This window comes from Streptomyces sp. NPDC020845, assembly GCF_044334165.1.
Classification (GTDB): domain Bacteria; phylum Actinomycetota; class Actinomycetes; order Streptomycetales; family Streptomycetaceae; genus Streptomyces.
On the sequence record NZ_JBIRSJ010000020.1, the window covers coordinates 113,589 to 167,761 of the forward strand.

General features: G+C 70.9%; 56 protein-coding genes, 1 tRNA gene and 2 pseudogenes (2 of these 59 cut by a window edge). 34 read left to right on the forward strand and 25 right to left on the reverse strand.

Translation table 11 applies throughout. The features are described from left to right. Positions 1 to 441, reverse strand: partial view of a tetratricopeptide repeat protein gene (locus ACH4U7_RS42375; protein ID WP_398533124.1) — the start only. It extends 507 nt beyond the left edge of the window; only the first 441 of its 948 coding nucleotides appear in the window; its start codon is at positions 439 to 441; its stop codon lies off the left edge, out of view. An 11-nt stretch (positions 442 to 452) separates the two neighbouring features. Then, positions 453 to 914 carry a MarR family winged helix-turn-helix transcriptional regulator gene (locus tag ACH4U7_RS42380; protein WP_398533245.1) on the reverse strand — a complete coding sequence of 154 codons (462 nt, stop codon included), beginning with the start codon at positions 912 to 914 and terminating at the stop codon, positions 453 to 455. Positions 915 to 1,218: 304 nt separating this feature from the next. Here ACH4U7_RS42380 and ACH4U7_RS42385 point away from each other — a divergent pair, with 304 nt between their 5' ends. Then, positions 1,219 to 2,289: an alkene reductase gene (locus ACH4U7_RS42385; protein WP_398533125.1), complete on the forward strand. Its 1,071-nt coding sequence runs from the start codon at positions 1,219 to 1,221 to the stop codon at positions 2,287 to 2,289. 77 nt (positions 2,290 to 2,366) lie between these two features. Continuing rightward, a complete protein-coding gene (locus ACH4U7_RS42390; protein WP_398533126.1) occupies positions 2,367 to 2,717 on the forward strand; it encodes a nuclear transport factor 2 family protein in 351 nt (116 codons plus the stop codon). Positions 2,718 to 2,784: 67 nt separating this feature from the next. Here the strand turns inward: ACH4U7_RS42390 and ACH4U7_RS42395 are convergent. After that, positions 2,785 to 3,233 (reverse strand): annotated as a pseudogene (locus ACH4U7_RS42395) (ATP-binding protein). A 166-nt stretch (positions 3,234 to 3,399) separates the two neighbouring features. Here ACH4U7_RS42395 and ACH4U7_RS42400 point away from each other — a divergent pair. From ACH4U7_RS42400 to ACH4U7_RS42410, 3 genes and pseudogenes are all read left to right on the forward strand, one after another. Beyond that, positions 3,400 to 3,588: pseudogene (locus tag ACH4U7_RS42400) on the forward strand (helix-turn-helix domain-containing protein); the annotation flags it as partial. Between the two features lie 53 nt (positions 3,589 to 3,641). Beyond that, positions 3,642 to 3,827 carry a DUF397 domain-containing protein gene (locus ACH4U7_RS42405; protein WP_398533127.1) on the forward strand — a complete coding sequence of 62 codons (186 nt, stop codon included), beginning with the start codon at positions 3,642 to 3,644 and terminating at the stop codon, positions 3,825 to 3,827. Positions 3,828 to 3,947: 120 nt separating this feature from the next. Further along, positions 3,948 to 4,913: a TDT family transporter gene (locus ACH4U7_RS42410; RefSeq protein WP_398533128.1), complete on the forward strand. Its 966-nt coding sequence runs from the start codon at positions 3,948 to 3,950 to the stop codon at positions 4,911 to 4,913. 4 nt (positions 4,914 to 4,917) lie between these two features. Here ACH4U7_RS42410 and ACH4U7_RS42415 read toward each other — a convergent pair whose 3' ends face one another. Then, a complete protein-coding gene (locus tag ACH4U7_RS42415) occupies positions 4,918 to 5,883 on the reverse strand; it encodes a tetratricopeptide repeat protein (RefSeq protein WP_398533129.1) in 966 nt (321 codons plus the stop codon). 11 nt (positions 5,884 to 5,894) lie between these two features. After that, the gene (locus tag ACH4U7_RS42420) at positions 5,895 to 6,380 is read right to left on the reverse strand and encodes a MarR family winged helix-turn-helix transcriptional regulator (RefSeq protein WP_398533130.1); all 486 of its coding nucleotides are present in this window, start codon (positions 6,378 to 6,380) and stop codon (positions 5,895 to 5,897) included. Between the two features lie 149 nt (positions 6,381 to 6,529). Here ACH4U7_RS42420 and ACH4U7_RS42425 point away from each other — a divergent pair, with 149 nt between their 5' ends. The 3 genes from ACH4U7_RS42425 to ACH4U7_RS42435 all read left to right on the forward strand — a co-directional run bounded on the left by ACH4U7_RS42425 (position 6,530) and on the right by ACH4U7_RS42435 (position 8,844). Then, entirely contained in the window at positions 6,530 to 7,897 is a 1,368-nt protein-coding gene (locus ACH4U7_RS42425; RefSeq protein ID WP_398533131.1) for an MFS transporter, read from the forward strand. Beyond that, entirely contained in the window at positions 7,894 to 8,541 is a 648-nt protein-coding gene (locus ACH4U7_RS42430) for a nitroreductase family protein (RefSeq protein WP_398533132.1), read from the forward strand. The genes ACH4U7_RS42425 and ACH4U7_RS42430 overlap by 4 nt, the downstream gene beginning before the upstream one ends. A gap of 117 nt (positions 8,542 to 8,658) precedes the next feature. After that, positions 8,659 to 8,844 (forward strand): hypothetical protein, encoded by a 186-nt coding sequence (locus ACH4U7_RS42435; protein WP_398533133.1) that lies wholly within the window; start codon positions 8,659 to 8,661, stop codon positions 8,842 to 8,844. Between the two features lie 65 nt (positions 8,845 to 8,909). On the opposite strand, the gene ACH4U7_RS42440 is transcribed toward ACH4U7_RS42435, so the two are convergent. Then, positions 8,910 to 9,773 carry a class I SAM-dependent methyltransferase gene (locus tag ACH4U7_RS42440; RefSeq protein WP_398533134.1) on the reverse strand — a complete coding sequence of 288 codons (864 nt, stop codon included), beginning with the start codon at positions 9,771 to 9,773 and terminating at the stop codon, positions 8,910 to 8,912. A gap of 75 nt (positions 9,774 to 9,848) precedes the next feature. Between ACH4U7_RS42440 and ACH4U7_RS42445 the strand changes: the two genes are divergently transcribed. After that, positions 9,849 to 10,433 carry a TetR/AcrR family transcriptional regulator gene (locus ACH4U7_RS42445; protein WP_398533135.1) on the forward strand — a complete coding sequence of 195 codons (585 nt, stop codon included), beginning with the start codon at positions 9,849 to 9,851 and terminating at the stop codon, positions 10,431 to 10,433. 65 nt (positions 10,434 to 10,498) lie between these two features. On the opposite strand, the gene ACH4U7_RS42450 is transcribed toward ACH4U7_RS42445, so the two are convergent. Next, positions 10,499 to 10,759 carry a YciI family protein gene (locus tag ACH4U7_RS42450; protein WP_089512345.1) on the reverse strand — a complete coding sequence of 87 codons (261 nt, stop codon included), beginning with the start codon at positions 10,757 to 10,759 and terminating at the stop codon, positions 10,499 to 10,501. Positions 10,760 to 11,074: 315 nt separating this feature from the next. Between ACH4U7_RS42450 and ACH4U7_RS42455 the strand changes: the two genes are divergently transcribed. From ACH4U7_RS42455 to ACH4U7_RS42465, 3 genes are all read left to right on the forward strand, one after another. Next, positions 11,075 to 11,749, forward strand: coding sequence for an L-2-amino-thiazoline-4-carboxylic acid hydrolase (locus tag ACH4U7_RS42455; protein ID WP_398533136.1), 675 nt, complete (start codon positions 11,075 to 11,077; stop codon positions 11,747 to 11,749). Between the two features lie 116 nt (positions 11,750 to 11,865). Beyond that, positions 11,866 to 14,019, forward strand: a complete 2,154-nt coding sequence (locus ACH4U7_RS42460; RefSeq protein ID WP_398533137.1) for a HelD family protein — start codon at positions 11,866 to 11,868, stop codon at positions 14,017 to 14,019. A 17-nt stretch (positions 14,020 to 14,036) separates the two neighbouring features. Further along, on the forward strand, positions 14,037 to 14,795 hold the full coding sequence (locus tag ACH4U7_RS42465; RefSeq protein ID WP_398533138.1) for a Crp/Fnr family transcriptional regulator: 759 nt from the start codon (positions 14,037 to 14,039) through the stop codon (positions 14,793 to 14,795). Here ACH4U7_RS42465 and ACH4U7_RS42470 read toward each other — a convergent pair. From ACH4U7_RS42470 to ACH4U7_RS42490, 5 genes are all read right to left on the reverse strand, one after another. Next, positions 14,783 to 15,583 (reverse strand): polysaccharide deacetylase family protein, encoded by an 801-nt coding sequence (locus ACH4U7_RS42470; RefSeq protein WP_398533139.1) that lies wholly within the window; start codon positions 15,581 to 15,583, stop codon positions 14,783 to 14,785. The two genes, ACH4U7_RS42465 and ACH4U7_RS42470, sit on opposite strands and share 13 nt — an antisense overlap. A gap of 76 nt (positions 15,584 to 15,659) precedes the next feature. Next, positions 15,660 to 16,331, reverse strand: a complete 672-nt coding sequence (locus ACH4U7_RS42475; protein WP_398533140.1) for a formylglycine-generating enzyme family protein — start codon at positions 16,329 to 16,331, stop codon at positions 15,660 to 15,662. Positions 16,332 to 16,336: 5 nt separating this feature from the next. Beyond that, positions 16,337 to 16,411 (reverse strand) — tRNA-Cys (locus ACH4U7_RS42480). A gap of 139 nt (positions 16,412 to 16,550) precedes the next feature. Beyond that, positions 16,551 to 17,423, reverse strand: coding sequence for an alpha/beta fold hydrolase (locus tag ACH4U7_RS42485; protein WP_398533141.1), 873 nt, complete (start codon positions 17,421 to 17,423; stop codon positions 16,551 to 16,553). A 96-nt stretch (positions 17,424 to 17,519) separates the two neighbouring features. Next, entirely contained in the window at positions 17,520 to 18,254 is a 735-nt protein-coding gene (locus ACH4U7_RS42490; RefSeq protein ID WP_398533142.1) for a Clp protease N-terminal domain-containing protein, read from the reverse strand. 125 nt (positions 18,255 to 18,379) lie between these two features. Here ACH4U7_RS42490 and ACH4U7_RS42495 point away from each other — a divergent pair, with 125 nt between their 5' ends. The 3 genes from ACH4U7_RS42495 to ACH4U7_RS42505 all read left to right on the forward strand — a co-directional run bounded on the left by ACH4U7_RS42495 (position 18,380) and on the right by ACH4U7_RS42505 (position 21,398). Next, positions 18,380 to 19,285, forward strand: a complete 906-nt coding sequence (locus tag ACH4U7_RS42495) for a LysR family transcriptional regulator (RefSeq protein WP_385621019.1) — start codon at positions 18,380 to 18,382, stop codon at positions 19,283 to 19,285. Between the two features lie 75 nt (positions 19,286 to 19,360). Next, positions 19,361 to 20,008 carry a cysteine dioxygenase gene (locus ACH4U7_RS42500; protein WP_398533143.1) on the forward strand — a complete coding sequence of 216 codons (648 nt, stop codon included), beginning with the start codon at positions 19,361 to 19,363 and terminating at the stop codon, positions 20,006 to 20,008. A gap of 442 nt (positions 20,009 to 20,450) precedes the next feature. Then, positions 20,451 to 21,398, forward strand: a complete 948-nt coding sequence (locus ACH4U7_RS42505) for a YeiH family protein (protein ID WP_398533144.1) — start codon at positions 20,451 to 20,453, stop codon at positions 21,396 to 21,398. Between the two features lie 81 nt (positions 21,399 to 21,479). Here the strand turns inward: ACH4U7_RS42505 and ACH4U7_RS42510 are convergent, their stop codons facing one another. Further along, on the reverse strand, positions 21,480 to 22,040 hold the full coding sequence (locus tag ACH4U7_RS42510; RefSeq protein WP_398533145.1) for a hypothetical protein: 561 nt from the start codon (positions 22,038 to 22,040) through the stop codon (positions 21,480 to 21,482). A 345-nt stretch (positions 22,041 to 22,385) separates the two neighbouring features. Here ACH4U7_RS42510 and ACH4U7_RS42515 point away from each other — a divergent pair, with 345 nt between their 5' ends. The 9 genes from ACH4U7_RS42515 (at position 22,386) to ACH4U7_RS42555 (ending at position 32,149) form a co-directional block, all read left to right on the forward strand. After that, the gene (locus ACH4U7_RS42515; protein ID WP_398533146.1) at positions 22,386 to 23,882 is read left to right on the forward strand and encodes an MFS transporter; all 1,497 of its coding nucleotides are present in this window, start codon (positions 22,386 to 22,388) and stop codon (positions 23,880 to 23,882) included. Positions 23,883 to 23,914: 32 nt separating this feature from the next. Next, the gene (locus tag ACH4U7_RS42520) at positions 23,915 to 24,112 is read left to right on the forward strand and encodes an Arc family DNA-binding protein (protein ID WP_398533147.1); all 198 of its coding nucleotides are present in this window, start codon (positions 23,915 to 23,917) and stop codon (positions 24,110 to 24,112) included. Beyond that, complete coding sequence (locus ACH4U7_RS42525; protein WP_398533148.1) at positions 24,112 to 24,492, forward strand: type II toxin-antitoxin system death-on-curing family toxin; 381 nt, start codon at positions 24,112 to 24,114, stop codon at positions 24,490 to 24,492. Before ACH4U7_RS42520 ends, ACH4U7_RS42525 begins: the two co-directional genes overlap by 1 nt. Before the next feature lie 105 nt (positions 24,493 to 24,597). After that, a complete protein-coding gene (locus ACH4U7_RS42530; protein ID WP_385621031.1) occupies positions 24,598 to 26,397 on the forward strand; it encodes a DEAD/DEAH box helicase in 1,800 nt (599 codons plus the stop codon). Continuing rightward, a complete protein-coding gene (locus tag ACH4U7_RS42535; RefSeq protein ID WP_398533149.1) occupies positions 26,376 to 26,498 on the forward strand; it encodes a hypothetical protein in 123 nt (40 codons plus the stop codon). Before ACH4U7_RS42530 ends, ACH4U7_RS42535 begins: the two co-directional genes overlap by 22 nt. A 309-nt stretch (positions 26,499 to 26,807) precedes the next feature. Beyond that, the gene (locus ACH4U7_RS42540; protein WP_358641089.1) at positions 26,808 to 27,449 is read left to right on the forward strand and encodes a helix-turn-helix domain-containing protein; all 642 of its coding nucleotides are present in this window, start codon (positions 26,808 to 26,810) and stop codon (positions 27,447 to 27,449) included. A gap of 135 nt (positions 27,450 to 27,584) precedes the next feature. After that, positions 27,585 to 28,373, forward strand: coding sequence for a S16 family serine protease (locus ACH4U7_RS42545; RefSeq protein WP_398533150.1), 789 nt, complete (start codon positions 27,585 to 27,587; stop codon positions 28,371 to 28,373). Between the two features lie 88 nt (positions 28,374 to 28,461). Continuing rightward, positions 28,462 to 29,322 carry a DUF4132 domain-containing protein gene (locus ACH4U7_RS42550; RefSeq protein ID WP_398533151.1) on the forward strand — a complete coding sequence of 287 codons (861 nt, stop codon included), beginning with the start codon at positions 28,462 to 28,464 and terminating at the stop codon, positions 29,320 to 29,322. Beyond that, the gene (locus ACH4U7_RS42555) at positions 29,312 to 32,149 is read left to right on the forward strand and encodes a hypothetical protein (protein ID WP_398533152.1); all 2,838 of its coding nucleotides are present in this window, start codon (positions 29,312 to 29,314) and stop codon (positions 32,147 to 32,149) included. Before ACH4U7_RS42550 ends, ACH4U7_RS42555 begins: the two co-directional genes overlap by 11 nt. Positions 32,150 to 32,162: 13 nt before the next feature. Here the strand turns inward: ACH4U7_RS42555 and ACH4U7_RS42560 are convergent, their stop codons facing one another. The 3 genes from ACH4U7_RS42560 to ACH4U7_RS42570 all read right to left on the reverse strand — a co-directional run bounded on the left by ACH4U7_RS42560 (position 32,163) and on the right by ACH4U7_RS42570 (position 33,570). Continuing rightward, on the reverse strand, positions 32,163 to 32,390 hold the full coding sequence (locus tag ACH4U7_RS42560) for a hypothetical protein (protein ID WP_398533153.1): 228 nt from the start codon (positions 32,388 to 32,390) through the stop codon (positions 32,163 to 32,165). A 21-nt stretch (positions 32,391 to 32,411) separates the two neighbouring features. Then, the gene (locus ACH4U7_RS42565) at positions 32,412 to 33,008 is read right to left on the reverse strand and encodes an ArsR/SmtB family transcription factor (protein WP_398533154.1); all 597 of its coding nucleotides are present in this window, start codon (positions 33,006 to 33,008) and stop codon (positions 32,412 to 32,414) included. Between the two features lie 94 nt (positions 33,009 to 33,102). Further along, positions 33,103 to 33,570, reverse strand: coding sequence for an Lrp/AsnC family transcriptional regulator (locus tag ACH4U7_RS42570; protein WP_385621045.1), 468 nt, complete (start codon positions 33,568 to 33,570; stop codon positions 33,103 to 33,105). 142 nt (positions 33,571 to 33,712) lie between these two features. Here ACH4U7_RS42570 and hppD point away from each other — a divergent pair, with 142 nt between their 5' ends. The 3 genes from hppD (at position 33,713) to ACH4U7_RS42585 (ending at position 36,692) form a co-directional block, all read left to right on the forward strand. Then, complete coding sequence (hppD, locus tag ACH4U7_RS42575) at positions 33,713 to 34,870, forward strand: 4-hydroxyphenylpyruvate dioxygenase (protein WP_398533155.1); 1,158 nt, start codon at positions 33,713 to 33,715, stop codon at positions 34,868 to 34,870. Positions 34,871 to 35,044: 174 nt separating this feature from the next. Then, positions 35,045 to 35,233, forward strand: a complete 189-nt coding sequence (locus ACH4U7_RS42580) for a hypothetical protein (RefSeq protein WP_398533156.1) — start codon at positions 35,045 to 35,047, stop codon at positions 35,231 to 35,233. 88 nt (positions 35,234 to 35,321) lie between these two features. Further along, positions 35,322 to 36,692, forward strand: a complete 1,371-nt coding sequence (locus ACH4U7_RS42585) for an FAD-binding oxidoreductase (protein WP_398533157.1) — start codon at positions 35,322 to 35,324, stop codon at positions 36,690 to 36,692. 96 nt (positions 36,693 to 36,788) lie between these two features. Here ACH4U7_RS42585 and ACH4U7_RS42590 read toward each other — a convergent pair whose 3' ends face one another. Then, positions 36,789 to 37,127 (reverse strand): hypothetical protein, encoded by a 339-nt coding sequence (locus ACH4U7_RS42590; RefSeq protein WP_398533158.1) that lies wholly within the window; start codon positions 37,125 to 37,127, stop codon positions 36,789 to 36,791. 65 nt (positions 37,128 to 37,192) lie between these two features. Continuing rightward, positions 37,193 to 41,887, reverse strand: coding sequence for a putative T7SS-secreted protein (locus tag ACH4U7_RS42595; RefSeq protein ID WP_398533159.1), 4,695 nt, complete (start codon positions 41,885 to 41,887; stop codon positions 37,193 to 37,195). A 228-nt stretch (positions 41,888 to 42,115) separates the two neighbouring features. Between ACH4U7_RS42595 and ACH4U7_RS42600 the strand changes: the two genes are divergently transcribed. After that, the gene (locus ACH4U7_RS42600) at positions 42,116 to 43,300 is read left to right on the forward strand and encodes an epoxide hydrolase family protein (RefSeq protein WP_398533160.1); all 1,185 of its coding nucleotides are present in this window, start codon (positions 42,116 to 42,118) and stop codon (positions 43,298 to 43,300) included. Positions 43,301 to 43,313: 13 nt separating this feature from the next. On the opposite strand, the gene ACH4U7_RS42605 is transcribed toward ACH4U7_RS42600, so the two are convergent. After that, the gene (locus ACH4U7_RS42605; RefSeq protein WP_398533161.1) at positions 43,314 to 43,595 is read right to left on the reverse strand and encodes a hypothetical protein; all 282 of its coding nucleotides are present in this window, start codon (positions 43,593 to 43,595) and stop codon (positions 43,314 to 43,316) included. A gap of 49 nt (positions 43,596 to 43,644) precedes the next feature. Here ACH4U7_RS42605 and ACH4U7_RS42610 point away from each other — a divergent pair, with 49 nt between their 5' ends. Next, entirely contained in the window at positions 43,645 to 44,124 is a 480-nt protein-coding gene (locus ACH4U7_RS42610; RefSeq protein WP_398533162.1) for a hypothetical protein, read from the forward strand. 9 nt (positions 44,125 to 44,133) lie between these two features. Here ACH4U7_RS42610 and ACH4U7_RS42615 read toward each other — a convergent pair whose 3' ends face one another. Then, positions 44,134 to 44,568, reverse strand: a complete 435-nt coding sequence (locus ACH4U7_RS42615; protein WP_398533163.1) for a hypothetical protein — start codon at positions 44,566 to 44,568, stop codon at positions 44,134 to 44,136. Between the two features lie 193 nt (positions 44,569 to 44,761). Here ACH4U7_RS42615 and ACH4U7_RS42620 point away from each other — a divergent pair, with 193 nt between their 5' ends. Both ACH4U7_RS42620 and ACH4U7_RS42625 read left to right on the forward strand, forming a co-directional pair. Next, positions 44,762 to 45,160 carry an SseB family protein gene (locus tag ACH4U7_RS42620; RefSeq protein WP_089512370.1) on the forward strand — a complete coding sequence of 133 codons (399 nt, stop codon included), beginning with the start codon at positions 44,762 to 44,764 and terminating at the stop codon, positions 45,158 to 45,160. Positions 45,161 to 45,185: 25 nt separating this feature from the next. Further along, positions 45,186 to 46,103, forward strand: coding sequence for an endonuclease/exonuclease/phosphatase family protein (locus ACH4U7_RS42625; protein WP_398533164.1), 918 nt, complete (start codon positions 45,186 to 45,188; stop codon positions 46,101 to 46,103). A gap of 56 nt (positions 46,104 to 46,159) precedes the next feature. Here the strand turns inward: ACH4U7_RS42625 and ACH4U7_RS42630 are convergent, their stop codons facing one another. The 4 genes from ACH4U7_RS42630 to ACH4U7_RS42645 all read right to left on the reverse strand — a co-directional run bounded on the left by ACH4U7_RS42630 (position 46,160) and on the right by ACH4U7_RS42645 (position 50,291). After that, complete coding sequence (locus ACH4U7_RS42630) at positions 46,160 to 46,906, reverse strand: methyltransferase domain-containing protein (protein ID WP_398533165.1); 747 nt, start codon at positions 46,904 to 46,906, stop codon at positions 46,160 to 46,162. Continuing rightward, the gene (locus ACH4U7_RS42635; protein WP_398533166.1) at positions 46,890 to 48,089 is read right to left on the reverse strand and encodes an abortive phage infection protein; all 1,200 of its coding nucleotides are present in this window, start codon (positions 48,087 to 48,089) and stop codon (positions 46,890 to 46,892) included. The genes ACH4U7_RS42630 and ACH4U7_RS42635 overlap by 17 nt, the downstream gene beginning before the upstream one ends. A gap of 212 nt (positions 48,090 to 48,301) precedes the next feature. Then, positions 48,302 to 49,351 (reverse strand): NAD(P)-dependent alcohol dehydrogenase, encoded by a 1,050-nt coding sequence (locus tag ACH4U7_RS42640; RefSeq protein WP_398533167.1) that lies wholly within the window; start codon positions 49,349 to 49,351, stop codon positions 48,302 to 48,304. Position 49,352: 1 nt separating this feature from the next. Beyond that, entirely contained in the window at positions 49,353 to 50,291 is a 939-nt protein-coding gene (locus tag ACH4U7_RS42645) for a helix-turn-helix transcriptional regulator (protein ID WP_398533168.1), read from the reverse strand. 300 nt (positions 50,292 to 50,591) lie between these two features. Between ACH4U7_RS42645 and ACH4U7_RS42650 the strand changes: the two genes are divergently transcribed. The 3 genes from ACH4U7_RS42650 to ACH4U7_RS42660 all read left to right on the forward strand — a co-directional run bounded on the left by ACH4U7_RS42650 (position 50,592) and on the right by ACH4U7_RS42660 (position 53,917). Next, entirely contained in the window at positions 50,592 to 52,496 is a 1,905-nt protein-coding gene (locus ACH4U7_RS42650; protein WP_398533169.1) for an RDD family protein, read from the forward strand. Between the two features lie 148 nt (positions 52,497 to 52,644). Beyond that, entirely contained in the window at positions 52,645 to 53,364 is a 720-nt protein-coding gene (locus ACH4U7_RS42655; protein ID WP_398533170.1) for an RDD family protein, read from the forward strand. 52 nt (positions 53,365 to 53,416) lie between these two features. Beyond that, the gene (locus tag ACH4U7_RS42660; RefSeq protein ID WP_055414011.1) at positions 53,417 to 53,917 is read left to right on the forward strand and encodes an RDD family protein; all 501 of its coding nucleotides are present in this window, start codon (positions 53,417 to 53,419) and stop codon (positions 53,915 to 53,917) included. Positions 53,918 to 53,980: 63 nt separating this feature from the next. On the opposite strand, the gene ACH4U7_RS42665 is transcribed toward ACH4U7_RS42660, so the two are convergent. Further along, positions 53,981 to 54,173, reverse strand: the 3' portion of a protein-coding gene (locus ACH4U7_RS42665; protein WP_398533171.1) for a hypothetical protein. The gene runs 140 nt beyond the window's last position; only the last 193 of its 333 coding nucleotides appear in the window; its start codon lies beyond the right edge, outside the window — the gene reads right to left on this strand; its stop codon occupies positions 53,981 to 53,983.

Here is a 54,173-nt window from a genome sequence, read left to right on the forward strand (position 1 = left end):
GTCGCCGGACCAGCACAGGGCGTGGCCCAGGTGGAGGGGTACGAGAGGGTCGCCGGGGTCGGCGTCCAGGGCGGCACGGGCCGTCTCGACCGCCCGGGAGGTCAGCTCCTCGCTGAGGCCGTCCTCGTCGTACTCCGCCATGTCGCCGAGGTACGGACCGTCGGTCCCGTCCGTCCAGGACCAGTCGCAGTCCAGCTCGTCGAGGGCGCACTGTTGGAGGGCCAGCGCGGCTATCGCCGAGCGTCCCACGGCGAGGGTGGCGGCGGTCTCCGCGTCGTCGGCGCTCAGCTTCCCCGCGACCGCGTCGTAGCAGCGGGCCGCCTCCGTGAGCAGGTGCGGGACCGTGCCCGTCTCGGCGCCGTCCGCCAGCCGCTCGCTGCTCTCACGGAGCAGCGAACTGGCCTTGATCAGCGAAGCGTTCGTCGCGTCATTGTCCGTCATGGACCGGCACGTTACTGCTCCGCGGAGGCGTGCCGTGCGGTGGCGTGGGCGAGGCCGCGTTCGATCCGGGTCAGCGCGTCGATGGCCTCGGTCTGCTGGTCGGGGGTCAGGCTGTCGGCGACGGAGCTTTCGAGTTCGGCCCAGACCTCCTCGACCTGGCGGCGCAGGGCGAGGCTGGTGGTGGTGGGTTCGATGATGAAGGCGCGTTTGTCGGTGGCGCAGGGGTGGCGGCGGACGAAGCCGGCGTGTTCGAGGCGTCGGATGGTGCGGGTCATGGTGGCCGCGTCGGAGCCGAGCAGGCGTACCAGATCGGCCTGGCGCTGGGGGCCGAGGTCCCACAGCTGCATCATGACCAGTTCCTGGCCGGGGTGGAGGCCGACGCGGCGCAGCAGCTGCGCGGCGAGCATGCGGTGCAGCCGGGCGACGCGGAAGATGGCGTGGGTCATGGCGCCGGCCTGGATGGAGGGCGGCATCGTCATCTCGGCCGTTGCCGCGGCTTCGGCGGCGGCCGACCCGCTGCCGGACCCGCTGCCGGACGTGTCCTTCGGCTGACTCATACGTGCCTCGCTGCGATGTCTAGCTGCCCGAGCAGGAACGAGCCTATCGCGCTCGCTGCCGATACGGGCTGAGCCCATGTGCGCTGGAGATCGCGGTAGAGCGGGGTGGGCGGTGACGCAGATCACAACTTTGCGGGAATGGTCTGGTGTGAGTTACTTGTTCGGACAGGTAATTGGTGCCGCACGCCGCGGCGCCCCTCCGTGAACAAGGAATGTGATCATGGCGACGGCATTCGACCCGTACGACCTGGGCGGCAAGCCCCTGGCCAACCGCATCGTGATGGCCCCGATGACCCGCAGCCGTGCGTACGGCCCCGGGGCGACCCCGACGGACCTGATGGCGACCTACTACGCGCAGCGGGCCGGCGCTGGGCTGATCGTCACCGAGGGCACCCAGCCGTCGGTGGTCGGGCAGGGCTACCCCGACACCCCGGGCCTGCACTCCACGGAGCAGGTCGCGGCCTGGCGCAAGGTGACCGACGCCGTGCACGACGAGGGCGGGGTGATCTTCGCGCAGCTGATGCACACCGGCCGTATCGGCCACCCCAGCCTGCTGCCGGACGACCAACTGCCGGTCGGCCCCTCCGCGGTGGCGCCGAAGGGACAGGTGTTCACCCATGAGGGCCCCAAGGACTTCGTCACCCCCAAGGAGCTGACCGAGGCCGAGATCGCCCGGACCGTCGAGGACTTCGCCACCGCCGCGCGCAACGCCGTGGCCGCCGGGTTCGACGGTGTGGAGATCCACGGCGCCAACGGCTACCTGGTCCACCAGTTCCTCGCCCCCAACTCCAACCGGCGCACCGACGCCTGGGGCGGCTCGGTCGACGGCCGTATCCGCTTCGCCGTCGAGGTGGCAACCGCCGTGGCCCAGGCCATCGGCGGCGAGAAGGTGGGCTTCCGTATCTCGCCCGGCAACCCCTACAACGACATCGCCGAGGACGACCTCCAGGAGACCTACGGCGCCCTGGTGGCACGGCTGGCCCCGCTGGGCCTCGCCTATCTGCACCAGATGGAGGCCCCGGGCGTACGTGACCTGGTCCTCCGTCTGCGCAAGGAGTGGCCCGGCACCTTCATCCTCAACCCGTTCACCGGCACCGACCCGACCGGCCCGGACGAGCTGGGTCTGGTGGAGGACGGCACGGCGGACCTGATCGCCTACGGCGCGCTCTACCTCGCCAACCCCGACCTCCCGGCCCGCCTCGCCGCCGGCGGCCCGTTCAACACCCCCGACCCCACCACCTCCTTCGGCGGCGACCACCGCGGCTACACCGACTACCCCGCTTTGGGCTGATACCTGCCCGAACAGCTAAGCGCTGCCGCGCCGCGGGAACCCGCACTCCCGTGGCGCGGCAGGCAGGAGGGACGGGTATGAACGCGCTGAACATCGTCGACGCCTATTTCGCGGCCTGGCGGGCCGACGCCCCCGACCAGCTGGAGCCGCTGCTCGCGGAGGACATCTCCGTCAAGGGGCCGCTGGGGCGGATCGAGGGGGCGAAGGAGTACCGGCAGGCACTCTCGTGGCTGTTCGGGATCACCCGTGATCTGGTGATCGTGAAGCAGTGGGTGGACGGCCCCGACGTACTGACCTGGTTCGATCTGCACGCGAACGATGAGGAGCCGGTGCCTGCGGTCAACTGGCTGCGGGTCGAGGGTGGTCGGATCACCCGCGTGCGCGTCGCTTTCGACCCGCGCCCCATTCTCCCGTCGGACGCCGCATAGCGTGAAGCCCCGGCCGGTTGGGCCGTCCACGCTCAGGCGGCACCCTGCCCCGCACGCCGTGTTGGGCTCAGAGGGGGAGAGTGGGCTCGGCCCACACCGTTTTGCAGATCAGCTCGGGCACCACACCCCAGCGGTCCGCCAACTCCTCCACGAGCAGCAGCCATGCCCCGACTCGCCGCCGGTCTCCCCGCGTCGGCGGACGGTCGGCAGCCGTTCCGTACGCGGATCCCGTACCTCGATACGGAGCGTCGCCGTCGGGCCGTTGGTCGCGACGGCCAGCGTGAGGCGGAAGTTCCGGCCCGGCGCGCGGCCGTGCGGCGCGGCGTTCGCGGCCAGTTCGGCGATGACGAGTGCCGCTGTTTCGTGTGGCAGCCCCCACGAGCGAAGTCGTTCGGTGGCCAGGAGGCGGGCCAGGCGGGCGCCCTTGCGGGTGGCGGAGAGCAGGACGGTGAAGTGGCGGGCGGTGGGCGGCGGGGCGGAAACGGAAGTGTCTGTTCGAGTGAAATGTCGGCTCATGTCACTCAGCGTGGCCGCGTGCATCTAGGCTGAAAAGTAGCGACGCCAATACGGGCGGTGACCGTCCGGTGGTGCTCCGGCTGCGGTCCGGCGCTTGTCCGGTCCGTACGCCGTGACGCGTGCTGGGCGGGCGACGTTGGGCACGGACGCGTCGGAGGTGGCAGTCATGAGTGAGGTCCAGGGATTCGAAGAGGACGACAGCGGTGCGGTGTTGAGGGCGGTCGGCCGTCAGATCAAGCTGTGGCGCGAGGCGGCGGGGATGAAGCAGGTGGAGTTGGGGGCGGTGATCGGTTACGGGGAGGAGTTGGTTTCGGCCGTCGAGCGGGCTCGGTGGATTCCCCGGCCGGAGTTCCTGGCGCTCACGCCACGTGAGTCTCTGGCCTTCATCGGGAAACTGCGGGGAGAGGCATGACCCTCAAGCCCTCCGAGTGGACGAAGAGCAGCTACGGCAGCAACGACGGGCCCGCGTGCGTCGAAGTTGCCACCACCTTTGACACCATCCGGATCCGTGACTCCAAGCGCCCCCACGGCCCCCAACTCGCCGTCACCCCAGCCGCCTGGACCGCCTTCCTCACCTACGCGGGCCGTCGCTGAAGGAGGCAGCTCAGTACTGCAACGGACTGTTCGTCGCGTTGCGGGACGGCAGGACATCGCGCAAGATCTAAATGTCCGGAACATTCGCTTGGTCCGACCCGCGATGTGGAGGAACTGGCGGTGGCCGTACCGCGTATTTTCGGCATGGCCTTCGGCCTGGCCGGTCTCGGCGGCACCTGGGTGACCGCTGGTCAGGCTGGGCACGTTCCGGTGATCGTCGGAAGAGCCCTGATGGGACTGACCGCTGTCGTGTGGCTGGTATCGGTGGGGTGGTATCTGCGCTACGTGTGCGGCGGCAGGGGGAGGCTCCGGGCCGACCTGGAGGACCCCGTGGCCAGTCCGTTCGCCTCCCTGGCGCTGATCGTCCCGATGCTACTGGCGGCCCAGGGGCTGGCACCGTACAGCCTGACGGCGGGGAGGGTCCTGGTGGACGTCTTTCTCGTGCTGACCGTGTTGTTCGGCGGGTGGCTCACCGGACAGTGGATCTGCAGGCCCATGGAACTGGACCAGATGCACCCCGGCTACTACCTGCCCACGGTGGCCGGCGGTCTGGTTGCCTGCGCCAGCGCCGCGAAGGTGGGACAGACCCGGCTGGCCGAGGTCATGTTCGGCTTCGGTGTGATCTGCTGGTTCATCCTCGGTTCGATGATCGGGGGAAGGCTGTTCCACCGTCCGCGGCTGCCCGCGCCGCTCCTGCCGACGATGGCGATCGAGGTGGCCCCCGCCGCCATCGCCAGCGTCGCCTACTTCGCGCTCGACCAGGGCCGGGTGGATTTCATCGCGGCCGCGCTGGCCGGATACGGACTGCTGATGGTCATCGTCCAGCTCCGGCTGGTCCCCCTCTACGCGCGCCTGCGGTTCTCGGTCGGCACGTGGGCCTTCACCTTCTCCTGGGCCGTGGTGGCCACCACCACGCTGCACTGGATCGATGCCGGCAAGCCGGCGGGCCACCTCGTCTACATCTACCTCGTCCTCGCGGCCGTCACCATCCTCATCGGTGGCATCGCGGCCCGGACCGTCCTGGCCCTGGCCCGTGGCGAACTGCTTACGCCCTCGTCGCCCGCCTCCGGCGCCAACAGCGCTTGAACACCTACGACCGTCCACCGTGGAAACACGTCTCCCCATCGATCCGGACCGGCCGACCGGGCGGAAGGGGTGGGTCCAGGGGCTTGCCCTCTGGGATGCCTGACCAGTCGATGAGGAAGACCCCCTCGCGGGGCTGGGCCGGGATGTGGTCGACGAGGTCGAAGCGGGTGACGGGCTGCCCCGGTCGGTGGATCTCCAGGGTCAGTCTCAGCATCTCGGACAGCTCTTCCCGGGTGAGATCCCATTCGGCAAGGCCCTTGAGGACATCGTCGGCGTCGCGACGCGCGGCGGCGACTGAGCCGCAAGCGGTCGCGGTCGAGGACCATCCCCAGCCGGCGTTCCCGGCCTCTGCGCGGATCAAGGCGAACGCGTAGCGGCCCGGGGACGGGGACCCGGTGCCGTCGGAAGCGCCTTCCTCAGGCACCTCTTCCCCGAGCTCGGCGAGCCTGTCGCGGGCGACATGGTCCTCCGGGTCGCGCCGCAGCACCTCGGCGTACGCGGCGACGGCGCCGTCCCGGTCGCCGGACCAGCACAGGGCGTGGCCCAGCTGGAGGGGCACCAGCGGGTCGCCGGGGTCGGCGTCCAGGGCCGCGCGGGCCGCCTCGACCGCCCGCGCGAGCAGTGGCTCGCTGAGGCCGTCGTCGTCGAACTTCCGCATGTGGCCCAGGTACGGCCCGTCGCTCTCGTCCTCCCACGACCAGTCGCAGTCCAGCTCGTCCCAGGCGCACCGGTGCAGGGCCAGCGCCGCTGCCGTCGAGCGTCCGACCGCGACGGTGGCGGCGGTCTCGGCGTCATCGGCGTCGTCGGCGCTCAGCTTCCGCGCGACGGCGTCGTAGCAGCGAGATGCCTCCTCAAGCAGGCGCGGGACCACGTCCGTCTCCGCGTCGTCCATCAGCCGCTCGCCGCAGTCGCGGAGCAGCGAACCGGCCTTGATCAGCAGCGCGTTCGTCGCGTCCTCGCCATCCGTCATGGAGCTGCACGTTACTGGTCTCCGCTGCTCCCGGGCTGGAGGAGTTTGCCGAGGATCGCGCTCAGTTGGCCGCGCTCGTCGGGGGTGAGGACGCGGAAGGTGTCCTCGAGGAACGCGGGGATCGAGGCCTGGGCCGCGGCGAGCCTGTCGAGGCCCGAGTCGGTGATGGTGACGGCGTAGGACCGCCGGTCGCGGGGGTTGCGCTCCCTACGGATATGGCCCGACTGCTCCAGGTCGTCGCAGATGCTGACCATGACGCTGCGGTCGATCCGCAGTTCCTCGCTGAGCGCCTGCTGGGAGCAGGGGCCGACGGCGTCGAGCATCTGGAGCACGAGGTGTTGCCCGACGCCGAGCCCTTCCTCGGTGGCGTGCGCGTCGGCGGCGCGGGCCACGGCGGACGAGGCCCGGCACAACGCGATGTCCAGCCGCTCGGCGGCGAGCTGCGCGAAGTATGCCGGCCGGGCGCGGTCGGCCGCCGCTCTGTTCGTCGTCGCCATCGCTCTCCTTGCCATCGCTCGCCTTCTGTCGTGAGCCGTCAGTCTATCTCAGATCTATCTCTCCAAAGATTGTTTGACAGCAGATGATTGGCGGCCATACGGTCCAATCGTCTGTCCGCCAATTGTTTGGACTCAGATGGAGAGGGATCGTGACCCGAACAGACGGCCGCCCACAGGCGGCCCTGGTGTTGCTCTGCGCCGCGGTGTTCCTGGACTCGATGGACCTGTCGTTGATGGGTGTGGCCCTGCCCGCCATCGGGCGTGATCTGTCGCTCCCGGCGAGCACCCTGCAGTGGCTGATGTCCGGCTACGCGGTCGCCTACGGCGGCTTTCTGCTGCTCGGCGGGCGCATCGCCGACCTGTTCGGCCGCCGCCGGGTGTTCCTGCTGTCGCTGGCGGTGTTCGCGGCGGCGAGCCTGGCCGGCGGGCTCCTGTCGGACGGATGGCCGCTGGTGGTCACCCGGGTGGTGAAGGGGGTGGCGGCTGCGCACACCGCCCCGGCGGCGCTGTCGCTGATCACCACCACCTTCGCCGAGGGGCCGCGGCGCAACCGGGCGCTGGGTGTCTACGCGCTGGCCGGGGCGACCGGATACACCGCGGGACTGATCGCCTCCGGCCTGCTGACCGAGATCAGCTGGCGGCTGGTGTTCTTCCTGCCGGTCCCGATCGCCCTTCTCGTGCTGGCCGTCGCGCCGCTGGCGCTGCCGCGTGGCCCGCAGCCGCCCAAGGCGCGCGAGGGGTTCGACGCCGCCGGTGCCGTCGCGGTCACCGGCGGGGTGCTGTTGCTGGTGTTCGCACTGACGGTGAAGAACTGGCCGGCCGGCGTCATGGCCGCGCTGCTGCTGGGTGCCTTCGTCGCCATTCAACGGCGGCGGCCCGCTCCGCTCGTCCCGCTGGAGGTGTTCAGGTCCGGCACGGTGGGCGCCGCCAATCTCGCGGCGCTGGCCTGGGCGTGCGCGACGATCGGCTGGCAGTTCGTCGCCGTCCTGTATCTGCAGCAGGAGCTCGACCACACCGCGCTGGCCACCGGGCTCGGGATCGTCCCGATGGGCGTGGCCATCGTCGTCACCGCCAACCTGGCCGGCCGGCTGATCAGCCGGTGGGGCCTGGGGCGGGTGGCCGCCGCCGGGCTGCTGGTCCAGGGCGCGGGCATCCTGTTGTTCCTGCGGGCCGGGGACACCGGCGACTACGTGACGACCTTGCTGCCCGCGCTGGTCGTGCACGGGGTCGGAAACGGGCTGTCCTTCCCGAGCCTCAACATCGCCGCCGTCGCCGGCCTGCCCGACGAGCGGCAGGGGCTGGCCTCGGGACTGGTCACGTCCGCCGTCCAGATCGGCGCCGGGATCGGCGTGGTGGTGCTGGCGGCGGTGATGACGCTCGGCGGTTCCACGTCGGCCGGATACCGGATCGCCTTTCTGACGGCGAGCGGCTTCTCCCTGCTGGGCGCCCTGATCGCCGCCTTGGGTCTGCGCCTTCGCCGCCCCGTCCCCGCCCCCTTTCTTAAGGAAACGTCATGACGCTGGATCTCACCCCTGACCAGTTGCTGAGCACCACCCGCGCGGTACGCAAGCGCCTGGACCTCACTCGCCCCGTGCCCCGTACCCTGATCGAGGAGTGTGTGGACCTGGCCGTGCAGGCGCCCACCGGGCGCAATCGGCAGCGCTGGCACTTCCTCGTCGTCACCGAGCCGGAGCAGCGGCGGGCCGTGGCCGATATCTTTCTGCGCGCCCTGCCCCTGGTCACCGGGCAGCCGCTGACCGAGCGCGATATGTGGCGGATGAACTATCACGCCCGCTCCACCGAGCGGGTCTTCGACGGACTGCGACACCTGGCCGACAACATCCACCGGGTGCCCGCGTTCGTCATCCCCGGTGTGGAGGGACGGACCGACCGCGCCCCGGTGGCCGTGCAGGCGGGGGCGTGGGGATCGATCCTGCCCGCGGTGTGGAGCTTCATGCTGGCCGCCCGGGCGCGCGGTCTGGGCACGGTGTGGACCACCGCGCAGGGGCCGCTGGAACGCGAGTTGGCCCGGGTGCTCGGCGTGCCGTACGAGGAGGTCATGCTGGCGGCGTTCATCCCGCTGGCCTTCACCATCGGCACCGACTTCAAGCCCGCTCCCCGCATCCCGCGTGAGGAGGTCCTGCACTGGGACCGGTGGTGAGCGCATCTGCCGGGCCGCCACCGATGCCCATGCCCCGACCGTGGTCGGCCACCCTCGCGGACTGGCAGGATGGCGCGGACCGCAGAAGCGGACCGCAGAAGTGGGAGGGGCAGGGGCATGACCGTGCTCGTTTTGTCCGGCCTCGTCGTGCTCGCCGTCGGAGGGTGCGTCTGTGTCGTGTGGGCGGCGCGGGGTGGCCCGCGCTGGGTGCGCGCGGCGGCGACTACGACGCTGGTGGCGGGCGAGTTGGTGCGCAAGGCGGGGCGCAGGGACCGGAGCCGGAGCGGCAGTTCGGACGATTAGGGGGCGCGCGAGGGATGGACCTCGCCACGTAAGGCACGTAAGCCACTTAAGCCACGTAAGCCACGTCAAGCAGTGGCGGTGGTGGTGGTGCGCGCCGCGGTGACCACCACCGCGGCGTACCGCATGGTGAAGCCGCCCCCCATCGCGTCGATCGCGGCCCCGGTGCCGGTCAGCAGTTCCGCCAGCTTGGCCGGCGGCATCTGGCCCGCGTCGCCGCCGGTACGGAGCTGATCCAGCCACTCCTCCCGGGTGTAGGCGCGTTCCCAGTCGAAGCGCCGCTGCTCCGGTTCGCCGAACGCGCCCGTCTGCCGTATCCCGTCGACCGCCCTGGTGAACAACGCCGAGTAGGGGTCGAGCGCGGGCTTCGCCCAAGGGTTGCGGGGCGAGTCGGGCAGGACCCGGCGGTAGACCTCGGCGAAGGCTTCCGCGATATCGGGCGAGGGCTGGAATACGTTCCAGAACACGGCCAGTTGGCCGCCGGGCCGCAGCACCTCGGCTGCCTTGGCCGCTCCGGCGACCGGGTCGATCCAGTGCCAGGTCTGGGCGGCGATGACCGCGTCGAAGGTCCGGCCGGCCGGGTCCCAGGCCTCGAAGGCCGCCACCTCGACATCGAGCCCGCCGCCGTGGAGCCCGCCGCCGCGGCGCGCGAACTCGGCCATACGGGCGTCCACCTCGACGCCCAGCACCGTGCAGCCGGCCGCTTGGAACTGCCGGGCCGCGATGCCGGTCCCGACGCCGACGTCGAGGACGTCGGGCCTGCGGGTCGCAGTGGCGATCGCGGCGGTGATCGCTTCCACCATGGCGTCGGGGTAGCGGGGCCGGGCCCGGTCGTAGCGTTCGGCGTCCGAGCCGAACGACTCCGCCATCTCGCGGGCGTGATGGGGCTCGCGTTGCGCATGAGGGGCTTGCTCGGATTCGTTAGTGGGCATGCGCCCACTATGAGTGGGCGGTTGCCCACTCGTCAACCGGGTACAGTCCCCCGAGGCGAGAAGGAGGTGCGGTCCATGCCGACCGGGGTGGCCCTGCGCGATGCGCGCGAGCAGCTGTTCGGCGCCGCCGAGCGCGTACTGCTGCGGGACGGGCCCAGCGCGCTGACCAGCCGGGCGGTCACCACGGAGGCGGGCTGCGCCAAGGGGGTCCTGCACCGGCACTTCGCCGACTTCGACGCCTTCCTCGCCGAGCTCGTGCTCGATCGCATCGCCCGGCTCGACCACCAGGCCGCCGCCCTGCGCGAGTCCGCCGGGACCGGCTCTGTCGCCGACAACCTCACCCGTGCGCTGATGGAGCTGTTCGAGTCGGTCGCCGTGGCCGTCGTCGGCCTCGTCATCTCCCGGGACGACCTGCGCGCCCGGCTGCGCGAGACCAGGCCGACGACCGGGCTCCCGGTGCTGACCGAGGCGGCGGCCATGGTCGCCGGCTACCTCGCCGCCGAGCGCGACCTGGGGCGTATCGCGGCGGACGCGGACCTCGACACGCTCGCCCCCACGCTGATCGGGGCCGTACATCTGCTGTTCGCCGACCGGAAGGGCACCCCGCCCGAGGCCGACGCCGTCCGCAAGGTCGTGACCACGGTCATCGCCGGGTCCTGAACCGCCCGGGGTCCGAACCGTCCAGGCCCTGAACCGTCCAGGCCCTGAACCCCAGCCCGGTGGCTCTACGGCCCGACCACCGGCGTCCACTCCCGCACCCGGACCACCTCGACCCCCGCCACGCCGTAGTACGGATCCGCCTCCAGGATCCGGTCCAGGCGCTCCCGGTCCACGTCGAAGACGAGGAGCGCGCCCGTGTCGTCCGCCCACGGCCCGGCCGCCACCAGTTCGCCCGCCTCGCGCAGGGCGGTGAGGCGTTCGCGGTGGGCGGGGCGGGCGGCCAGGCGTTCGGGGGCGGGGGTGAAGGCGAGTTCTACGACCAGCATGGGGCCGTCCCTTCTCGGTGCTGTGCGGTCACCGTGTTGTCCGGCGGAACGTATCGTCGGCGCGGCCGCGCGGGCTGTATCAGCTGATACACGGGCGGCTGACGCGGTGCGACTGACGCGGGGCGCCTGACGCGTCGTTCGACACTCCGCCCGCGCCTGTGCGACGATCGCGACGACAGAATCCATGAGGTTCGTCGACGCCAGGTCGGTCGGTGGAGCGCGTCGGCGTGCTCGCTCGTCGCGAGCACGGCCCGGCTCCGCCCTGCGCGTTGTCAGGTCGTTCTCGGGACTGAGCCCGTCCCGAAAGGACTATTCGTGACCACCGACCAGTTCGAAATGGCCGACGGCGACTACGTTCCCGATCCCGAACACGACACAGCGCTGCTGATCGCCGGTTTCTTCGACCACATCTCCGCCACGCTGCAAAAGCAGACGCTTCCCGGTGAACTCGTCTCCGCGATGCGTGAGCGGCACGCGGAGCTGGAAGCGGCGAACGCGCATATGGTCGTCGACGAGGCCTCGCGCTACAACCTCCGTATCACCCTCGCCGTGGTCGCGGCGCACGAGAAGCTGCTCCCGCGGCTGGGCCGCGACGCCGCCACCCGCGCGGTACGGGACGCGCTGGTCGAACCGCTCGGCGAGGCGGTGTACGCGAGCACCCGGGCCATGCTGGACGCCGCGCCGGATCCGTTCCGGGCGATGGTGGACGTGTCGAAGGCCCGTGAGGAGTACGCCTTCGGTAAGACCTTCACCTTTCAGCGCCCCGCCGACGACGATCAGCGATATCTGGTGGACATTCACCGGTGTTTCTACCACGACGTGCTCACGGCGAATTCCGCCGCGGAACTGACGCCCGTCATGTGCGCGTTCGACGGGAACTGGATCGAGGCGATAGACCCGGAAAGGCACGGATTCCGCTTCGACCGTGCCACCACCATCGGCCTGGGCGGCGCCACATGCCCGTTCCATTTCACCCGCACCGCGCCCTGAGCGACGTCCCGGGTCGGTAGCTTTTGAGGGCCGATCCGCCCAAGTAAGTCAAGACTTACTTTCTCGGGAATTCAGCCGCATAGTGGTGCGGCTGAATTCCCGAGAGGAGCCATGTGTTGTCGCAGGTCACCGATACCGCCGCGCGGTGCCAGGTCGAGTTGGAGCAGACCCATGTGTCCGCCCTGTACGGACTGATCAGCGAGCGGATCGCCGAGGCGCGGACGCAGTTGGCCGATGTGCTGAAGGCATCGGCCGGGCGGAGCGACAGCGCGGGCGAGGTGTACGAGCGCGAGGTCGCCGCCGGGCGTCTGGCGAGGGAGGTGCGCAGGCTGGAAGGGGCCGAGGAGGGGCTGGTCTTCGGCCGGATCGACGGTGTGGACGGTACGGCCCTGCGCATCGGACGTCTCGGCCTGCACACGGACGAGGACGATCTGCCGCTGCTCGTGGACTGGCGCGCGGACGCGGCGCGGCCCTTCTACGAGGCGACCCCGATCCATCCGATGAGCCTGCGGCGCCGCCGTCATCTGCGGCTGGAGGGCCGTGCGGTGGCGGCGGTGAGCGATGAGCTGCTGGACGGCTCCGCCCCCACTGCCGACGACGTCGTCGGCGACGGCCCGCTGGCGGAGGCGCTGCAGGCGCGGCGTACGGGACGGATGCGGGCGGCGGTCGCGACGCTGCAGGCGGAGCAGGACGACATCGTCCGGTCCCCGCACCGGGGGGTGACGGTGGTGCAGGGCGGCCCCGGCACCGGCAAGACGGTGGTGGCGCTGCACCGGGCGGCCTATGTGCTGTACGCGTTTCCGCGCGCCGCCGAGCGCGGTGTCCTGGTGCTCGGTCCCAACGCGCGGTTCCTGGACTACATCTCCCAGGTCCTGCCCTCGCTCGGGGAGAACGATGTCGTCCTGGCGACCTGTCAGGAGCTCGCAAGGGCAAGGGCCGTTCCGGACGCCGTGGAGCCGATCGACACGGCCCGCCTGAAGGGCAGCACCGCGCTGGCCGACGCCCTGGCGGGCCTGGTCCGCGCCCGGCAGGCACCGGGCGGTGACTTCGCCGTACGCGTGGGACAGGAATGGATCCGCCTGGAGGACGGGGATGTCGCCAGGGCACGCGACGCGGCCGTGGCAGCAGACGTGGGACACAACCGGGCACGCCAGGTGTTCAAGGAGCTGTTGGCCGACGCCGTCACACACGCGCTGGAACGCGGCACGTCCGAGACCCTGGAGCGCATCGACGCCGAGGTCGCGCAGAGCACCGGCCTCGACCTCGACCGGGCCGCGGCGGCCGACCTGCGCCGGCTCGGCCTCGACGACGCACCGGCCGAGGGACTGGCCGATGAGTTCGACGCGCGGGCCGTCCGGGCGAACCTCCTGGACGACGCCCACTTCGACGGTGCCGTGGAAGCGCTGTGGCCACGGCTCGCGCCCGACGACCTCGTACGGGCCCTCCTGACGGACCCCGACGCACTCGCCGAGCATCTGCCGCGGCTGACCGATGACGAACGGACCCGCCTGCTGCGCACTCCGCACACCGACGGCCAGCGGCGGACCGATGTGTGGACCGACGCCTGGACCGACGAGTGGACCGACGCTGATGTGCCGCTGTTGGACGAGGCGGCGAGCCTGCTCGACGGCCCGCCGGAGCGGACGTACGGACACGTCGTCGTCGACGAGGCGCAGGAGCTGACCGCCATGCAGTGGCGGATGGTCGTGCGCCGCTGCCCGGCCAGGTCGATGACCCTGGTGGGCGACTTCGCCCAAGCGGGCCCGGCATCGACCGCACACGACTGGCAGCAGGCCCTGAACCCCCATGTCGGCTTGCGGTTCAACCTGCACACCCTGACCGTCAGTTACCGCACCACACAGGAGATCCTGGCCACCACCCGGGGTCTGCTCGCCCGTATCGCCCCCGGTCAGACCCCGAGCCGCTCGATCCGCCGCGGCGAGGTGCCCCGTACCCGCACCGCGCCCCCGCACACATGTGCCGCCACCGTCGAGCAGGAGCTCCGGGCCCAGGTCGCGGCGCACCCCGGTGAACTGCTCGGGGTGATCTGCGCGGACACCAGGCTGGACGAGCTGACGTCCGCGGGGATCGCGCGGCAGGCGCGGCTCGTACCGGCGTCCGAGGCGCGCGGCCTGGAGTTCGACGCGGTCGTCGTCGTGGACCCGGAGGAGATCATCGCGGCCCGCTCCGGAGGCGAGCGGGACCTGTACGTCGCGCTCACCCGGGCGACGAAGCGGCTCTGCACGATCGCCGTCCGGTCCGATCAGTGACGTCGAGGGAGGCGGCCATGGCCGGGGAAGAGCCGTTGACGTGGCGCGCGCTGGGCGCCGTGCCGCTGTTCGCGTCGCTGCCCGAGGCGCGGCTGCGGGAGCTGTGGGCCGCGTCCGTGCCGCGCGGCCACCCCGTCGGCAGCGTGCTCAGGTCGGCGGGCGCCCCGGCCGACCACCTCCTGGTGCTGCTGCGCGGCCGGGTCGCGGCGACGGGCACGACCGGCGGCGGACGCGTCGTCCGGTACGGGCAGTGGGACGGCCCGTGCGCGTTGGACAAGGTCGCGCTGCTCGACGGCCGGGGGCATACCGCCACGTTCACCGCCCTGACGTGCTGCGCGGTGCGCAGTGTGCGGCGCGAGAGGTTCCTCGGGCTCGTCGACGACATGGCCGCCGTCCGGGCCCATGTGTTCGCCGTGCTCGCCCGCCAGGCACGCGCGCAGCAGCAACGGCTCACCGAAACCGCCACCCTCCCGGCCGAGGCCCGGCTGGCCGGCTGGCTACTGGCACAGGCCGCCGCCTCGGCGAGGGGAGCCCGGGGTGCCGCGGGGGTCCCGGGCGCCCCGGGGTGCGCGCGAGTGCGGATCCCCGGGACACAACAGGCGCTGGCGGACACGCTCGGCGTGACGAGGGTGACCGTCAACCGGGCGCTGTCCCGGCTCCGGCGCGACGGGCTGATCCGCGTCGAGCGGGACTGCGTCCACCTGCTCGCCCCGGAGTCCCTGGCGCTGCGCGCGGGGGATGAGCGCGAACACGAGCTCTGGGATCAGGGCTTGTAGACCTTGCCGGCCTCGGGCTTCCCGGGGGCCATCAGCTCGGAGACGGTGACCACCGTGTAGCCGCGCTTCTTGAGCCCTTCGAGGATCCCGGGAACGGCGGGCACGGTGCCCTTGTAGATGTCGTGCAGCAGGATGATGCCGTCGCGGTCCACCTGGTCGAGCACGCGCTTGGTGATGAGCGCGGAGTCGGTCGTCTGGTAGTCCTTCGCGGTCACGCTCCACAACACCTGCGCGATGCCGAGCTCGCGGCAGATCTTGGTGACCCGGTCATCGGTGCGGCCCTGGGGCGGACGCATCAGCAGGGGCTGCTTGGAGCCGGTGATCTTGGCGACGGCGTCCTGGGTGCGGGTGATCTCGTCGCGCACCTCGTCGTCGTCGGACTTGGTCAGGATCTTGTGCGTCCAGGTGTGGTTGGCCAGTTCATGGCCCTCCGCCGAGATGCGGCGCACCATGTCGGGGTGCTTGAGGACATGGTTCTTGCCGAGCATGAAGAAGGTCGCGTGCGCGTTCTCCTTCTTCAGGATGTCCAGCAGGCGGGGCGTGTTCTCGCTGGGCCCGGCGTCGAAAGTGAGGGCGACGCACTTGGCCTTCGAACAGTCGACGGCCCCCGCCTCGACCTCCTTTCCGTCGGCCGAGGCGCGCTCGCGGGCGCTGCTCGGCGCGGTCGCGTCGTACGAGGCGCCGCCACAGCCGCTGAGGCCGAGCGCGAGGGAGGCGGCGGCCAGAAGCCCGGCTATCGGCTTGGCCTTGCGCTTCCGGTCCGTCGATATGCTTTTACGTCTATACACGCGGTGTAGATGTAACCATCGGGGCAAAGGTTGGCTGCCGTGACCAAATAGCGATCACGTAGCGACCTCCGCGACATCACAGCGACCGGGCCAGCCGGAAGCCGAGGTCGTCGATGCGCAGGGTCGGATGGCTCTTGCGGCGGCACGACGCCCGGCACCCCCGAGGCGGGTCGTACGCCCCTCCGCCACGGAAGACCCGGTACGGGCCGTAGACGCCGGGGTCGTACAGATCCCAGCACCACTCCCATACGTTGCCGATCATGTCGTGGAGACCCCAGGCGTTCGGCGCCTTGGCCGCGACCTCGTGCACCCGGTCGCCGGAGTTCCCGCGATACCAGGCGATCTCGTCGAGTTCGCCATAGCGCACACCGGAGTCCCCGGCCCGGCACGCGTACTCCCACTCCGCCTCGGAGGGAAGCCGATAGCCGTCGGCCGCCCAGTCGCAGTCCACGTCCCGCGCGTCGGGGTCCTGCTCGCCGCCCAGTGAGTAGCAGGGCGTGAGCCCGCTCGCCTCCGACAGCAGATTGCAGAACCCGATCGCGTCCCGCCAGGAGACCTCGGTCACCGGCGTCCGCGCCCCCGCCGCCCCGCCCGCGGGCGCCTCGCCCCGTACGGCGCCGTACAGCTCGCGGGTCACGGGGTACGGCGCCAGCCGGAAGGGCGCGACCTTCACCTGCCAGTCGGTCCGCGTGCCCTCGTCCCGCAGGACGATCTCCCCGGCGGGGATCTCCACCATGTCTGTGCTCATGTTCATGGAGGCCGTGGCGGGAATCGAACCCACGTAACTCGCTTTGCAGGCGAGCCCCTCAACCACTCGGGCACACGGCCGATGTCGTGCTCTTGTGCCTTCGACGATAGGGACGGGGCAGGAGGGGCACAACGGCCCGGCGGGCGCTGCCATGCGACTGACATACGGCGTTCATGATGCGCGGTCGTGTTGGGCGGTCGTGTTGGGCCGGGGCCGGGTTCAGCGCTGGGTCAGGAACTCCTCGACCACCGGACGGAAGAGCTCCGGCTCGTCGATCCAGGGGTAGTGCCCCACCTCGTGCAGCGGCCGCACCCGCCCGTTGGGGAAGGACTCCGCGACCAGCTCACCGGCGCGCATACCGGTCACCGCGTCCCGGTCCCCGGTCACCACCAGCACCGGGCACCGCACCTCCCGCAGGCGCACCAGCACCGCCCGCCGCGCCGCCTCGTCCACGCCCTGCCAGAAGCCCGCGCGCGGCACCGGGCCCAGTTGTTCGCCCTCGCTCGCGGCGTGTGCGCGCTGGGGCTCGTCCCAGCGGCCGTACGCCATGGGGGCGGCCTGGAGCAGTAGTTTGCGCACCTCGGCCAGGTCCGTGGTGTCGGGCAGCAGCTGGACCGCGGCCGAGGCGTCGGGCCACCACGGCTCGGTGGCGCGGGCCTCGAAGATCTCGCGGGCGTCCTGGGGGAGTTCGCCCTGCATCCGCGCGCCGGGGCAGACCAGGACCAGGTGCGTCAGCCGCTCGGGGTGGGCGGCGGCGTACGCCTGGGCCGTCGCGGCGGCCGCGTCGTGGGCGAGCAGCGCGAACCGTTCGAGTCCGAGATGGCCGCGGAGCGCTTCGAGGTCTTCGGCGAGGCTGGGGAAGGCGTAGCCGCTCGGCTCGGCGGCGGGCGGGGAGTCGCCGGTGCCCCGGCTGTCGGGGATGACCAGGGTGCGATCGGCGTCGAGCCCGCCGAGGTCGCCCAGATACGCGGCGTTCCGCCCCGGCCCGCCGGCCAGACAGACGAGCGGCGGCCGGGCGGCGCCGCGGCCGGTACGGGACTCAAGGACGCGGTAGGCGAGTTCGGCGCCGTCGTACGAGGTGTAGTGGGGCATTGGTCCAGCTTGCCTGATTACGGTGGGCATACGGCGCCGGTCACGCGGCTTGGGGCGCCGCCGTGTCGAGCGGATCGCGGCGGCGGGGAGTGAGTTCTACGGTGCGTAAGCCGCCTGGCTCTCAGCGGGGTTGGCCGCTGCGCTGAGGGTTTCCGCGCTCAGGCCCGCCTCGTCGAGCACCGCCGCGGCCACCCCGCGGCCGATCCGGGCGAGCCCCAGGAGCAGATGGTCGCAGTCGATGTGAGCCGAGCCCGCCTCCTCCGGCCGCTCCGCCGCCAGTTCCTCCGCGAGGGCGATGGCCTTGCGGGAGTAGGGGGTCCAGGCGATGCGTTCGGCCGCCTGTGACGCTCCCATGCTCAACCGGTCGCCGACGGCCCTGTGCAGGGTCTCGGGCGATGCGCCGGCGGCGCTCAGGAGGCGGGTGGCGCTGTTGTCCTCGGCGGTGAGGCCCCAGAGCAGATGCTCGGTCCCGATGTAGTTGTTGCGGTGCTGCACCGCGGCCCGTTTGACGTGCGTCATGGCCTGGCGGAGTTCTTCGCTCATCGTCTCGGGGCCGTAGCGCTTATGGGGTGCGTGGAAGCGCTGCTGCACGGCCTGCCGGGTCACGCCGAGGGCCGTACCGATGTCCGTCCATGAGCAGCCGTGCATCCGGCAGTGCTCGACGTAGTCCTCGACCAGGTCGTCGGCGAGGGCCTGCAGCCGGCCGGCCAGGTCTGCCGCGGTGGTCAGGAGGGCCAGCCAGTCGGGCTGCTCCTGTCCGCCCGGGCGGTGGGCGGTGGCGCAGGTCCGGTCGACTTCCGCGATGAGGTCGTCAAGATCGGGGATCGTCATGAGGCAAGTACGCCTTGACAGTTTGGATTTGTCAAGGCCTACTTGCCTAGATGGGGTTGGCGGGTGATCCAAAAGCGAGGGAGGGGAGATGTGCCCGAACCCCAAGTTGCGCTTATGATTCGAGGGTGTTCGACTCCCGGCACATCAAGACGTTCCACGAGGTGGTCCGCGTCGGCTCGTACTCCGCCGCGGCCCGCTCCCTCGGCTATACGCAACCGGCGATCACGCAGCAGATGAAGGCGCTGGAACGGGAGGTCGGCAGCCCGCTCTTCGTCCGCGTCGGCCGTGGCATGCGGCTCACCGAGGCAGGGGAGACCCTGGCCCGCCACGCGGACGTCATCCTCGACTCCATCTCCGCCGCCCGGCAGCAGCTCAACGCCATCACCCGGCTGCGCGCCGGCCACGTACGCCTCTGCGGCTTCCCCAGCGCCAACGCCACCCTCATCCCCGAGGCCATGGCCCGCCTCGCCGCCGCCCACCCGGGCGTGCGGGTGGAACTGCTCGAAGGCGAGCCGCCCGAGTCGCTGGGGCGGGTGGTGCGCGGCGAATGCGACATCACGCTCGCCTTCACCTACCCCGGCCTGCGCGAGCAGGCCCCCGCCGAACTGGTCGAGATCCCCCTGCTCGAAGACCAGCTGACCGTGCTGCTGCCCACCGGCCACCCACTGGCCCGGCGGCGGGCCGTCAAGCTCACGGAGCTGAGCGGGGAGCGCTGGATAGCGGGCTGTCTGCGCTGCCGCGCCAACTTTCTGCACGAGTGCGCGGAGCAGGGCTTCGCCCCCGATATCGCCTTTACGACGGACGACAACCTGGTCATCCAGAGCATGGTCGCGGCGGGGCTCGGTGTGGCGATGATGCCCGGGCTCGTCCTGTCCTTCCTCTGCCACCAGAAGGTCACCGGCCGCGCCCTGGAGCCCGCCTCGCGCCGCCATGTCTCGGCGTATGTGCTGCGGGAGCATCTGCGGGTGCCGGCGACGGAGATGGTGCTGGAGGAGCTGAAGGCGGTGGCGGCGAACCGGGTCGGCTGCTGACCCATAAGCAGCTGTTGAGGTTCGCGAAGAAACCGTCGTTGGACGTGATGGTTCCGGCGGCAGGACCCTGCGGCCATGACCACTCCGACCGCCTCCGCGCCGCCTGCCTCCGCGCCGCCTGTCCCCGTGCCGCCTGTCCCTGCGTCGCCTGCCTCCGCGCTGTCTGCCTCCGCGTCGTCCGCCTTGTGCCGGACCGCGCGTATCAGCACGTTCGTCGACGAGGTACGCGAGGCCGTCGGGCGTGGCCTGGCGCCGGACCTGACCGCCCAGCTGGTCGCCGAACGCCTCGCCCCCCACCTCGGCGCGCCCGACCTGCTCACGGCGGCCCAACGGCAGGGCGACGCCGCGAGCTACCGCCAGCACCTCCTGCACGCCGAACCCGACGGCAGCTTCTCCGTCGTCGCCCTCGTCTGGCTGCCCGGCCAGCGCACAGCCATCCACGACCACGTCTCGTGGTGCGTGGCCGGCGTCCACGAGGGCCAGGAACGCGAGCGCCGCTACGACCTCGTCCCCGACGGCACCACCTCCCGTCTGGTCGCGGTGGCGGAGGTGACCAACCCGCTCGGCTCGGTGGCCGGGTTCGCGCCGCCGGGAGATATCCACAGGGTGTGGAACGCGGGTGCGGGCATGGCGATCTCCATCCACGTCTACGGCGCGGATGTCGCCCGGCTGGGCAGCAGCGTCCGGCGCGTGTACGCCCTGCCGGAGGGTGAGGACCTGTGAGCCCGCGGCGCCGCACCGGAACGGCCGTCGTGTCCGGTGAAGGCCGAGGCCGGGGCAGGGGCCAAGGCCGATGCGGGTGGGCTGGGCCATGGCGCTGACGGATGCGCGCGGCGCCTCGTCGGGTGCCGACGGCGTGCCGGGCGTCGGCGGCTCGCCGGGCGTGCGCGGCGCGGCCGCGGGGCCGGGGGCGACTGTGTGTCCTACGGCGGGCGGTGCGGCGCCTGAGTACCCCGCGCGCGGCACTCCGACGCGGGCGTCGGACGCGCCCGACGCGGGCACGGGACCCCACGGCACAGCGTCCGCGCCTTGCGCACCCGAGGCCGTGGCGCCCCCGGCGTCCCGCCGCGCGGCGCGGATTCGGGTTCTTTTGCCCGGGTTGGGGCTCGGTGTGCTCGGGGTGGCGGGGGCCTGGGCGGTGCACCTGGCGGTGCCAGGCGTGCCGATGCTGACCGTTGCCGTCGTGCTGGGCATCCTCGCCGCGCATCTGCCGGGCACGCGCGGGGTCGTACGGGGCGGTGGCCGGGCCGGGCTGTCGTTCGCGGGGAAGCGGCTGATGCGCCTCGGTGTGGTGCTGCTCGGGCTCAAGCTCAGCCTGGACGATGTGCTGGGCCTCGGCTGGGCGAGTGTGGCGATGGTGTGCGGCGTGGTCGCGGCCACGTTCTTCGGCACGTGGTGGCTCGGCCGCCGGATGGGTCTGCGCGGCGACCAGCCGCTGCTGGTCGCCACCGGCTACGCGATCTGCGGCGCGTCCGCGATCGGCGCGGTCAGCGAGGTGTCGGACAGCGATGAGCGCGACGTCGCGACGTCCGTGGCCCTGGTGACGCTGTGCGGGACGCTCGCCATCGCCGTACTGCCGCTGCTCCAGCACCCGCTGGGGCTCAGCGACGCGCGGTTCGGCCGGTGGGTCGGGGCGAGCGTGCACGACGTGGGGCAGGTCGTGGCCGCCGCGCAGACGGCCGGGCCGTCGGCGCTGGGCGAGGCGGTGCTCGTGAAGCTGATGCGGGTGGCGCTGCTGGCGCCGCTCGTCGCGGCGGTCGCCATCTCCGTACGGGCCCGGCGGGCGCGGGGGACCGAGCAGGCTCAGCTCGGTCTCGGTGAGGAGGCCGGACGTACCGCCCCCACCACCCGGCGGCCACCCCTCGTGCCGCTGTTCGTCCTCGGATTCCTGGCGATGGTCGCCGTGCGCAGTACGGGCCGACTGCCGTCCGCCGCGCTCGACACCGCCGCGACCGCCCAGGAGCTGCTGCTCGCCGCCGCCCTCTTCGGCCTCGGCAGCGCGGTGCACCTGCCCTCGCTGGCTCGTACGGGCGGGCGCGTGGCGGCGCTCGGGCTGTGTGCGTGGGTGGTGGTCGCGGGCGTCGGCTACGGCGGGGTGCTGCTCACGACGTAACGGTCGCCCAAAGGGCGGTGTGGGGCCCGGCGGCCACTCCGGGCCCCGGCCCCGGTCGCCCTATGTGCCTTACGACGCGTATTACGACGCGTAGATCTCGGTCATCTCCGTGATCTTGCCATTGCCGTCGACCGTGATTTCGTAGAAGTTCCGGCCCCAGCAGTCGCTGGCGTCCACCTTCGACTGCCCGCCGTCGTACTGCTTGCCCGTCGGGTCCGCACACGTCTTGATGTGCGCGATGCCGCCGTTCTGGGCGGTCAGGGCCCGCTGTGTGGAGTCCTTCTTGCTGATGATCGTCACCTTGGCGCCGCCCGAGGCGACGGAGTAGGTGTGCAGCGCCCCGACCGCCCGGTACGCCTTGCCCTGGTGCGAGCTCGTGGTGCACTGCCGCTTGGCGTTCTTGGCGATGATGTTGTTCATCGCGCCTTCGACGTTGTTGACCCAGATGACCTTGCGGCCGTTGGCGCTCGTCGAGCAGCCGCCGCTGCCGTTCCCGCCCCCGTTCTTGATCTTCTTGCCGTACTTCTTCTTGCCGTACTTCTTCTTGTTGGCCTTCTTCGCGGCGTGGCTTCTCGAGGAGTGCGAGCTGCCGCTGCTGCCACCGCTGCAGGCGGTGAGGGTGAGCGCTGCGGTGACAAGCACGGCAGTGGCGAAAAATGGACGGATGGCTGGGCGGATGGAAGGCACGATTCCCCCGTGGTGCGGGCCTGGTCGTCCACGACCAGGCATGGAGTGAGGCTGGGGCCGAACGTCGCAAAGAAGGCGGTGTGGCGACCTGGCCGAAAGTCTATGGGTGTGAGCATGGCGAACCGGCGTCGCTTACCGAATCCTGGGTGAGCGGTTTCCAATCTGTGACGCCGTTCGGACGCTTATCGGATGCCCATCGGACGCCGATCGTGGCCGGCTGCCGAGCCTAGGACCGAGGGCCGAGGCCATCTCCGCCCCGCGCCAGGTGTGTTCCCCGGAAACGCCTCTTACGCTGGCGTGATGACCGCTATCGACCCGCGCGACACCGACGTCGCGGACAGTCCCGCCGCACCAGCCGAAGCCGAAGACACGGCCAACGCCGAACACATAGCCGAAGCCGAAGACGGCGGCGGCTCCGTACTCGGGCGGCGCTACCGCGCCCTCACCCTCGGCATCGTGTCCGTCGTCTCCCTCATCGCCTTCGAGGCGAGCGCGGTCAACACGGCGATGCCGGTCGCGGCCCGCGCCCTCGACGGGATCGAGCTGTACGCGTACGCCTTCTCCGCGTACTTCACCGCGAGCCTGTTCGCGATGGCGCTGTCGGGCGAGTGGTGCGACCGCCGGGGGCCGCTCGCGCCGCTGTTCGCCGGGATCGCGGCCTTCGGGGCCGGTCTTGTGGTCTCCGGCTCGGCGCAGGACATGTGGACGTTCGTGGGCGGGCGCGCGGTGCAGGGGATCGGCGGCGGGCTGGTGATCGTCGCGCTGTACGTACTGGTCGGCCGCGCCTATCCACAGCGGCTGCAACCTGCCGTGCTGGCCTCCTTCTCCGCCGCCTGGGTGCTGCCGGTGATCGTCGGACCGCTGGTCGCGGGGACGGTCACCGAACAGGCCGGATGGCGCTGGGTCTTCCTGTCCATCCCGGTGCTGATACTGCTGCCGCTCGCGGTGATGCTCCCCGCCCTGCGCAAGGTGGACCGGGGCGAACCCTCCCAGGCCATGAACCGCCGCCGCATCCTCCTCGCACTCGCCGTCGCGTCGGGTGCGGGCCTGCTGCAGTACGCGGGCCAGGACCTGGCCTGGATCTCCCTGATCCCCGCCGCGGCGGGCCTCGCGCTGCTCGTCCCCTGCGTCCTGCGGCTGCTGCCCCCGGGCACCTTCCGGGCCGCCCGCGGCCTGCCGTCCGTGGTGCTGCTGCGAGGCGTCGCGGCGGGCTCCTTCCTCGGCGCGGAGAGCTTCGTACCGCTGATGCTCGTCACCGAGCGTGGCCTGTCGGCCACGGCGGCCGGGCTCTCGCTCACCGGCGGCGGACTGACCTGGGCGCTCGGCTCGTACACCCAGAGCCGCCCGCGTCTGGAGCCCCACCGCGAGCGGCTGATGGCGGGCGGCATGGTGATGATCGCGCTGTCCATCGGCCTGGTCCCGCTGGCGCTCGTGGACTCCGTACCGGCGTGGCTGGTCGCCGTGGCGTGGCTGATCGGCGGCTACGGGATGGGGCTGGTCATCTCCAGCGGCAGCGTGCTGCTCCTCAAGCTCTCCGGCCCCAAGGAGGCGGGCAGCAACTCCGCCTCCCTCCAGGTCTCCGACGCGCTCGGCAACATCACGCTGGTGGGGCTGAGCGGGGTGCTGTTCGTGGGCTTCGGCGGCGGCTCGGTGGCCGCGGGCCACGTGGGGGAGGGGGCCACGGCGGGGACGGGGCACGCGGGGGCGTTCGCGGCGGTGTACGTGGCGATGGCGGCGGTGGCGCTGCTGGGGGCGGTGCTGACGACGCGGCTGCGGCCTGTGGCCGCAACCGCGTAGTACCGGGCGGTACCACCCGGTACCATGCGCCCATGGGTGCCTTGAATGTGAGATTCACCGACGAAGAGCTGGACGCACTGCGGCGACGCGCCGAGCAGGAAGGGCGGAGCATGCAGTCGTTCGCCCACGATGCCGTCGTCGCGGCGATCGACGAGCACTCCCGCCTGTTCAACGAGGCCGCGGCCCATGTGCTCAAGGTGAGCGAGGAACTGAACCGGCGGCTCGCCTGATGCACTACCTCACGCTGCCCGAGCTGCTGAACCTCGCGGAGCGGCTCGGGGAGAGCGAAGTGCGCGACTACGGTCTGCTGGAGTCGGCCCTGGCCCGGCCACAGGCGAGCGTCTTCGGACAGGACGCCTACCCGGACGTCTGGCAGAAGGCGGCGGCCCTCATGGAGTCGCTGGCCCGCAACCACGCACTCGTGGACGGCAACAAGCGGCTCTCCTGGTACGCCACCTGGGTCTTTCTCCACCTCAACGGACACCCGCTCAGCGCGGACTTCGACGTCGACGAGGCGGAGAGATTCGTCCTGGTCGTCTGCCAGGGCGAGCTGGACGTGCCGAAGATCGCGGAGGGACTGGCCCGGTTCGAGGGACCGGGTGTGAGCTGAATCCCACCTCCGGGTGGACCCGGGGCGTAGCCCCCAAGCGTGAAGGATGGCACCGGTAGGCTGACGCGGTCCTCGAACCCCTCGCCGATCAGCCCGACGGAGACCGTGACTACTACCGCCTCCTCCACCACCAGCCATCACCTCTCGCCCGCCTTCCCCGGGCGGGCCCCTTGGGGTACCGCGAGCAAGCTGCGCGCCTGGCAGCAGGGCGCGATGGAGAAGTACGTACAGGAGCAGCCCCGCGACTTCCTCGCGGTCGCCACACCCGGCGCCGGCAAGACCACCTTCGCGCTGACGCTCGCCTCCTGGCTGCTGCACCACCACGTCGTGCAACAGGTGACGGTCGTCGCGCCGACCGAGCATCTGAAGAAGCAGTGGGCGGAGGCCGCGGCCCGGATAGGCATCAAGCTGGACCCCGAGTACAGCGCCGGACCCCTCGGGCGGGATTACCACGGCGTCGCCGTCACCTACGCGGGCGTCGGCGTGCGGCCGATGCTGCACCGCAACCGCTGCGAGCAGCGCAAGACCCTCGTCATCCTCGACGAGATCCACCACGCCGGCGACTCCAAGTCCTGGGGCGAGGCATGCCTGGAGGCGTTCGAGCCGGCCACCCGCCGGCTCGCGCTGACCGGCACCCCCTTCCGGTCCGACACCAACCCCATCCCCTTCGTCGCCTACGAGGAGGGGAACGACGGCATCCGGCGCTCGGCCGCCGACTACACATACGGATACGGCAGCGCCCTGAACGACGGCGTCGTCCGGCCGGTCATCTTCCTCTCCTACAGCGGCAACATGCGCTGGCGGACCAAGGCCGGCGACGAACTCGAAGCGCGGCTCGGCGAGCCGATGACCAAGGACGCCGTCTCGCAGGCCTGGCGCACCGCGCTCGACCCGCGCGGCGACTGGATGCCGAACGTGCTGCGCGCCGCCGACCAGCGGCTCACCGAGGTCCGCAAGTCCATCCCGGACGCGGGCGCGCTCGTCATCGCGACCGACCAGGACTCGGCGCGCGCGTACGCCAAGCTGATCCGCGAGATCACCGGCAGCAAAGCCACCATCGTGCTGTCCGACGACTCCGGGGCCTCACAGCGCATCGAGGACTTCAGCCACTCCGAAGACCGCTGGATGGTCGCGGTCCGCATGGTGTCGGAAGGCGTGGACGTGCCGCGCCTGGCCGTCGGCGTCTACGCGACCACGATCTCCACCCCGCTGTTCTTCGCGCAGGCCGTCGGCCGTTTCGTACGGTCCCGGCGGCGCGGCGAGACCGCCTCCGTCTTCCTGCCCACCATCCCCATGCTGCTCGGCTTCGCGAACGAGATGGAGGTCGAACGCGACCACGTCCTCGACAAGCCCAAGAAGGAAGGCGAGGAGGAGGACCCGTACGCCGAGGAGGAGAAGCTTCTCCAGGAGGCCGAGAAGCAGCAGGACGAGGACACCGGCGAGCAGGACATGCTGCCCTTCGAGGCGCTGGAGTCGGACGCGGTCTTCGACCGGGTGCTCTACGACGGCGCCGAATTCGGCATGCAGGCGCACCCAGGCAGCGAGGAGGAACAGGACTACCTCGGCATCCCCGGGCTCCTGGAGCCCGACCAGGTGCAGCTGCTGCTCCAGCGGCGGCAGGCACGGCAGATCGCGCACAGCCGCAAGAAGCCGGACACCGAGGCTGACCTGCTGGAACTCCCGGCGGAGCGGCGGCCGGTCGTCACCCACAAGGAGCTGCTCGAGCTGCGCAAGGAGCTCAACTCCTTGGTGGGCGCGTACGTCCACCAGAGCGGCAAGCCGCACGGGGTGATCCACACCGAACTGCGCCGGGTGTGCGGCGGGCCGCCGAGCGCGGAGGCGACGGCGGGGCAGATCCGGGAGCGGATCAAGAAGGTACGGGAGTGGGCGACGCGGATGCGGTGACGGCGTACGCCGCGGCGTCGGCCGTGCCGACGCTGTACGCCGTACGGGCGCCTGCGACGCCGTACGCCGTGACGCCGTGCGCGGCGCCCACGACGCTGTAAGTCTGCGGAAGGGCTTCCCCATAAGCCCTTCCGCCTTGTATATGAGCCCGTCGCAGAATCGGGGCGAAAGCCCATCATCCCGGCGTACATGCGACCCCCTGCAGGGCAGCTCCGCTCGGATTCTGGACAAACTCTTTCGCTTAGCGGACCAGCTCGCTACCGTTCCGGCCAACGCACACGCCCCGTGGCAGCGCCGCCGCGGAGCGCAGCCGGTGCGTGCGACCACGACCGGCGGCCTCTGGCGCGCCGTCGTCGGGACCGGCGGCGCCCTCTGCCAAGAGCCGCCACTCATACGGAGGAGGGGGCGTCGTGACCGCGGAGACCTCCCAGACGCTCGACCGAGGACTGCGTGTCCTCAAACTGCTCGCCGACACCGACCACGGGCTGACCGTGACCGAGCTGTCCAACAAGCTCGGCGTCAACCGCACCGTGGTGTACCGCCTGCTGGCCACGCTCGAACAGCACTCCCTCGTACGCCGCGACATCGGCGGCCGCGCGAGGGTCGGGCTCGGCGTGCTGCAGCTCGGCCGCCAGGTCCATCCGCTGCTGCGCGAGGCGGCGCTGCCCGCGCTGCGCGCCCTCGCCGACGACATCGGTGCCACCGCGCACCTCACCCTGGTCGACGGCGCGGAGGCGCTGGCGGTCGCGGTCGTCGAACCGACCTGGACCGACTACCACGTCGCCTACCGGGCCGGCTTCCGCCACCCCCTGGACCGCGGCGCCGCGGGCCGCGCCATCCTGTCCGCCCGCTCGGGCCGGGGCGGCGACCCCGGCTACGTCCTCACCCACGGTGAACTGGAAGCGGGCGCGAGCGGCGCGGCCGCGCCCCTGGTCGGGGTGACCGGGATCGAGGGCAGTGTGGGCGTGGTGATGCTCTGCGACGCGGTGCCGGAACGGGTCGGTCCGCGCGTAGTAGACGCGGCCCGCGAGGTCGCGGACGCCCTGCGCTGACGGCCTGCGCCGCGGTCTGGGGCTGATGGTCTGGGCTGCCGCCTGCCGCCCGCCGTCGGCCACGGCGGTGGGGCCCGGGCGGCCAGCCGCCGGGGCGACGCACCTCGCACCCCGGGAGTCAACTAGATTCACACCATGCCTGCCGTCTCCCCGCGTGCCCGGATCGTCGCGATCTGCTCTGCGCCCGTTATCGCCCTCCTCGCGGTTGCTGCCTTCGCGCCGCTGCCTTATTCCGTGGCGGAGCCCGGGACGACCGTGAATGTGCTCGGTTCGGACCACGGTGGGCCGGTGATCAAGATCTCCGAGGCGAAGGCTCGTAAGACCACCGGGCAGCTGCGGATGACGACGATCGCGGCGACCGGGCCGGACGCCACGGTTCGGCTCAAGGACGTCATCAGCGGCTGGTTCGACACTGACCGCGCCGTGATGCCGCGCGACTCCGTCTACCCCGTCGGCAACTCGACCAAGGAGATCGAGGCGCACAACGCCAAGGAGATGCAGGAGTCCCAGGACGACGCCGCCAAGGCCGCGCTCGGCTATCTCCACCTCTCCTCCAAGGACGTCAAGGTGCGGCTGCGACTCGCGGACGTGGGCGGACCGAGTGCGGGGCTGCTCTTCTCGCTCGGGATCGTGGACAAGCTCGACGGGGACGGGCGCGGTGGCGATCTCACAGGCGGCCGTACGATCGCGGGGACCGGCACGATCACGGCGGGCGGCAAGGTCGGCGCGGTGGGCGGGGTGCCGCTCAAGACGCAGGCGGCCCGGCGGGACGGGGCGACGGTGTTCCTGGTTCCGAAGGCGGAGTGTTCGGATGCCAAGGCCGAACTCCCCAAGGGGCTGCGGCTGATCCCCGTCACCACGCTCAAGGGCGCCGTGAACTCGCTGGTGGCGCTGAAGTCGGGCGGCCAGGTGCCGCACTGCTGACTCAACACTGCTGACTCACTGCCGCAGAGCGGCTGTTGAGCCGCTGCCGCGCGGTCGACTGTCGTAGGGGCCTGTCATAGTCGGCAGCATGTCCACACCCCTTGATCCGCTTGTGTGGGTTCCGACCGTGGGCGGTCATGAACTGGCCCTGGACGGGACCGCCCTCACCTGCCGTAACAGCAGCGGCCGGGTCCTGAAGTCGGTCCCGAAGGCCGTGCGTACGAGCCCGGCGGGCGAAAGGCTGACGGAGCTGCGTGACCGGCTGTTGCGGCATGAGGCGGAGTGCCGGGCGACCGTGGAGTCATGGCTGCTGGCCGGCGTGCCGATACCCGCCGCGCTCCTGGCCCGCGTGTGGCCGGACCCGGGCTGGCGGTCGTGTCTGCGGCATCTGGTGGTGGTCGTGGACGGGCAGGTCGGCCTGTTGGAGGACGTGAGCGAGGAGGGCCGTACGCGCCTGAGAGGACCGGACGGCACCCCGTACGCCCCTCCCGGGGGCTCGGTGACCGTGTCGCACCCCGCCCTGCTGCCCGATGTCGCGGCATGGCAGGGCGCGCTGGACGCGGCGCAAACAGCCCAGGGGACAACGCAGTTGGCCCGCGAGGTCCACCACCGCCCGGCCGACGTCGACCCCGAGGCCACGAGCGTCGACGACTACGCGGGCGGGTACTTCGAGGAGCTGCGCCACGCCACGACGCGCGCGGCCCAGCACGGCTTCGTCATGCGCGGCGGCTTCGCGGTGGTGCGGACCGTCGGCCGGGGCGCTCCCGTCCAGGCCCGCTATTGGCTGGGCGCCGACGACCCCGGCCTGCCCGCCGACACCGGGCGCCTGATCTGGGTCGACGAGGCCGAGCGACCCGTCCCGCTCGGCGAGGTCGGCCCGGTGGCCTGGTCCGAAGGGGTTCGTATGGCCGCGTTGATCTACGGGGGAAGGCAGACCCATGACCAGTGACCACAGCGACGGCCGCCGTGGGGACGGCGGCCACGACCCCGGCACCCCGATCGCGCTCGACGTGGGCCTGGCGCCCGTCAGCACCCCGGACGGCGAGCCGATCACCGCCCGCCGCTACGACCACCCGCTGCTCGGCGACCGGCCCGTCGTCCGGCTGATGGGGGAGGCCGCCGCGCCCGGCGAGGACCGGTTGCTGGCCGCCGCCGGGTTCGGAGCCCCCGACGTCGGCCCGCCGGTGGCGGCCGGGCGCCGCCGCGAGCTCGGCTATCCGGCCTGGGCCCTGATCCACGACCCCGGCAACGCGGATGTCGCGCTGGCGGTGGCGCCCGAGATGGAGCGGGCCGAGCGGCTGGTCAAGGCCAAACCCGGGCCCGCGCTTGAGATGTACCAGCGCATCAGCGAGAAGCTTCCGCACGACCACCACCCGGCCTACTGGGAACAGGTCGGCCGGGCGATGATCGCGGCCGGACGGCACAAACAGGCCGCGATCATGTTCGGCAGGGCCCGTACGGCCGACCGTCACGCCACGGCGGTCGACCCCGCCCGGCGCCGCGCGGTCTTCTTGGAGTTCGCCCTCGCCGGGGCGCTGTCGGTCAAGGACATCAAGGCGTACGTGGCCGAACTGGCCCGGGGCGCCGACCCCGTCGACTCCTACGTCGAGCTGCGCGAGCTGACCGTCCGCCGTACCCTCGGCGGCCTGCCGCCGTGGCCCGACATGCTGCCGCAGCTCGCCAGGCTGGCCAACGCCGCCGGTCTGGACGTCGTGGCCGAGTTCCGGCTGCTGCTGGAGACCCTGGTGGACGCGCCGGCCCTGTGGCGGGCGGCGGACGGATTCTGGACAGCACCCGCTCAGCGCATCCACCTGACGTCCGCGATCGCCGGGTCCGCGACGCTGCGGAAGCGGCTCCTGTGGCAACTGACCGACCTGCCGCGCTCGGACCTGGACGCCTGGTGGATCGCGTTGCTGGAAGAGACGGGTGCCTTCGACGAGTTGGGCGCGGACGCGGAGGCCGACGCCGCTGACTGGCTGACCGCGATGCTGGCCCGGTACCGAGGGGAGGGCCCGCGCGGCTGCCCCAAGGTCCCCGAAGAGCTGCTGCGGCTGCTCCCGGGGCTGGCACAGCGCATCCGTGACGCCGACGGTCCGCCCGTACGGTTCGCCGGCCCCGGCCCCGTACGGTCCGGCGGCGGCTCGTCGGACCGGCACTGGATCGACGCCGCCGTCCCCGGCCGCTGCCTGGCCGTCGGCATCCCAATCGCGGACCCCGATCCACACCAGATGCTGGCCCACTGGCACGACGCCACTCGCGTCGGGCTCGAAACGCTGACCGCCGACGCCCGGTTCGCCGCCGCGCTCGCCCGGACCATCCAGTACGAGACCCGGTACGACGGCTTCGGCGATCTGTGGACGAGCGAACCGCTGCGGCCCCTCCTGCGCGACATCGTCGACGCCTGGCTGAGCGATGCCCGGTCCGGCGGTCTGCAGGGCGCCCTCGACGCGCTCACCGCCCTCGACCGCGGCATCGGTCTCGGCCGGCGGGCGGTGGCGGCGATGCCGGACCTGCGCGCTCGGGTCAAGGACATCGATCTGGTGGCCCCGCTGACCCGGTCGCTGCGCGCCGGCATCCTCGACGAACTGGGCTGGCAGGCCCTGGACGAGGCCGCCGCCGAGCTCAAGGGGCAGACGTACTGCCGGGCGAGCTGGCCGGTCCTCACGGCGCACGACCGGAGCCGTGCCATCGCGGTGGGGCCCGGGGGCCGGATCGCGGAACACCGGTACCGGGCGCCGCGCGGAGCGTACCAATTCGACTACGACGTCCATGTGTTCTTCTCCGGCGGACACTTCCTGGTGTGCCACTGGGTCAACGGCAAGTCCACGATCCACTGGTCCGACGCTCCGGACGACCAGTTCGAAGTGACGTATCAGATGTGGCGCTCGCTCGACCACGAGCCCTCGCGCCGCGGTTACACCCTCCTGGCCCCGGACGGCCGGCGGTTCATGGGCCACCGACCCCTCGCCCCGGGCGACCGGCGGGTCGGGCCGAACGGCCATATGTTCCACGACGGCCGGACCTTCTGGTGGCACACCGAGACCGGCTCCGAACCCCGCGTACGGCGGATCGACCCGGCCGCCGACGAGCTCGGCGAGCCGGGACTGCCGGACTTCCTCGATCCGTCCCTGCTGGACGAGGACGAGCACTGGGTCATCGAGTCCTCGTCGCTGGCACCGCTGCCCGAGGGTGTCACCGCTTCACCGCTGGGCACCGACGGCACCCTCGTGGGCCTGCGGGTCGCCCGGGACCGGACGACCGGGCGGTTCCGCTACCGTCGCATCGACGGCGCCGACGGGGCGATCGATCTGCCGCCCGGTTCGAAGGGCCCGTGGGGCCTGCTCGACATACCGGGGGCGGCGCACCGCCTGCTGCTCGACGGGGACGACGAAGTCACCGCCCGCGACCCGGAATCCGGCGCCCCCCACTGGCGGGTGGAGCTGAAGAACCGCCGCTCGATGGCCCCTGGACCATCCCCGATGGCCGCGGGTACGTCGCGTATGCCACCGCCCGCGTTCTGGCACTTCCTCACCCCCCGTGACCCCGCCGGGTCACGGGCCCTGAGGGAGATCCCCGAGGACACGGTGCGCCGACTGCTCGCGGCCGCGGCCACCTCGGAGCGGGCACTGACGGCCGCCGTCCAGTCGCTGCTGCCCGAGGTGGTCCACCCGCTGCTGCTCCGGGGAGTCGTCGGATTCGTTCAGGAGGCCGCCTGGGGGATCCGCACCCGGGACAAGATCCTGTCGCGGCTCAAGAAGGTGGGGACGGGCGCCTGACCGGCCGGGCCGCTCAGAGCCGGGCCGCCAGGCCCGGCTGTTGTCCCGGCCGGGGGCGCGGCGTCGCGAGGCGCAGGCCCACCTCGACCAGCGTCCAGCCCAGCCGGCTCCGCAGCCGACGCGAGCGGCGGGGTTGGCGCGGCGGGCGAGGCCGGTGCCGTGCGCGGGCGCGCAGGGCCTCGCGGCGCAGCCGCTCGGCCCGGATGCGGTGCAGCCGCAGATGGATGTCGTCGCCGTACATGGCTTGTTCCCCCAGGGTTGGTCAGTCCTCGTCGCGCGGGAAGGCGTGCAGATGGACGCGGTAGCGGGCCGAGCCCTCGACGTCCTGACCCACTTCCTTGTCGCGGTAGCTAGCGATCACCTCATGCACCTTGACGCGCATCTCGGCGGCGAGTTCGGGGGTGAGGCGGGTAGTCCAGTCGCTGATGTCCCAGGCGCGGCGCCACTCCTCGGGCCACTCGCGCCAGCTGCCGAGCCAGGTGGACATCTCCTCGCCATGATTGGTGGCGAGTTCGTACAGCATGGTGCTCATCGCACCGCGCACGGACGGGTCGGCGTCGCTCAGCAACTCGTCTACGCCCATGCGGATGCTGCGCTGCGCGCTCTTCCACCACCGCTCGCGTCCCTTGCCGCGCTCCGGGTCCTCCACGACGAAGCCGTACCTGGCCAGCTGTCGGAGGTGATAGCTGGTGGCCCCGCTCGATTCGCCGAGGCGGTCGGCGAGTTGAGAGGCGGTGGCCGGGCCGTACTCGCGCAGCGCGTCGAGCAGACGCATCCGCAGAGGGTGCGCGAGCCCGCGCAGGGAGCGGGCATCGAGCACTCGTACGTCGTCGGGGATCGGCTTCTCGTTCTCGGCCATGGTCGGCAGCGTAAGCATGCAAAGACTCCGTTGCAAGGGTTCCTTTGCGTGAAAATCTTTGCAACGAAGTCTTTGGAAGTTCGAGTGCCCCCGGTCAGTCCTCCGCCGCCTGCTTCACCAGCGGGATGATCCTCAGCGGCACCGCGTTCTCCATCACGATCGTCGTCGACGCCCGCACGATCCCCTCGAACCCCACCACCCGGTCGATCACCCGCTGCAGATCCGCGTTGGAGCGGGCGACCAGGCGGCAGAGCATGTCGCCGTGGCCGGTGGTGGTGTGCAGTTCGAGCACTTCCGGGACGCTCGCCAGGTGGCTCCGTACGTCCGGGCCCTGGCCCTGCTTGATCTCCAGGGTCGCAAAGGCCGTGACCGGATAGCCGATGGCCGCCGGGTCCACCTCGGGCCCGAAGCCCCGGATCACGCCCTGGGCCTGTAGCCGGTCCAGTCGCGCCTGCGCCGTGCCGCGCGCGACGCCGAGCCGGCGGGACGCCTCAAGCACGCCGATCCGGGGCTCCTCGGCGAGCAGTGTGATCAGTCGGGCGTCGAGCCGGTCGATTGCCACGGCGGTCCTCCTGCTGAGGGTGAGAGTGTGAGGGTGGTCACTGTGTACAGAATGCCCGGCACGCCACCGGAATAGCTATACGGATTGTCCATCGAATCATCGAACTGTTGCGCATCCTGAGCCATGGAGTCACGGTGAAGACATGACTGAGACCTTGGATCACACCCTGGCCGTGACGGGAGAAGGCGCGCGTCGGGCGGACCCCTTCCCGGTGAAGGGGATGGACGCGGTCGTCTTCGCCGTCGGCAATGCCAAGCAGGCCGCGCACTACTACTCCACCGCGTTCGGCATGCGGCTGGTCGCCTACGCCGGGCCCGAGAACGGCAGCCGGGAGACCGCGAGCTATGTCCTCGTCTCCGGCGGCGCCCGCTTCGTGTTCACCTCCGTCATCAAGCCCGCCACCGGATGGGGCACCTTCCTCGCCGAGCACGTCGCGGCCCATGGCGATGGCGTCATCGACCTGGCCATCGAGGTGCCGGACGCGTGCGCCGCGTACGCGTACGCCATCGCCCACGGCGCCTCCGGTATCGAGGAGCCGCACGAGGTCAAGGACGAGTACGGCACGGTGGTGCTCGCCTCCATCGCCACGTACGGCGACACCCGCCACACCCTCGTCGACCGCTCCGGCTACACCGGCCCCTACCTCCCCGGCTTCGCCCCCGCCGCCCCGCTGGTCGAGCCGCCCGCCCGCCGTAACTTCCAGGCCGTCGACCACTGCGTGGGCAATGTCGAACTGGGCCGGATGAACGAGTGGGTGACCTTCTACAACGACGTCATGGGCTTCACCAACATGAAGGAGTTCGTGGGCGACGACATCGCCACCGAGTACTCCGCGCTGATGTCCAAGGTCGTCGCGGACGGCACCCGCAAGGTGAAGTTCCCGCTCAACGAGCCCGCCGTCGGCAAGAAGAAGTCCCAGATCGACGAGTATCTGGAGTTCTACGGCGGTCCCGGCGTCCAGCACATCGCGCTCGCCACGAACGACATCGTCGCGACCGTACGGGCCATGCGCGCGGCCGGTGTCCAGTTCCTGGACACTCCCGAGTCGTACTACGACACGCTCGGCGAGTGGGTCGGTGAGACCAGGGTGCCCCTGGAGACGCTGCGGGAGCTGAAGATCCTCGCCGACCGCGACGAGGACGGCTATCTGCTGCAGATCTTCACCAAGCCGGTGCAGGACCGCCCGACGGTCTTCTTCGAGCTGATCGAGCGGCACGGCTCGATGGGCTTCGGGAAGGGCAACTTCAAGGCGCTGTTCGAGGCGATCGAGCGCGAGCAGGCCAGGCGCGGCAACCTCTGAGCCAGGCGCGGCAAGGCTCTGACGACCCCTTTGTCCCCGGCCCCTTGCGCGAAAGTACGAACTAAAGCTGTTACGAACTTCGGACCGTCTACACTCGGCGCGTTGCTATCCAGTACAACGCCGCGTGGTGTATGGGGAGTTGTTGAGGTCCGAATGGCGCAAGATGTGCAAGATATGTATGCCAAAGGGCGGCTGACCAGGAATAAGTTCGCCCTCGGGGGAGGGAAGGCCGCCGCCTCGGGCGCGCTGGGAGTGCTCTCCGTCCCCGCGCCCGACACGGCCGAGGACGAGGCGCCGGCCGGCGAGGGCGGCGCGCGGGAACTGCCGGCGCTGCCGGCCCTGACGGCTCAGGAACAGCCGTAGCTCCGGCGCCGGCCCAGCCGCCCGCTCCCGCACCACCCGCCGCCGTGGCGATCTTCCCTCCCGGACGGTCGGGTGCGAGTCTGGAGCCATGGCTGATCTGATGGAGATGCTGCGGGAGGGCCTCCCCTCCGAGGCCGTCCTGACCGACCCCGACGTCATGAGCTCGTACGCCAACGACATGGCGAGCTTCTGCGAGGCGGGCACCCCGGCCGTCGTCGTCCTCCCGCGCAGCGTCGAGCAGGTGCAGCACGTGATGCGCACCGCGACCGTCTTTCGTGTCCCGGTCGTGCCGCAGGGGGCTCGTACGGGCCTGTCGGGGGCCGCCAACGCCTCCGACGGCTGCATCGTCCTCTCCCTGATCAAGATGGACCGGATCCTGGAGATCAACCCGGTCGACCGGATCGCGGTCGTCGAGCCGGGCGTGGTCAACGCCGTTCTGTCGCGCGCCGTCATGGAGCATGGCCTCTACTACCCGCCGGACCCCTCCAGCTGGGAGGAGTGCACCATCGGCGGCAACATCGGCACCGCCTCCGGCGGCCTGTGCTGTGTGAAGTACGGCGTCACCGCCGAATACGTACTGGGCCTCGACGTCGTCCTCGCCGACGGCCGGCTGCTGAAGACCGGCCGCCGCACCGCCAAGGGCGTCGCGGGCTATGACCTGACCCGGCTGTTCGTCGGCTCCGAAGGCAGCCTCGGCATCGTCGTCCGCGCCGTGCTCGCCCTCAAGCCCGCCCCGCCCCAGCAGCTGGTCCTCGCCGCCGAGTTCCCGTCCACCGCGACCGCCAGCGACGCCATTTGCAAGATCATGGAGAGTGGACACACCCCCTCGCTCCTCGAACTCATGGACCGCACCAGCGTCCACGCGGTCAACACGATGGCGAACATGGGCCTGCCGGACTCCACCGAGGCCCTGCTCCTGGCCGGCTTCGACACCCCGGACCCCGCCGCCGACCTCGCCGCCGTCGGCGAGCTGTGCACCGCCGCGGGCGCCACCGAGGTCGTCCCCGCCGAGGACACCGCCGAGTCCGACCTGCTGCTCCAGGCACGCAGGCTGACCCTCCCGGCCCTGGAGGCGGTCAAGGGCGTCACGATGATCGACGACGTCTGCGTTCCGCGCTCACAGCTCGGCGCGATGATCGACGGGGCCGCCGCGATCGCCGAGAAGTACGGCCTGACCATCGGCGTCGTCGCCCACGCGGGCGACGGCAACACCCACCCGACCGTCTGCTTCGACCCCTCCGACCCGGACGAGACGCGGCGCGCGCGGGAGTCCTTCGACGAGATCATGGCCCTGGGCCTTGAGCTGGGCGGCACGATCACGGGCGAGCACGGGGTGGGCGTCCTCAAGCGCGAGTGGCTGGCGCGGGAACTCGGGCCGGTGGGGGTGGAGCTGCAGCGCGGCATCAAGCAGGTCTTCGACCCGCTGGGGCTGCTGAACCCGGGCAAGCTCTTCGTATAGCGGCCTGTGCCGCCTGTGCCGCCTGTGCCGCCTGTGCCGCCTGTGCCGCCTGTGCCGCCTGTGCCGCCTGTGCCGCCTGTGCCGCCCTTCCGGCGGCTATTCCCTCCGTCGGCCCTGGTACGCGTCCCACGCCAGCCAATGGACAAGCTGATCCCTCATCTTCGCCTTGGCCGGAGACAGCGAATTGAAGTCCCTTTCGGCGATGTCGAGCCTGGCGAAGTCGTATCGCGGCTTCTCTCCGGCCTCCAACTCCATGGCATGCGGAATCGCCGCGATCAGGCACATCCAGCTCTTCACGGGTGATGGCTCCGGAAGATACGGGATCACCACGAAGAGCTGCCCCGTTTCCAGGTCGAGGCCCTTGCCCGTCCTGCTGAAGCCGCTCGTCCGCGCGGTCTCCACAAGCTCCCGCATACGGGACGGCGATGCCGTCATGACGGCGGCGGGGACGGGCCAGCCGAACCACGACCGGGCTCGTCTGGATCTCCTCAGCCAGTTCCTCATGGGACAACCCATACCTCTGTATCGGGAGTGATTCCTGGAGAGTACGGGTCGTGCATGCGATCCAGGGCCTCGCCTATGCGGTGGTTGCCGTTGAGCACTCCTCCGTCGTTGTTCAGGACGACACTGCCGCCCAGCTCATCCGGGTTGTTGATGGATTCCAGCAGGCGTTCGTCGTCCATTCCGCGGACGGCCGCCAGCTTCTCTGGGGGGTCTCCGCGGTCGGGCAGTCTGAGGTCTTCCAGATCGCCGAGCCTCATGGGCACCCGCTTGGCCCTCATCGCCGCGTCGGACACTTCCTCAGCGGTGGGTTGGCGGCTGAAGACCTTGCTGAGGAATTTCCCGATTCCGGAACGAGTTTCGCCGTCGGGGTACGGCCCGAGCCCCAGCGGGTCGCTCCAGGTGTGGGGGTTGTGGACGTAGGTGGCGGGGTTGGGGGCGGGGATCAGGCCGAGGGGGTCGGGGGTGAGGTAGCGGGCGGTGGTGGGGTCGTAGTAGCGGTGGTGGTTGTAGTGGAGGCCGGTTTCGGGGTCGTAGTACTGACCGGGGAAGCGGAGCGGGGTGTACGTGGTGCTGGTTGCGGCCCAGGTGGTCGTGCCCCAGAGGGTGGTGCGGGCGTGCCAGGCGATCTCGCCGGTTTCGTCGAAGAGGTGGGTGGGGGTGCCGACGAGGTCGGTGACGATGGCGTAGAACCGCTGGTCGACCTCGCGTTGGGAGGTCGCGTCGGTGATCCGCTCGGTCTGGGCGATGGGGTGGCGGCCCTGGTGGTCCCAGGTCAGGGAGACGGGATGGGGGAGGCCCGGTGTGGTGGTGGTCTGTTCGACGAGGGTCGAGCCGTCCCAGGTGAAGTCGGTCTGCTCGACGGCCGTTTCGCCGTCGTCGGCCAGGCGCTGTTTGGCGGTGCGGCGGCCGAGCGGGTCGTAGAGGTAGCGCCAGACCGTGCCGTCGGGGGTGGTGACGGTGGTCAGACGGTCCTCTGCGTCCCAGGTGTAGTGCCAGGTGTCGGGCTTGCGGGAGAGGCGGGTCTTCTGGCGGAGGGTGAGGCGGCCCGCGTCGTCGTGTTCATAGCGGATGTCTCCGGCGCGGGTGATGCGGGTGCCGGTGTAGGTCCGGTCTCCCGTCGTATCGGCTTCCGGGTGTCGCTCCGGCCAGGTGGCGTGGGTCTGGTTGCCTGCCTCGTCGTACGCGTAGCTCTCCGTCCAGTTCCGGGCCCGGACCGTGGTGACGCGGCCCGCCGCGTCGAGGTCGAAGGTGCGGGGGCCGGTGAGCCGGTCGTCGATGGCGGTGACGTAGCCGTCGGCGCGGTAGGTGTAGGCGCGGTGGTGGAGGGGATCGGTGGCGGCGGCTGGGCCGGTGAGGGTCTGTTCGGTGAGCCGGCCGAGGGGGTCCCGGACGGTGGCGAGGGTGAGGTCCCCGCTGATCTGGCGGCTGGTCTCGCGGCCCGCGGCGTCGTGGTCGAAGGCGAGGGTGTGGCCGGAGGCGGTGAGGGCGGTGCGGTTGCCCGCCGCGTCGTAGGTGTAGGTGGTGGTGGCCCCGGTGGGGGTGATGCGGCGGATGCGGCGGCCCAGCGCGTCGTACGTGTGGGTGAGGACCCGGCCGTTCACCATCTCGGATTTGACGCGGCCCATGCGGTCGCGCTGGTAGACCAACTCGACGTCGGGCCCGGTGGCCGAGGCCAGGCGCCCGGCGGGGTCGTAGTCGTAGGCGGTGGTCCGGCCGTCGGCGGTCTTGCGGACCGTACGGCCGAGCGCGTCGCGTTCGAAGGCCACCGTCTGGCCGAGGGGGTTGATGCGGGCCGTGAGGCGTCCCGCCGAGTCGTGGGCGTAGGTGTGGGTGCGGTGGTCGAAGTCGGTCTCGGCGACCAGGCGTCCGGCCGGGTCGTAGTCGTACGACCAGGTCAGGCCCTGGGGGTTGGTGACCTGGGTCAGGCGCAGCGCGGTGTCGTGGGCGAACTCGTAGCGCACCCCGTCCGGGCCGGTCCGGGCGGTGAGCAGATCGAAGTGCGTGTATTCGTAGGTGGTCGTGCCGCCGCCCGGGTCGGTGTGGCTGGTGCAGTTGCCTTCGCCGTCGTACGTCCAGCGCTCCTGGGACCCGTCGGGGTGGGTGCGGGCGGCGAGTTTGCCCTCCACCGTCCACTTCAGGTGGATGGTGTGGCCGAGCGGATCGGTGATGGTGGTGGGGCGGCCGAAGGCGTCGCGCTGGTAGTGGGTGGTGGCGCCGAGTGGGTCGGTGATCGCCACCGGGAGGCCCGCCGGGTCACACATCACGCGCGTGGTTTGCCCTAGCGCGTCAGTGGTGGCGATCAAGTGGCCGTGGTCGTCGTAGGCGTAGCGGGTGGTGTGACCGGCGGGGTCGGTGAGGCTGGTGCGGCGGCCCGCCTCGTCGTAGGTCTGCCGCCACGTGGCGCCGTCCGCGCCGGTCAGGGTGAGGGGGAGACCGAGGGTGTCGTAGGTGGCGGAGGCCGTGTGGCCGTCGGGGCGGGTGACGGTGGTGAGGTGTCCGGCTTCGTCGTAGGTGTGGGTGGTGGTGTGGCCGAGGGGGTCGGTGTGGGTCAGGGGGCGGTGGTGGCGGTCGTAGGTGGTGCGGGTGGTGTGGCCCAGGGGGTCGGTCTGGGCGATGACCTGGCAGGCGTCGTTGATGACGTAGCGGCTGGTGTGGCCGTCGGGCGTGGTGACGGTCGTGACCCGGTGGCCGGTGGCGGGGTCGGCGTCGTGGTAGTCGATACGGACCGATATATGGCCCGCCTCGCCGCCCTCCGCGATACACCGGTCGCGGTTGTCGTAGACGTAGTCGTAGCGGCGGTCGTTGGTGTCCGTCCAGGAGATCACCCGGCGCTCGTCGTCGTACTCGAACCGCAGCGGCAGCCCTGAGGAGTTGATGACCTCGGTCAGGTTGCCGTCGGTGTAGCCGTAGCGGATCAGCTCCTGATCCGAGCCGTCCTCGGCCGCGCCCGCCAGGTGGAGGGCGGTGATCCGGCCGTCGGCGGTGGTCAGCTTCAGGTGATAGCCGGCCGAGTGGACGACATCGGTGGGCGCCCCCTCGCTGTCGTGGTCGAAGGTGATGACATGGCCACTTCGGTCCATGACCTGCGCCGGCCTTGCGACCCCGTCGCCCCCGCCCTCCGGACCGGTGAAGTGGCGGGTGTGCCCGGTGTCGGGATCGGTGAGGGTGTAGTCGCCCCGCGCGTCCCGCTCCAGCGGCCACCGCGGACCCGACTCGGGGAGGGTCGGCAGGCCGGGGGCGGGGTGCGGATAGGGCAGCAGCAGCCCGTCCTCGCTGATGAACACGACACCCTCGGCGTCGATCTCCAGCCGCTGGTCGGCCGTGCTCGACCACGACGGACCGAACCAGCCCCCCGCCGCATAGCCCGACTCCACCCGGCGGCGGAAGATCAGCGGCAGTTCGCCGGGCAGGGTCACATCCGTCTGGGGCAGGAACATCTTCCCGGTCGCCAGGTCCACCGGGTCCGTGCCCGTGCACGTCTTCCCGGCGTCCTTGCGTGCGAACGGATGCGACCCCTCCTTGCGCAGCGCCGCACGCGCACGCCGCGCATATCGGGCCGCCGCCATGCCCTCCCGGGCAGCGCCCATGCCCGCCCGGGCCGCGCCGAGTCCCTTGGTGCCGATCAGCTCGGGTACTAGCCGGCCCAGGCCCTCGGACGGGTCCTTGGCGAAGGCGTCGAGCATGGTCTTGCCCGCCCCGACAGGATCATTGGCCATCGTCACCAGCCCGGCCGCGGTGCTGTTCAGGTTCGTGACGTACTCGGCGGGGTGGGTGATGTTGTACGGGTCCAGCGGATTGAGCCCACGGGCGAAATTGACCAGCCCCGCCGTCCCCTTCACCACACCACCGACGAAATGCGACGCGTCCAGCCGCAGACCCTCCAGCCCATCGGCGACCTGCTCGCTGTACGAGGGCTTGGGCGGAGCCGCGTCCCGGGCCTGCGCCACTGCCTTGACCGCCGTCTCCTCCGCCCGGTCCCGCTGCCGCCGCGCCTCATCCAGCTTCTCCTGCGCGGCCTGCGCCTTGGCGGGGCCCGGGTCGGCGAAATCCCCCGGCTTCTTCGGCTTCGCCCCCGGTTCCTTCCCGTCCTTTACAGCGGCGTTGTACGTGTCCACCGCCGCGTTGTACGCGTCCACCCTCCCGTTGTAGGCCGAACGCGCCTCCTCCGACGCCTTCTTCGCCGCCTTGTACGCGTCGATGGCCTCTTGCGCCTGGCCCTGCGCCCACTCCACGGTCCCCGCGAAGCCCTCCAGCGCCAGAGCGGCCTTCTCGCACGCGTCCGCGGCCTTGAACCACTTCGCCGGCTCGTCCGCCACCGTCTTCCCGAACGCGTCCGCGCTCTGACCCTTCAGCCGGGACGGATCCACTCCCTTCAGCCCACGGCCGACCTGGTCGAACGCCTTCTGGAAGTCCCGCAGATGCGTGGCCGTGGACCGGATCTTCCCGGCGCTCCCGAAGACCAGCTTCTTCGGGTCCTCGGTCTCGTCCAGCTGGAACTCGGCGACATCGGCGCCCAGGGCGTTCGCCGCCGAACGGGACTTGTCACGGACCCAGTCCGCCCCGCCCTCCCAGCCGACCTTGTCCAAACCCTCCGCGGACTTGTTGCCCAGCCACTCCACACCGTCCCCGACGGCCTCAGTGCCCGACTCGACCGCGTCATCGAGCCAATCGGGGGTCAGGTCCCACCCCATCAGCGGCACCCCCCGGACGTTTCGGACACCTGGAAGGGCCATCTACGCCGAGATTCGGTCAGACACTCCAGCAACGTCATGACGCCCCCAGCCTCCCCGTCAACAACCGAGCGCTACCCGACAGTATTCACAGAAGGGGAGGTAACTGCCATCTCAAGGTGTTGTTAACTGAAGGTGGCCGCTTTAACTCGTTCGCTCCGCAAACCCGGCGCATCTACCATGCATCGGATGACGAGCCTGGCCGAGATCATTCGCCCCTTCCGCATCGACATCCCGCAAGCCGAGCTGGACGATCTGCACGCACGGCTCGACCGCACCCGATGGCCCGATGAACTGCCGGGCGTGGGCTGGGCGTACGGCATTCCGCGCGACTATCTGCGGGAGCTCGTACGGCACTGGCGCCACACATACGACTGGCGGGCCGCCGAGGCCCGACTGAACCAGTGGCCGCAGTTCACCACGACGATCGACGGGGCGAACATCCACTTCGCGCATATCCGCTCACCCGAGCCGGACGCCACCCCACTGGTCATGACGCACGGCTGGCCGGGCTCCATCGTCGAATTCGCTCAGGTCGCCGGCCCGCTCACCGACCCACGCGCCCACGGCGGCGACCCCGCCGACGCGTTCCACCTTGTCCTGCCGAGCATCCCGGGGTTCGGCCTCTCGGGACCGACGCGGGAGACCGGCTGGGAGTACCACCGGGTCGGCGCCGCGTTCGCCGAGCTCATGGAGCGCCTCGGCTACCAGCGATACGGCGCCCAGGGCGGCGACTGGGGCTCCGCCATCTCCCGCGAGCTCGGCCGTATCCACCCCGACCGGATCATCGGCGTCCACCTCAACCACATCCCCGGCTCCTCCGCCACCGAGGAGCCCGACCCCGCCCACCTGGCCACCCTGCCCCCGGCCGAACGCGCCCGCACCCTCGCCTCCTGGGAGCTGAACCAGCAGTGGGCCCGCGACCGCCAGGGCTACGCCGACATCCAGTCCACCCGCCCCCAGACCCTGGCCTACGGGCTCACCGACTCGCCGGTCGGCCAACTGGCCTGGATCGCCGAGAAATTCAAGGAGTGGACCGACTCCCGCGACCGCCCCGAGGACGCGGTCGACCGCGATCAGCTCCTCACCAACGTCATGCTCTACTGGCTGACCGGCACCGCCGGCTCCGCCGGCCGCATCTACTACGAACGCGCCCACTCCGCCTGGGGCGCGGCCCCCGAACCCTCCACCGCCCCGACCGCCCTCGCCGTCTTCCCCGGCGAGAACTTCATCCCGCTGCGGCATATCGCGGAGCGGACGAACAACATCGTGCGGTGGACGGAGTACGAGCGGGGCGGGCATTTCCCGGCCATGGAACAGCCGGACCTGCTGGTCGCGGACATCCGTGCGTTCTTCCGCGCCCTCGGGCGATGAGCGGAGCGGGGCCTCATGGCGTCCGTTGTTGTGGGTGGTGCGGCGCTGAAGCGATGCGCTGGAATTCCTCCGCCAGCGGCTCCCGCGCCCCGTCCCGGGACACGAGGGAGAGCTCGACGATATCGGCGCGTTCGGTGAGGGGACGGTACGGCGCGGGCGGTTGAATCTGGCGCACCGTGTCGTTCGGTACGAGGGTGACGCCGAGCCCGGAGGCAGTCCGCCGCGAGGGGGTGGCCGGGCGGGAGCGTCCATCGTCGAACCGGCCATCAGGCTGCTCGCCCGTACGGCCACGCACGTACCCCAGTTCACGCAGGCCGCGGCCCGGGACCCGTATGGTCGATGCCGTGTCTCCCGTCTACGAAGAGCACTTCACACGAACACCACTCAACCTGCTCGGCGGCCACGGCTGGAAGCGGCTCATGGCCTTTCGGGTGGATCAGTACGGCATCACCTTGGGCGGTATGCCGCTCCAATATCGCCGTCAGACCGCCGTGGTCCCCTGGGCGGAGATCGAGGCCGTCGTGCTGTGGGGCCAGAAAACAGCCCAGCTCCGCCCGATCCGCTGCGTGGGCGTCAAGTGCCGGCCCGGCTCAGCGGCACTCCCTGGTCCCAACCAGAACCTCAAACCCGAGACGGCCGCGCGCGTGGCCCCCCACATCGAGTACGAGGTCGTCCGGGACAGCCGCACCATGGTCCTCTGGCATATCGACCCCGACCGCCTCACCACCGCGCTCCGCGCCTTCGCCCCCGGTGTGCCGCTGCGCTTCCACCAGCAGTACTGGAAGGGGAGGTCGGGCGGGATCGACCTTGACGTGCTGCCGTGATCTGCAAGTTCACCCCGCCTCGCTGACCGGACGCCGTGGGTCGTCGATATCGACGGTTATTTCGACGGCTGAGGTCGAGATGAAGGATGCGATCTTGCCGTGTAGCTGAATCTCTTGGAACGGGTTCGATTCGGTGAGGAAGACAGCCCACATAAGTGAACGGTCGGCAGTCAAACGCGCTACGAATCCTTCCGAGCCGTAGGAACCATCACCTCCCCAGAGAAAACCTCCATGAGCCAGCTCTACGGATTTGAGCCCATCGACCTCGGACGTCCAATCCGGTTCGCTTATGAGCATTTGATGCAGATCGAAGGCCCCAAGAAGCCTGAAGCCGCTCGGCGTGCCCGGTGAGAGGGCCACGTCGTACGAATTTCCGTCCGCGAGATGGAGCGCATCCCGGATCGGAAGCCGGAAATCTTCCCATAGGAGTTGGATGTCATTCATGTGCGTTCACTGCTGGGCTCGACATACTGGTCGATGATCCTCCTGCCGCGGTGGGTGTGGCATGTCTGCACGGGATGTCTCAACGCCACGGAGTCGGGTACTCGGCGGGCTTACGACCGACGGAAAACCGGTTCGGCTCGTTCGGATCGGCCGCTGACCTGCCCATATGCCACTCCGATTGCTGGAGAGAACCATGAGTGACCTCCCCGACGACAGCACCGTCCACGCCACCCAGCACGCCCTCGGCGAACTCGCGGCCAACCGGGCGGACGATACGGCGCTGGACACCCTCGCCAGCAGCGAGGTGCTGCTTCCCGCTCCCGAGGGCGTGGAGGATACGGACCCGCAGGCCGTGACGCTCCCCGTGCTCGAACAGGACGACGGCGCCCAGCTGGTGCCGGTCTTCACCACCCCGGACCGTATGCACCAGGCCCTGCCGCAGATCCACCGCTACCACCGGGTGCCGCTGGGCGCCTTGGCCCAGGGCTGGCCCTCCGATGAGCTCTCGCTGGCCATCGACGCGGGTGCGCCCGAAGAGGTGACCCTCACCGGGGGCGGCGTACGCACCCTCCTCACGCGTCCCGGCCGCTGAGGCCGCTGAGCCCCGGGCGAGGGTGATGTGCACGGCCATCGCCGCCGCACTGGCCCTGCTGCTGTCCTCGGTGTCGGCTGTGGAGTCCGGGGCGAATATGGCGACCACATCCGCACAGGTGATCGCTCCACCGCAGACGCAGGTGGATGGTTCCGCTACGGGGATTTCTTCCCCCGAGTGGAAGTCTTCGCCCGAGTGGAAGGCTGTCTTCCCGAATCGGGTCGCGAACTTCAACGTGTGCAATCCGTGCCGTGTTACCAATCCGCTCTACCACGTTGACCAGATCGTGGACCAGATCGTCAAGTACAGGCCCCGAGTCATCGCACTGGAGGAGATCTGCGTCGGTGAGACACAACGCGTCATCAGTAAGCTGAGGGCAAAGGGCTACCGGTACTACGCCGCACACGGAAACACGATGAACACCCGTTGGAGCTGCTACGAGTTCGGTTCCGCCTACGGGAACGCGATTCTGTCCGCCGCGCCGCTCACCAACGAGGTGAACCGCCATTACTCACAGGGCGGCAGTGAGCCCCGCGGATACGTGGCCGCCGATACGACTGTCGCGGGCAGGAAGGTGCGGGTCTTCGCGACCCACCTTGCCGCCCAGGCCGGGCAGGCCAATGTGCGTAAAGTCCAGGTCGGGGAACTCGTCACAGCCGTCCGGGCCTATCCGGACGTCATTGTGCTCGGGGACTTCAACACCGAGCCGAACGCCCGTGAACTGTCTGCCATGTGGTCGAAATTCCATGACGCCGACCCTTCCTGCAGTCCGACCCATTACCTTTTCCCCTGCAAGATGACAGAAGACTCCACCAGGCCCGGGGGGAAGAAGTACGACTACATCTTCCTGCGCAATGGCGGTGCCTTCAGTTCCTCCGGCGTCGGCGTCCACGAGAACTTCTCCGATCACAAACTCATCCACGCCGACCTGGCCACCAACTGACCGCCAGGTGAGTACGGGGTTCCGTGTGCCCGACCACGACCCCGAGCCGTACTGCGTCAGAGGTCGGCCACGAGCAGCCGGTATCCGACGTCGAAGGTGTCGAGCGCGAGCAGTCCGGCGTGGCGGGTGTGCCAGCGGCCGGTCGCCAGATCGTCCGCGAGCCGGGCCAGACCGGGTGCGATGGTGTCCTCGCCGGTCTGGGCGAGCAGGGAGATCCCCGCGCGCACCTGCGGGTCGAGATAGGCCTCGGGGCGGCGCCAGTATGCGGCGCCGAATCCGTCCACGCAGTCGTGGGGAACTGGCACCGGTTCCTGGCGCGCCCCGCCGAGCAGGTCGACCAGTTGCTCGGTCGGGGTGGCACGGGTGTCGTCGAACGCGGCCGCCTCCGGGAGGTAGTCCCGGACGAGCCAGAACCGCTCGCGGAAGACCTGCTGGTCCCACGTCAGGATGACGATGCGGCGGCGGGCGACCCTGCGCAGTTCGTCGATTCCCGCTGCCAGATCGGTCCAGTGGTGGACGGTCAGCAGGGCCATCACGGCGTCGGCGGCGTTGTCACGCAACGGGAGCCGTTCCGCGACGGCCTGCACGGCGGGCGCGGATCCCGGCGGGCGCTGGGCGATCATGACCTGGCTGGGCTCGACCGCGAGGGCCGTCTGCGGCGGTTCATAGGAGCCGGTGCCCGCTCCGACGTTGATCACGTCGGTGACGCTCCCGAGCGCTGCGTGGATCTGCGCGGCGATCCGCGCGTCAGGCTGCCGTGTGCGGGCGTACGTCGTGCCGAGCGTGTCATAGGTGGTGGTCATGCTCGGCAGTATTGCGAGGCGGGTTGGTCGCCGGTATGCGGCGGCCGTAGTGCTGGGCCAGTGCGTGGAACGCTTCCTTGGGTTCCCAGTGCCAGTGGGGCGTCGGGTCCTCGAAGGTCTTCCAGATCGGCTTGACGATGCCGTAGCTCGCCAGGTCGAGGTCGTAGCGCGGGTCGGTCCGATGCGGGGCATCAGGGGTGACGAACTGGTACACCAGGGCCGCGTAGAGGTTCATTGACTCGAAGACATCGAGCAGATCGGTGAGGTACGCGGCCTGGGTCCGCTCGCTGCGGGCCAGATTGCCGACGATCTCCGGGGGGTCCTTGTCGTAGTCCACGACGTTCCAGCCCATGCCGCCCTGCTCCGGGGCGCCCTTGAAGGTGCAGGTGCCGAACTCGGAGATGACGACTGGTTTGCGCCAGCGCAGGAACGGTGTGAGCTCGCGGACGTAGTCGGCCCGCTTCGGGAAGTACGAGTAGTAGTTGACGCTGACCATGTCGAACAGGTCCCAGTCGACCTCCTCGTCCTGCGCCGCGCCATACGTCATCCGGCCCTTGAAGACCGACCTGCCGACCTTCGCGGCCCGCGCGGTGAATTCGCGCAGGCGGCGCACCATCTTCTCGGGGTCGAAGTTTCCGCTGAGCAGGTTCTTGACGCGCTCAAGGGCGTTGTCACCCGGCACGATGCCTGGCACGAACAACACGAACTCGGCGCCCACGCTCAGGTGGACCCGCGCGCCCTGGCGCCGCAGTTGCTCGGCATGCCTGCCCGTCTCCGCCAAGTGGTCGAGGATGTCCTGGTGGGAGACATCCGCCAGACGCGGCTGGAGCCAGACGTGCAGCCCCTGCTCCGCCGCCTCCGAGGATGTGGCCTTGAGCCGGCCGAGGCCATCGCCGAAGACCGACACCGAGCCGGCGTGCAGATCGTTCTTGATGACCTGGATGTCCTTGCGCATCCGCGTGGCGCTCCAACTCGTCGCCGGCGTCTCGCCGTCGATGACCTCGTACGACACGCCCCGATAGGTCAGGCCGCCCGGGCCGCGGCGACTTCGCTCCCCGGCCCGGCCCGGTGTCAGCGGCGCACCCGACGCACCCGACGCCGCAACGGTCGCAGCTGCCCCAACGGCTCCCAGGGCCCCCGCCCCTGCCAGAAAACGCGCCCGGCTGATTCCCCTGCCCCGCATGGTGGTTCCCCCTGGTGTCCTGGCCCGCGCTCTGCGACCCACCACCAGTTTCGGGAATAACGGCGCACCCTGTCGTCAGCCGATGGTCTGCGCCTGATTGACTTTAGTTGTACGGGAGTTGTACGGGGCCTGCGCCTTTGGGATCGGCCTTTGTGACGATGGTCGGCCTTTGTGACGACCATCGTCACAAAGGCCGACCACACCACCCGCCGCTAGCCCTTCAGTGACGCGATATCGATCACGAACCGGTACCGCACATCGCTGCTCACGACCCGCTCGTAAGCCTCGTTGATCTGGTCACCCGTGATCACCTCGATCTCCGCGCCGAACCCGTGCCCCGCGCAGAAGTCCAGCATCTCCTGCGTCTGCCGGATGCCGCCGATCTTCGAACCCGCCATCGACTTACGGCCCATGATCAGCGAGAACTGGTTGAACGAGCTCGGGAACTCCGGGCCGCCCACGTGCACCATCGTGCCGTCGCGCTTGAGCAGCGAGAGGTACGCGTCCAGCGGGAGGTTCGCCGAGACCGTGTTGATGATGAGGTCGAAGGAGCCCGCCAGCTCGGCGAACGTCGACTCGTCGCTGGTCGCGTAGAAGTGGTCGGCGCCCAGCCGCAGCCCGTCGTCCTTCTTGCGGAGCGACTGGGACAGGACGGTGACCTCCGCGCCCATGGCGTGGGCGATCTTGACGCCCATGTGGCCGAGGCCGCCGAGGCCGACGATGGCGACCTTCTTGCCTGGGCCGGCGTTCCAGTGGGCCAGCGGGGAGTAGAGGGTGATGCCGGCGCACAGCAGCGGGGCGGCGACGTCGAGGGACAGGCCGTCGGGGATCCGCAGCGCGTAGTTCTCGTCGACGACGACGTGCGTGCTGTAGCCGCCGTAGGTGGGGGAGCCGTCGTACTGCCTGCCGTTGTACGTCGACACCTCGCCCTTGAGGCAGTACTGCTCCTCGCCCGCCAGGCAGTTCTCACATTCGCGGCAGGAGTCGACGAAGCAGCCGACGCCGACCCGGTCGCCGACGGCGTACTTGGTGACGCCGGAGCCGACCTCGGTGACGATGCCCGCGATCTCATGGCCGGGGACCATCGGGAACAGGGCGCTGCCCCACTCCTCGCGGGCCTGGTGGATATCGGAGTGGCAGATGCCGGCGTACGCGATCTCGATCAGGATGTCGTGCTCGCCGACCGGGCGGCGCTCGATGGTGGTGCGCTCCAGCGGGGCCTTGGGAGCAGGGGCAGCGTAGGCGGTGACGCTGGTGGTCATATCAGTGATCTCCGTGAACGGGGTTTCGGGATATGGAGGGGGGAGGGGAGGAAGGGGAAGTGGGGGAAGAGGACGAGGCGCGGTCGGGTGGCGCGGTCGCGGTCCAGTTCGCGAGTAGCTGCAGCGCCGCCTCGGAGGGGGATCCGGGCTCGACCGTGTAAATGCACATCGCCTGATCGTCATCGCCGGGGAAGGTCACGTTCTCGTAGGCGAGCGTCATGTCCCCGACCACCGGATGGTGGTAGAGCTTGACGCCGTGCGTCTTCTCCCGCACGTTGTGGTCGGCCCACCACGTACGGAACTCCGGGCTCTTGATCGTCAGCTCGCCGACCAGCTCGGTGAGGCCGGGGTCGTCGGCGTAGCGGCTCGTCTGGAGCCGCAGACTGGCCACCATCTCCGACGCGTACTTGTCCCACTCGCGGTACAGCTCGCGGGCCGCCGGGTCGAGGAACATGAAGCGGGTCATGTTCCGCTCGCGGTACGGCAGCGCGTCGAAGTCGATGATCAGCGCGCGGGCCAGCCGGTTGGAGGCCAGCACATCGCCCCCGCGCCCGAGCACGAAGGCGGGCGAGACCCCCTCCAGCATCTGCAGCATGCGGTGCACCCCGGGCCGCACCCGCTGGGGGCGGAGCGGCCGGCGGCGCTGGGTGCGGCGGGGCCGTGGCTTGGCCAGCTCGAAGAGGTACGCACGCTCGGTGTCGTTCAGCTGCAGGGCGCGCGCGACGGCGTCCAGCACCGCCTCCGAGACATTCAGATGGCGGCCCTGTTCCAGCCGGGTGTAGTAGTCGGTGCTGACCCCGGCCAGATGCGCCAGCTCCTCGCGGCGCAGCCCCGGCACCCGGCGGCGGCCGGAGGCAGTCATGTTCACGCCCGCGTCCTCAGGGCGCAGCCGGGCCCTGCGGGTCCGCAGGAACTCGCTGAGCTCGGTGTTGCGGTCCATGGCTTCCAGTATTCGCGGCCGGAAAGGCTCGCGGCCGTGTCAACGTAGGTCTGCTGGACCTAGGCGGGCCGGACCCAGCCAGAGGCTCGCGGGTGTACGGCGGCGTCGCGCTCGCACGGGAGAGTGGTGCCCACCCAGGATGGGTACGGGCCTCGGGCCCGTCTGATAGACCTTGACAGCGCGCTCCGTGTTGCACTGCGGCTCTTGTACGGCAGACTGCTTGTCGCCCCCCCACCGCGACGCACCGCACAGGCGCGGCGCAGCACAGCACGGCCGAGCAGATACGGGACATCGGAGATCATGAGCGCCCCTACCTCAGGATCCGCGGACGGCACCTCCTTTCCTGGCTTTTATCCTGATCCGTCCATCCCCGGCTATATCCGTTACTGGAACGGCGCCGCCTGGGTGCCCGGCACCAGTCGGCCCGCGCCGATCGACGGCGAGGCCATGCCCGCGCCGCCGCCCGGGGTGACCCATACGCAGGTCACGGCCCCGGTGCCGGACGAGACCGGGCCCATGTATCTCGACGAGGCCCCTGCCGCCGGTCCTGCTGCCGGTTCTGCCGGTCCTGTCGGAGACAGCGGCGGACGGGCGCTGCCGGAGCTGCGTCCGCGCGGTGAGATGGACGTACGGAGCGGGCCGGGGCCCGAGCCCGTGCCGCCGGCCCAGGGTGTGGGCGGCGCGGCTCCGGGCGGCATGGACTGGAACGATCCGCAGCGGCTGCACGGCACCCGGCCGGAGCCCGCGTCGGCCTGGCAGGCGGACGCGGCCCGGCAGTCCGGTTTCGGCGGGGAGCAGGACCGCCGCGTCTCCTGGGGCTCGAACCCGGCGGAGCCGGGAGCGGGGGCCGGAGGCCCGGCTTCCGGTGGGCCCGTCAGGCCCGGGGTGCCGGATCCACGCCGGGCCGTCAGCGGTTCCGGTGGTTCCGGTGGTTCTGGTGGTTCTGGTGGTTCTGGTGGCTCCGGCGGGCCCGGGGGTGCCGGTGGTCCCGCGGGCGCGCAGGCCCTGCCGCCCGCGCGGCGCGCTCCGGAGCTGCCCCCGGCGGAGCCGGGCCCCGGAGCGGGCGCCCCTGGCGCGGGCGCGGGCGGTGATACGGATGCGCCCGGCGGCGGGCGTACGACAGGCGGGGACGGCACGATCTCCATCCGCGCGATCCGGCCCGGCCGGACCGGGCCCGGCCAGACCGGATCGGGGGCGGGCAGCGGCGCGCCCACGCGGGACGACGGCACGATGACGATGCGCGCCCTCGGGCGCGGCGCGCCGAAGCAGAGCGGCGGTACGGCGGCGCCCGGGCAGCAGCAGGGGCAGCAGGGACAGCCTGGCTGGTCCGGGCAGGCCGGTGGGCAGCCCGGCGGGGCCGCTCCCATGCAGGGCGCGGGTGCGCTGCCCCCGCAGGGCGGCGTTGTGCTTCCGGGCGGCGGTCCGGCCGCGCCCGGCCACGGCGCTTCCGCACAGGGCCCGGTCGGGCTGCCCGACGCTGGTCCTGCCGCACCCGGAGCCCAGCCCCAACCGCAACCTCAGCCCCAACCCCAGCCTCAACCCCAATCCCAGCCCGGCTGGCAGCAGCAGGTGCGGCAGCTCGCCCAGCAGCCCGCGCCCGGTGCCGTCCCAGGCGCGGGCCCGGGCGGGGGCCCGGGAGCCCCCGGTGGTGCGCCTGAAGGCGTCATTCCGTGGAAGCCGCCCGTCGACAACCCCTTCCTTCAGGCCGCCCAGGCCCAGGGCCGGCCCGCCTCCCTCGGCCGTCGCCTCGTGGCCCGGCTCATCGACTCCGCCGTGCTCCTCGGGGCCGTCGGCGCCGCCGCGTATCCCCTGTGGACCAAGGCGAGCGATCACTTCGACGAGAAGGTGGAGCGCGCCAAGCTGACCGGCGAGACCGTCACCGTCTACTGGCTGGACGGCACGACGGGCGCCTACCTCGGCGTGGTGCTCGGCCTGCTGCTCGTCGTCGGGCTGGTCTACGAGGCGTTCCCGACCGCGAAGTGGGGCGCCACGCTGGGCAAGAAGCTGTGCGGGGTGCGGGTCCTGGACATCGAGGGGCACGACACCCCTTCCTTCGGCGCCGCGCTGCGCCGCTGGTTGGTGTACTCGGTGCTCTGGCTGCTGGTGATCGGGATCCTCAATGTGCTGTGGTGCCTGTTCGACCGGCCCTGGCGGCAGTGCTGGCACGACAAGGCGGCGCGCACCTTCGTGGCTGGTCGCGGCTGAGCCGCAGGGGCGTGGCTGAGCCGTACGCCGATGCCGGGGCGGTGAGGCGGTAGGGGCTGTACGGGACGCTGACTCGTACGGTCCATCCCGGTCGCCCGAACGGAGCGCGCCGGATGCGGCGGCTCCGGCTCCGGGGTCGACTCGGGCCATGAGCACCGACCAGCCGACCCCGGGGCCTGACGAACCCCGGCCCGACCAACCCCGGTCCGAGGAGCCCCCGTCCGAGGGGCCCAGGCCCGAGGAACCCCGGCCAGGCGAGCCAGGGCCAGGCGAGCCAGGGCCAGGCGGGCCAGGGCCGGGCGAGCCGCGGGCCGAGGAGCAGCCAGAGGGTGACGCGTTCTCCAAGCAGCAGCCGCCTCCCTCCTTCGGCTCGCCGTACGGAGGCGAGTACGGCGGCGAGTACGGCGCCCCCAACCCGCTCGCGGGCATGCCCCCGCTTGCGAACCGCGGCCGCCGCCTCGTCGCCCGGATCATCGACGCGCTGATCGTGGGCATCCCGGTGGGTCTGGTGATGGCGGTGCTCGTGGGCGACTACGACCCGGTGAACAACAACGACGAGGCGACCGCCATAACGATCGTCTACGCCCTGGTGTACTTCCTCTACGAAGGGCTGATGCTGACCAAGTACGGCCAGACGGTGGGCAAGAAGGTGATGAAGATCCGCGTCGCCCTGCTGGAGAACGGGGAGATCCCGGCCGGTCAGCCGGGCTGGCTGCGCGCCGGTACGTATGCCCTGCCCGAGATCGTGCCGTGCTGCGGCTTCATCTTCTGGCTGATCAATGTGTTGTGGTGCACCTGGGACCAGCCGTACCACCAGTGTCTGCACGACAAGGTCGCCAAGACGGTCGTGGTCGCCGTGCCTTCATGATCCGGCGCCCCCGAGCTACCTGCCGCCCGCGCGCTGCTGGTGTAATCGGGGCATGAGCCCCGACCAGCTGTCGTATCCACAGCACCACCCCCCTGTGGGCATGCCGCCGCCCGCCACCCCCGGTCAGCGCTTCGTCGCCCGGCTGGTCGACACCCTGATCCTCGGGTTCATCTGGACCGTGGCGCTCGCCTCGACCGGCGCGCTCAAGTACGCCTACGACCACCCCGGCGAGCAGGACATGGGCAAGGTGACCCTGTCGCTGGTGATCACCATGGCCGTCTACTTCGTCTACGAGGGCGTGATGCTGGCCCGTAGCGGTCAGACGCTCGGCAAGAAGGCGCTGCGCATCCGCGTGGCGATGCTCTCCGACGGCGATGTGCCGGGCCGCCAGGGCTGGCTGCGGGCCGTGGTGTATGTGCTGCCGGGGATGCTGATCCCGCTGCTGGTGGGCACCCTGTTCTGGCTGCTCAACGTCCTGTGGTGCACCTGGGACCAGCCGCTGCGCCAGTGTCTGCACGACAAGGCGGCCAAAACCGTGGTAGTCGCGGCCTAGCGATACCAGCCGCGGCCTGGCAATACCGCCCAGTGCCAGGCGGCCCAGTGTCCGGCGGCGGCGTCAGCCGTGGAGCGAGTGCTGGCTGACCCGCGGCTCCACCGGCTCGGCGTGGGCATGGGCCGGGGTGGCGGCGGGAGCGGCGGGGGCGGGGGTCCGCGGCGCGCGGACCAGGACGGTCCGCCGGTTCGTACGCGCCGCCGCCGCGCGGCCGGCGCGCGGGGTGCCGGGCATCGGCACCGTGACGGCGACGAGG

Coding starts and splice junctions, on each gene's coding strand:
- ACH4U7_RS42380 (WP_398533245.1), bottom strand. CDS start 914: ATGCCGCCCTCCATCCAGGCCGGCGCCATGACCCACGCCATCTTCCGC.
- ACH4U7_RS42385 (WP_398533125.1), top strand. CDS start 1,219: ATGGCGACGGCATTCGACCCGTACGACCTGGGCGGCAAGCCCCTGGCC.
- ACH4U7_RS42390 (WP_398533126.1), top strand. CDS start 2,367: ATGAACGCGCTGAACATCGTCGACGCCTATTTCGCGGCCTGGCGGGCC.
- ACH4U7_RS42405 (WP_398533127.1), top strand. CDS start 3,642: ATGACCCTCAAGCCCTCCGAGTGGACGAAGAGCAGCTACGGCAGCAAC.
- ACH4U7_RS42415 (WP_398533129.1), bottom strand. CDS start 5,883: ATGACGGATGGCGAGGACGCGACGAACGCGCTGCTGATCAAGGCCGGT.
- ACH4U7_RS42420 (WP_398533130.1), bottom strand. CDS start 6,380: ATGGCGACGACGAACAGAGCGGCGGCCGACCGCGCCCGGCCGGCATAC.
- ACH4U7_RS42430 (WP_398533132.1), top strand. CDS start 7,894: ATGACGCTGGATCTCACCCCTGACCAGTTGCTGAGCACCACCCGCGCG.
- ACH4U7_RS42435 (WP_398533133.1), top strand. CDS start 8,659: ATGACCGTGCTCGTTTTGTCCGGCCTCGTCGTGCTCGCCGTCGGAGGG.
- ACH4U7_RS42440 (WP_398533134.1), bottom strand. CDS start 9,773: ATGCCCACTAACGAATCCGAGCAAGCCCCTCATGCGCAACGCGAGCCC.
- ACH4U7_RS42445 (WP_398533135.1), top strand. CDS start 9,849: ATGCCGACCGGGGTGGCCCTGCGCGATGCGCGCGAGCAGCTGTTCGGC.
- ACH4U7_RS42450 (WP_089512345.1), bottom strand. CDS start 10,759: ATGCTGGTCGTAGAACTCGCCTTCACCCCCGCCCCCGAACGCCTGGCC.
- ACH4U7_RS42465 (WP_398533138.1), top strand. CDS start 14,037: ATGGCCGGGGAAGAGCCGTTGACGTGGCGCGCGCTGGGCGCCGTGCCG.
- ACH4U7_RS42475 (WP_398533140.1), bottom strand. CDS start 16,331: ATGAGCACAGACATGGTGGAGATCCCCGCCGGGGAGATCGTCCTGCGG.
- ACH4U7_RS42485 (WP_398533141.1), bottom strand. CDS start 17,423: ATGCCCCACTACACCTCGTACGACGGCGCCGAACTCGCCTACCGCGTC.
- ACH4U7_RS42490 (WP_398533142.1), bottom strand. CDS start 18,254: ATGACGATCCCCGATCTTGACGACCTCATCGCGGAAGTCGACCGGACC.
- ACH4U7_RS42500 (WP_398533143.1), top strand. CDS start 19,361: ATGACCACTCCGACCGCCTCCGCGCCGCCTGCCTCCGCGCCGCCTGTC.
- ACH4U7_RS42505 (WP_398533144.1), top strand. CDS start 20,451: ATGCTGACCGTTGCCGTCGTGCTGGGCATCCTCGCCGCGCATCTGCCG.
- ACH4U7_RS42515 (WP_398533146.1), top strand. CDS start 22,386: ATGACCGCTATCGACCCGCGCGACACCGACGTCGCGGACAGTCCCGCC.
- ACH4U7_RS42520 (WP_398533147.1), top strand. CDS start 23,915: ATGGGTGCCTTGAATGTGAGATTCACCGACGAAGAGCTGGACGCACTG.
- ACH4U7_RS42525 (WP_398533148.1), top strand. CDS start 24,112: ATGCACTACCTCACGCTGCCCGAGCTGCTGAACCTCGCGGAGCGGCTC.
- ACH4U7_RS42545 (WP_398533150.1), top strand. CDS start 27,585: ATGCCTGCCGTCTCCCCGCGTGCCCGGATCGTCGCGATCTGCTCTGCG.
- ACH4U7_RS42550 (WP_398533151.1), top strand. CDS start 28,462: ATGTCCACACCCCTTGATCCGCTTGTGTGGGTTCCGACCGTGGGCGGT.
- ACH4U7_RS42555 (WP_398533152.1), top strand. CDS start 29,312: ATGACCAGTGACCACAGCGACGGCCGCCGTGGGGACGGCGGCCACGAC.
- ACH4U7_RS42560 (WP_398533153.1), bottom strand. CDS start 32,390: ATGTACGGCGACGACATCCATCTGCGGCTGCACCGCATCCGGGCCGAG.
- ACH4U7_RS42565 (WP_398533154.1), bottom strand. CDS start 33,008: ATGGCCGAGAACGAGAAGCCGATCCCCGACGACGTACGAGTGCTCGAT.
- hppD (WP_398533155.1), top strand. CDS start 33,713: ATGACTGAGACCTTGGATCACACCCTGGCCGTGACGGGAGAAGGCGCG.
- ACH4U7_RS42580 (WP_398533156.1), top strand. CDS start 35,045: ATGTATGCCAAAGGGCGGCTGACCAGGAATAAGTTCGCCCTCGGGGGA.
- ACH4U7_RS42585 (WP_398533157.1), top strand. CDS start 35,322: ATGGCTGATCTGATGGAGATGCTGCGGGAGGGCCTCCCCTCCGAGGCC.
- ACH4U7_RS42590 (WP_398533158.1), bottom strand. CDS start 37,127: ATGACGGCATCGCCGTCCCGTATGCGGGAGCTTGTGGAGACCGCGCGG.
- ACH4U7_RS42595 (WP_398533159.1), bottom strand. CDS start 41,887: ATGGGGTGGGACCTGACCCCCGATTGGCTCGATGACGCGGTCGAGTCG.
- ACH4U7_RS42600 (WP_398533160.1), top strand. CDS start 42,116: ATGACGAGCCTGGCCGAGATCATTCGCCCCTTCCGCATCGACATCCCG.
- ACH4U7_RS42615 (WP_398533163.1), bottom strand. CDS start 44,568: ATGAATGACATCCAACTCCTATGGGAAGATTTCCGGCTTCCGATCCGG.
- ACH4U7_RS42620 (WP_089512370.1), top strand. CDS start 44,762: ATGAGTGACCTCCCCGACGACAGCACCGTCCACGCCACCCAGCACGCC.
- ACH4U7_RS42625 (WP_398533164.1), top strand. CDS start 45,186: ATGTGCACGGCCATCGCCGCCGCACTGGCCCTGCTGCTGTCCTCGGTG.
- ACH4U7_RS42630 (WP_398533165.1), bottom strand. CDS start 46,906: ATGACCACCACCTATGACACGCTCGGCACGACGTACGCCCGCACACGG.
- ACH4U7_RS42635 (WP_398533166.1), bottom strand. CDS start 48,089: ATGCGGGGCAGGGGAATCAGCCGGGCGCGTTTTCTGGCAGGGGCGGGG.
- ACH4U7_RS42640 (WP_398533167.1), bottom strand. CDS start 49,351: ATGACCACCAGCGTCACCGCCTACGCTGCCCCTGCTCCCAAGGCCCCG.
- ACH4U7_RS42645 (WP_398533168.1), bottom strand. CDS start 50,291: ATGGACCGCAACACCGAGCTCAGCGAGTTCCTGCGGACCCGCAGGGCC.
- ACH4U7_RS42650 (WP_398533169.1), top strand. CDS start 50,592: ATGAGCGCCCCTACCTCAGGATCCGCGGACGGCACCTCCTTTCCTGGC.
- ACH4U7_RS42655 (WP_398533170.1), top strand. CDS start 52,645: ATGAGCACCGACCAGCCGACCCCGGGGCCTGACGAACCCCGGCCCGAC.
- ACH4U7_RS42660 (WP_055414011.1), top strand. CDS start 53,417: ATGAGCCCCGACCAGCTGTCGTATCCACAGCACCACCCCCCTGTGGGC.